Source organism: Paenibacillus sp. FSL R10-2736, assembly GCF_038000245.1.
Classification (GTDB): Bacteria; Bacillota; Bacilli; order Paenibacillales; family Paenibacillaceae; genus Paenibacillus_AQ; species Paenibacillus_AQ phytohabitans.
In genome coordinates this window covers 403,700-461,370 of the sequence record NZ_JBBOBN010000001.1, presented here as the reverse complement: position 1 = coordinate 461,370, position 57,671 = coordinate 403,700, and the positions used below count along the sequence as shown (strand labels likewise).

Below are 57,671 nucleotides of genomic sequence, written 5' to 3'. Positions count from 1 at the left end.
CACTTTTTTTTCCAGCTTATGGCCCTCCTCTACGAGCAGCTCGGTAAACCGTTTGCCCTTAGAGAGCTTCTGATAGGACGTATTGCGCGTCACAATGGTTCCGACCCCGCTTTTCTTCTGCACATAACCTTCCTGGGACAGCTCCTGGACCGCGCCGCGCACCGTCATTTTGCTGACGCCGAATTCCTTCTCCAGCTGCGGCTCGGAGGGGATGATACTGCCAAGAGGATATACCCCGTGCAGAATCCGGTCTTTGAGGATTTTTTGGATCTGCTGGTATAAGGGACCTTGCTTGCGTTTCAGAGACACGCTCTTGTTCACTACCTTTCAACATCTAAGGTATGGCCACACAGCGCCCGGAGCACCTCACTCTCGGTAAACAGCGCTGTATCGCCTGGGGTGGTGTGGGCCAGCATCGCCGCTGCCGCTGCCATGTCCACCGTCTGCTGCTGCGGGTACTGCTGCAATTCACCGTGGATGACGGCACTGGCAAAAGCATCGCCCGCGCCGATCCGGTCATACACAGGGAAGGTGAGCTTGCGGGAGAAGCAGAACGCACCCTGATGATAGATATATCCGGTCAGGGAATGCGTATTGTCTGCGTTAATCTCACGGTGGGTTCCCGCTGCCGTTCCGATTCCGAAGCGCTGCGTGACTTCCGGAATCGCTTGCTTCAACTGTGTTATTCTATCATATTCTCCAGTTCCGATGCCAAGAATATACTGGGCATCCTTCTCATTCATCATCACCGTATCGGCCAGCGTAAGCAGCTCCTCATAATGCGGGCGGGCCTTGGCATAACCATCCGCTCCCCATAGGGCCGGGCGGTAATTACAGTCAAAGACCACCTTGCCCCCGGCCCTCTTCACTTCCGCCGCCAGCTGCTTCATCAGCCGGCGAACGCCATCATTCATCGCCAGCGTAATGCCGCACAAATGAAGGACGTCCACGCAGGAGGCAAGAGCAGCCATATCATAATTGCCGGCCTCCGCGGTATTGAAGCTGCTGCCCAGCCGGTCTGTGTAGGTGACTCTGCCTGGACGGGCTCCAAAGCCATTCTCCAGAAAATACATCCCCAGCTGCTTGCCGCCCCGGCTGATCAGCGAGGTATCCACCCCTAGCTTGCGCAGGTAGGCAAGCGCTGCTTCGCCTACCGGAGTATCCGGCAGGGTGGTGATGAGCGCGCCGTTATGGCCGTATCTGGAGAGCGCCGCCGTTACATTCACCCCGCTGCCGGAAAAAGAATACTCCAGCCTGCTGCTCTGGGCCAGCGTTTCATAGCCCGGGACCTGCAGCCGCATCATTACTTCGCCAAAAGCAGCAATCCTAGGCATACTGGTCCACCAGCGATTTCATCGTTTGAAGCAGTCTGCGGACATCCTGAACGTTCGTGCTCCCCGTCTGCGGATCAATAATAGAAGAATAGACATGCGGTATAACCTGCGGCACGCCTGCCTGAAGCGCAATCCCCAGAATGGGGCCAAAGTTATCCAGGTCGATTCCGCCCGTTGGCTCCAGAGCAAATCCGGCTTCCCCGCAGGCTTTGGCAACCGCACGGTACTCTTCTTCCAGCTTCAGCCCCTGCATCGGATAATATTTGAGCGCATTGCCCCCCATGTCACGAACGAGCGCAATGGCGGCATGAACCGGAACCATCGCATGCGGAGTGTTCCCGGCACTGATCGGGCCGGTCGATATATTTACATAGCCCGGCTGTCCGCAGGGAGAGACGAGGCTGTTAATCCAGCTGTCCTTCGCTCCCAGATTGGCGCGGGTTGCCCCCACTGCCGGAAATACCTGATTGATATGGCTGCCCGCATAGCTTAAGGCAATCTCCGCCACAACGGCCGCCTGGCGGTTGTCCCCGGCCCCGAGTCCGATCGATACGGCATCCTCGATAGATTGGCCATATTCGGTCATGGCGGCGGCTGCCTCCTCTGCCGTGGCATAATTTTTGGAGAGCACGCCTACCAGAACATGTCCTTCCGCCGCATCATACACATCCTTGGCGTTGCCGATGCTGCCGGCCAGCACATTGAGTGCCGCTCTGTTCTTATAGAAACGCTGCTGAATATTGCTCATTCCTGTCCGCCCCCCACGATTTCATTAATTCTGCTTACGATAACCTGAAGATCATCCCCCTGCAGCGGCCTTGGATCGATATCGAAATAGCCCTGCTTCACGCCATAATCCCGGGTGTATATAGCAATCTCACCTTCACGCAGGTGGTCATTGACATGCTTCGCATCCACTCCCGCCGCAGAGGCATCAATCTGGACCCGTCCACGAAAAATCGCCCGGCCCGCTTCATCCTGCACGATGCGCACCGAAATTCCGGGAAGGGCGGCCAGCGGCTGAAGAGCCTCCAGCGCCTGCTTTTCCAGTTCACTGTTGTCGGCTTTATTCTGGTATTCTTCCAGTGCCTGGAGCAGTCCGAAGGTCGTCTCCTTGCCGACCTTCATGCTGCGGCCGATCCCGTGCAGCTGTACCTTCAACCACCCGATGTATTTCTGCTTGCCGGCAACAATACCCGAGGTAGGGCCTTCAATAGCTTTTGAACCGCTGTAGATGGCCAGATCGGAATACCGGACATATTTGGACAGATCCTCTTCTGCTGCCGCATCCACAATCAGCGGCACCCCCCTGCGCTGCGCAACCTCCCAGGCCTCTTCCACAGAGATCATGTTCTTCTGGACGGCATGATGGGATTTAACATAGAGAATGGCTGCGGTACGCTCACCGATCGCCTGTTCAATATGCTCTTTGCGGCCTTCATTGGCATATCCGGCTTCCACGACCCGGCCGCCGCCAAGGAATACCATGGTTTCAACCGGTGCTCCATACTGCACATTATGGCCCTTCAGCATAATAATCTCATTCTTCAGCACCGGCTCCTGGTGCAGGCGGAGGCTGAGCCGCGGGTCTCCGGCGGTCACTACGGCCGCTACTGACAGCGCTATGCCGCTGGAGGCGGAGTTTACGGCAACTGCCGCTTCGGAGCCCAGCAGCCGGGCAATGTACGCCCCGGATTTATCTACAAGGTCCGAAATTTCCACATACTGCTGCCCGCCCTGCTTCATCACCTCCATGACTGAATCCGCAGGTGCGGACACTCCAAGGATGCTCATTCTTCCGCTCGCATTAATCACACGCTTCAATCCATATCTAGCCTGTAATGAGTGATCCATTAACAAAGACTCCTTTAGCCTCAATATAGTGGTCCGCGACCCGGACATCGCCTTCCGAGTCTGTAAGCTGCTGCTCGCCCGCCTCATACGCGAACAAAGTCAGGTTGGCCTGCTTCCCTACTCTGATCCGGGCAAGCTCCGGCTTGCCCAGCCACTCCGCTGCGCCGGTTGTGACCGCGCGGATGACCTCCTCCAGACTGTAACCGAGATACAGGAATTTACTCAGCACATTCGACATGCTGTATACCGGCCCGTTCAGACGGTTGCCCCGGTAGATATCCGTGCTGATGGTATTCAGGGCAATCCCTGCCGCCTTCGCCTGTTCCGCAACTCGGAAGGAGAAGCTCGCCGTACCATGCCCCACATCCAGATGAACCCCCCGGGCGGCTGCATCCAGCAGCTCCTGCAGCGGTGCGCCGTCCTCATGGAACAGATTATTGGACTTGCCGTTAAGATAATGGGTGATCACATCGCCCGGCTGCAGAAGCTCCAGCACTTCGGTGACCGCCGGCGGAGCAGAACCGATATGCACCATGAGCGGCAGCTTCGTTGCTTCCGACAGTGCGCGTGCCAGCTTAAGCGGCTGTATGCCGCTGTCTTTGACGACACTCTGGCTGATGCGGGCCTTCAGGCCGACAATGAATCCGGGATAGGCGGCGGCTGCCTCCACAGCCTTGGTCTGGTCAATCCATTCCAGCTGCGACAGCTCATCAGTCCGCTCAAGCCCGATTCTTGATATATTCAGTAGCGCGAACACCCGCGTGGCCGCCTTCAGACTCCCAATATAGAACTCCCCGATCCGGTCTGCACCGCAGCTGCCGGCATCGACTAGGGTGGTTACCCCCTGCTTCACACCAATTTCGTCGATATCATCTCCATAGGGATTAAGCTCCGGTACAGCATGCACGTGCAGATCAATCCATCCGCTCGATACATATAACCCGGAACCGTCCAGCAGGGTCTCTCCTTCAGCCTGGCCTGGCGGTGTAATGGCGGTGATGATCCCGTCACGGATGGAAATATCAACCATCTCTCCGTCAACAAGCTGCAAATTGCGCAGCACATTCTCTGTGCCCACTCTTTCATCTCCTTCTCGAACCCGGATCTATAAGCACCCTCTAAAAAATGGTTAATGACATTAAACCTATAGATCCTTATATTTAAAAAGTAGAAACGGCTTTGCCGTCCGTTTTTCGGACGGTGCGGTTCCTGCGGAAAATATAAGGATGCTTGGCCGAGGGATACAGATATATCCTTTTATTTTAATAAACCTGAGACGCTACTCCATTTTAAAGATTATAATGTTATAATGTTTATATTAGCATACATGCATTCCGGAAGAGAACAGTGATTTATAATTCAAAGATGTCTATACCCATTTCCGCCAAGATGTCTAATCCGAATATCTTAACACTGGAGGTCCTGCTTCATGGCAAATCCGGCACTCAAGCCATCCTTGATCAACCGGTTCCGGCTCAGCTGGAATCATTTCAAATCAAGGCTGCTGCTGAAATATGCATTTTCCTACATTCTCATGTTCCTTATCCCTCTGACAGGGGTAACCATCTTCGTCTATGAAAACGCCGTCAAGGGCCTGCGCATGGAAATTGAACAATCCAATGTCAATCAGCTCAACCAGGTGAAGAGCACGATAGATGACCGTATGAATGAGCTTCAGGAAATAGCGGGAAGAATCGCTTATGATAAGCACCTGACACCCTATATGGTGCGGCATCCCTACTACAGCCTGGAGGCCATTCAGGCACTGGCAAATTATAAGGCCAGCAGCAGCATTGCAGAGGACTTGTTTCTCTATTTCCATGAAGATTCCAACATCTATTCTTACCGCGGCCTGGCTGATCTTCATGTTACCTTCGATACCCTCTATCAGTTCGAGCGCTGGACCCCGGAGGACCTGCGGCGGGACTTGAATGAGACCCGGCAGCCGCTGGTCCGTCCGGCCGAGAATGTGACGGTCAATTCCCGGATGGAGCCCATGCTCACCATGCTTGTACCTGTTAAACCCAACGACCCGTTTCCTTACGGGACTGTCGTCTATTTGATGAAGGAATCCAATCTTACCGGTGTCATGGATTCGATTCTGAGCGATTTCTCGGGGAGCAGCTATATTTTCGGCCCCTCCGGCGAGGTGCTGACCGCCAACAGCCATGGCGTCAGGCTTCCCCAGAACGAGCTTCAGAATATATCCGCACTTGAGCCGGGCATTCATAATCTGGAGCTGGACGGGGAGCAGTACTCCGTCGTCTCTGTACAGTCCGAAGAGAACGGCTGGACCTACGTGACCACGATGCCCAGCTTCCAGTTCTTCAGCCGTGTCGCCCATGTCCAGACTCTGATCTCGATCGTCTTCTGTATTACGGTCATTACCGGCATAGCCGCTGCACTGCTGCTGGCCAAGCGGCAGTACCATCCGATCCGGGATCTGATGGAATTCGCCAAGCTGCGCGGCAGCGGCAATGACACGTCTAAGCTCCGCAATGAATGGGAGTCGATCCGGCAGACCCTTCATGATTACAGTGCCCGGATTGATCTTCAGGAGCCGTTCGTCCGCAATCAGTGCATGCTGCTGCTGCTCAAGCACGGCAAGCCGGATGATCCCGAAATCGAGCAGATGATCCTCAGCGCAGGCTTCAGGCATCCGCAGGGGCAGGGTCTCTATTTCTCGGCCATCCTGTCCTGGGATGACACGGCTCCGGGCAGCCATTCCTGGCAGGAGCGCCATGTGCTGCAGGAGATGCTCAGCAATATCTGTCTGCCCGGACCGGATGCGCAGATCTTCGGGATTGAATTCTCGGTCAAGGACCAGTTTGCCCTCATTATTTCGCTTCCCGGCGATAGGGAGCTGCCGGTTCAGAGCCGGATGGAGCAGGTTATTGAAGCTGTTCAGGCCGTGATCCGCGAGCATTCGCAGCTGTCTCTGAGCATCGGTGTCGGCATGGCCTACGAGGATCTGGCCCGGCTTAACCAGTCCTTCATCGAAGCTGCCGCAGCTCTGGAGCACCGGATGATCCGGCGCAGCGGGCAGGTCACCTACTTCGAGCAGCTGGCAGAGCTGAATCCGCCTGCTGCCGAGAGCTTCTGGATTCCGCGCAAATCCATGCTGAAGCTGGAACAGAGCCTGAAGCAGGGCAACGAATCGGTAGCCGTCCAGATGATTGCCGATACCATTGATACCATCAAGGATGAACCGCTCCAGGTTCACCTCCTGCGCTGCATCTGCTTCGATCTGCTGAACGCCTTCCTGCGCACCGCCTCTGAGCTGGGCATGGACGAGGTGTTCGCCAATATGCCGGAGCTGACCTCCTTCGAGACGCTGGAGGAGCTGGAGAGCCGGCTGCTCTCTCTGGCCGCCGCCATTTGCGCACAGGTTGAGCGGAATACAGAGACCAATGAGTTGTCATTGATGGATGATATCCTCGCTTATGTGAACCAGCAGTTCGCAGACTACACGCTCAGCCTGGAGCATGTGGCGCTTAAATTCGCCATTTCCACCTCTTATTTAAGCCGGAGCTTCAAAGAGAAGACCGGCAGCAATTTCTCACAATATATCTGGCAGCGGCGCGTGGACGAGGTCATCCGGCTGCTGGAGAACACGAGCGCTCCGCTCAAGGAAATCATTGAGCAGGTGGGCTACCTGGATGCGCCGAACTTCATCCGCAAGTTCAAAAAAGAAACCGGTCTGACGCCGGGGCAGTACCGCAAGGAACATGCCTTGAAGGGGGCCGCTGCGAAAAGACCGGTTTAAAGCGGGCGGAGCTTCCACCCTGCCCTAATAGGCTGATGTGAATAGTTAATAGACTGAATCCCGTCGAGGGCTGTTGCCGCAGGGATTTCCCGGTTCATACGGTTTCATCCGCTTTCCGGGGCAGAAATCTGGTAACTTTTCATAAAATCCTGCCCAGAACACAACATCTCCCTCAGCCTATCGGCCCGAAGCCACAATTGTTGTACAAAAGGCAGGATTTCACTTTTTTCAGGCGGCTTTGCAGGAATATTGTTGTATTCTATGCAGCAATCCGCTCGAACATCTGTCTATCAATGAATCGAAGCTGCAAAACATACAACATTTATGTCTGCAACGCCTATGAAGAAGTCTTCAGTCTGCCGTTAAGGAATCAGGCGCCCCGCTTTCGAGGGGCTTGTGGTTACTCCGCGTCCTAGAGTTACTGGCTACTTCGCTTCCTGGAGGATATGCTCCACCAGCTCATCCAGCGGAACGGTCGCGAGCGCAATCGCCGTGTCCGTCACCCCGTAATAAATGTAGAGCAGACCGTCCTTGACCACGTTGCCGGTCGGGAAGATGACATTAGGAATCTGGAACCCGAATTTCTCATAGTAGGTCTCCGGCTCCATAATGAAATTATGCGTCCGGGCAATGATCTTCTCCGGCTGCTCCAGATCGAGCAGCATGGCGCCTACACGGTAGACAATGTCCTCATCGACACCGTGATAGAGCACCAGCCAGCCCTTGTCTGTGCGGATTGGAGGCGTGGAGCCTCCGATCTTCCGCGACTCCCAGGACAGATTCCCGGCCTTGGCGAGCAGCTTGGGCTCCTCCCAATGGACAAGATCCTCAGAATAGGTAATCCACATGGCCGCCTTTTCGGTTCCGTAGGCTTCTCCCACATATTCCTCAGGGCGGCGCAGGAGCACGAATTTTCCGTTTATTTTCTCAGGGAACAGAATGTTATCCCGGTCATTGATGTGGAGCGGCGTCGTGTCCGCCACGAATTCCCAGTCCAGCAGATTATCCGATTTCAGGATGGAGGAGCGGGTCAGCCAGTGCCCCTCCTCTTCCCCCCACCCATCCGGGTAGGTTGGAATGGAGCGCTCCGGGACGCCTGCCCCGGTAGGATAATAGCTCATGGCGCAAGGGCGCAAGGCGTAGTTCAGGTAGAAGAACCCGTCGATTTTGACAATCCGCGGGTCCTGCACACTGCCGTAGGGAAATCCCAGCATATCGGGCGTCACAATCGGCTCATCCTTCACATGGGTAAAGTTGACACCGTCCTCGCTCGTAAGCAGGCCCAGGTAATTCTTGCACGGGGTCAGGGAACCGGCGGTGCGCTCAATCATATAGAATTTGCCGTTATCGATAATGACCGCAGGATTGAAGACCGTAACCTTGCGCCATTCATAGCCGCCCGGGACGACTATAGGATTATTCGGATGTCTTGTGATTTGCATGTCTATTCCTCCTGCGAATAAGGTTCGTGATATAGTTTGACCGTCTGGACCTCGTATGGTCTGAAGGTAAGCGGGAGCACGCCGCCGGAAGTCTCCACAGCGCCTGTCTCACTCTCCAGCAGATTGACCCGCGAGGCGCGGATGTCTCCGTCTCTCCAGTCCAGCACTGCCGTCTCTCTGCTGCCTGCGGATTCATACAGCCGGATAATAACCCCGCTGCCGTCCTCTGCACGCTTGATCGTATCCAGCATCACATGCCTGCTCCGCAAAGTGAGCCAGGCATAGGTGCTTGGATAACGGCCTGAATGCGACTGCTCGCCAATCACCTGCAACGGTTCGTTCAGCTCAGCCCCTTCCCGTACAACATCAGCCTGCCGCCACTCCCCGCTGTGGGGATACAGGGAATACGTGAATTCATGCTCTCCCTGGTCCGCGTAGCGGTCAGGCCAGCGCGGAGAGCGCAGCAGCGAGAGGCGCAGCACCCCGTCATGAATGTCATAGCCGTATTTACAGTCGTTCAGCAGAATGACGCCATAGCCGCCCTCGGACAGATCCGCCCAGCGGTGGCCGCAGACCTCGAATTGTGCCTGCTCCCAGCTCGTGTTACGGTGGGTTGGACGCTCCAGCGCTCCGAACGGAATCTCATAAGTCGCCTTTGCGGCCACAATGTCCACCGGAAAAGCGACCTTCAGCAGCTTATGCTCCTCCCTCCAGCTGACCCGGGTCCGGAAATCCACCCTGCGGCCATGCCGGGGCAGAACAATCTCCTGCTCAATCCGGGACTCATTCAGCTGCCAGCAGAATTTAAGCACGGTCAGCACAGGGCCGCTTGTGACCACCTGCCGCTCCAGCAGCTTCGCCTTGCCTGCAGGCTGCTGCTCATAACGCGGGTCCAGATCCCAGGCATCCCACAAGGGGGGAGTGTCCTGGTAGAACTGCAGCTGATTGCCGGTCTGGCCGGGCTGAAGCAGCTCCCGGCCGGCGCTTTTGTCAAGCCAGCGGCTGATTTCGCCGTCTTCATTGAATGTAAGAATGTAATGGTCTGTCTCCCATTGCTCGGGGAACCCGTCTTCAGCTGTGACGGGTTCGCCCTCCCGCTCAGGCCCTGTGCCCGCTGGCTCCGCAGCCTCCCGCAGCCATAAGGTCCGGCAGCCGAAGGCAGGAACCTTGCGGACCCGGACAGTGAGGATATAGCTGTCTCCTACTCCGTCTCCGTCTGTGCTCCAGCATTCGCTCTCCAGCAGACCGTCTTCATCGAACGCCTGTAGCGCCGTCAGGCTGCGGTCCCCCTCCAGCCGGATCAGCTCCGACCGCTCCCAGCCCAGGCTGTTGAAGACTACATAGGGACGGCCCTCACCCGCAGTATCCACTTCGCTTGCCAGGGCGCGGAGCGAGGTGTCCAGCACCTGCTGCCCCAGGCTGAATATTTGCGCATATTGCTCCCGCGAGGTGGTGTACACCTCCGGAATGGAAGTGCCGGGAATGATGTCATGGAACTGGTTGAGCCTCAGCAGCTTCCAGCCTTCGGCCAGCTCCTGCTGAGGCTCGGGTTGCACAGGCCCCGGAAGCCCGCTTTTCTGCGCGAGCACGCTCCAGATCTCCGCCTGCCGGTATAAGACCTCCGCCTTGCGGTTGCTGCGTTTATTGAAGGCATGGGTCGTGAAGGTCCCCCGGTGAAGCTCCAGATAGAGATCGCCATGCCATGCCGGAAGCTCCGGCTGGCGTGAGCCGACTCCCGAGAAGAATGCCTCCGCCGTAGAGAACCGGCTGACCGGCTGGCCCGGCGCGAGATCGGTGCGTGCCACATATTCCAGCATCTCATGGGTGACCCCGCCTCCGCCGTCGCCATGGCCGTAGAGCAGCATCAGCTCCTCGTGCTCTTCCTTCTGGGCGTAGGCCTGCCAGTGCTCATGGACATCCTTCGGATGGGTATGCTCATTCACCCCGTGATTCTGATAAGCCACGATCTTCGTCCCGTCAATGCCGACCCAGTGGAACAGCGTATGCGGGAACGGATTGGTATCATTCCAGCCGAGCTTGGTCGTCATGAAATAATCAATTCCGGCCTGCTTCAAGAGCTGCGGCAGAGAAGCGCAATAACCGAAGGTATCCGGCAGCCATTCAATCGTGGACCGCTTGCCGAATTCCTCCATATAGAAGCCCTGGCCGTACAGCATCTGCCGCACCAGCGATTCTCCGCCGGGAATATTGAGATCCGGCTCCACCCACATGCCTCCGACCAGCTCCCACCGGCCTTCGGCAATCCGCTCCTTGATCCGCCCGTACAGCTCGGGATAATGCTCCTTGGCAAAGGCGTAGAGCTGGGGCTGGCTCTGCGCGTACCGGAACTCCGGGTACTTGTCCATCAGGGTGCAGACTGTGGAGAAGGTCCGGCTGACCTTGCGGACTGTCTCCCGGACCGGCCACAGCCAGGCAATATCAATATGCGACTGGCCTACCATATGCATTGTCCCCGGGTGCAGCCCTGCGGAGCGTTCCGCCGCCGCTTCCGTCCGCAGCAGGTGTTCAGCCGCAGAGACGGCATCGCCGTCAAGGAGCAGCTCCTCCTTCATATAGAGCGTATCCATTACCCGCTCCAGTGCATTCAGGCTGCGGATGCGGCGCATATCCCCTTCCGGCAGCAGCAGGGCCGATTCATGCACGATCTTCACCGTATGCAGCAGGCTGTACACCTGCGGGTTCACACGTACAAGCGTGATCTCAATCCCTGTAAGCGGCGGCTTGATCACCGCCTGAGCGTTCAGCGGGTCCTCCGGCTCAGGCACCGGATCATACAACTCAATATCCAGCTGCAGGACTTCTCCCGCAGTACCGGGCGGCAGCGGAATGAACCAGTGATTGCTGTCCAGGCCATGGTAGGGCGCTCCGCCAAGCTTCAGGAGGCCTTCCCCGCGCCCCAGATAGAGCAGTGCCGCCTCTTCTGGCGCCCAGTCTTCCGGAACCGCGACCTCCCGCTGAAGGAAGTACGTGGTCCCATAACCACCGTCCAGCCGTGAAATCCTGTAGTTCAGGTGAAGCTCCTCTTCATGCTCATAACGGCCGGGAGTGAGGTAGCGGGACTTGCGCATATTCCACTCCGCAAGCTGTATCTTCTCTGCCCACTGCCTCTTCGCCAGCCACCCGGTGAAACGGTTCATACGCTTCATGGCTCAGCCCTCCTCCCTCACATGGAGCGGCGCGGTCAAATATTCCGCCGAGTGGGGTCCCGCCATAATCATGAATTCACCCGGCTCCACGATCCGCGTCAGATCGGCCGATACGAACTCCAGCTGCTCCCGGCCCACACGGAACGTCACCGTCTGCGTGTCTTCCGGCTGGAGGCTGATCTTACGGAAGCCCTTCAGCTGCTTCTCGGGACGGGTAATGGAGGAGGCCAGATCGGAAATATACAGCTGGACCACCTCGCTCCCCGCCCGCTCGCCGGAATTGGTCACATCCACGGAGACAAGTGCTTCGCCATTCGCCGAAATGACTGGAGGCTCCACCTTCAGGTTGCTGTATTTGAATTCGCTGTAGCTAAGGCCGTAGCCGAACGGATACTCGGCATGGAAGTCCGTCTCCAGATACCGCTTACCTCTGGTTCGCCGCTTATAGTAATAGACCGGAAGCTGGCCGACATGCTTAGGAATGCTGATCGTCAGCCGCCCGGAAGGATTCACCCCGCCGAAGAGAATATCGGCAATTGCATGCCCCCCTTCCTGGCCGGGGTACCAGGCCTCCAGAATGGCGTCGGCATGCTCTACAATCCATGGCTCGGCAATCGGACGGCCGTTGATATAGACCACAATTAGCGGCTTGCCGAGCTTATGGATCTCCTGCGCCAGCTCCAGCTGCACGCCCATCAGATTCAGCGCGGCCCGGTCGATGCCCTCACCGCATTCCATGTCGCTCCAGGAATGCTCCGTGACGACAGAAGCGCCGGTGAGCAGATCAATTGTCCCCTCCCCGAAGTCTCTGGCGCTGGAGCCGCCGATGGCCAGCACCACCGCATCGGCCTCAGCCGCACAGGCGAGTGCATGGGCGAAGCCTTCCCGGGAATCGCCTTTAATCCGGCAGCCGGGTGCATACAGCACATTGTCCGCACTGCCGCCCAGCGCCTGCCGGATTCCCTCCAGTACCGTAACAATCGCGCCTTTGGGCTGCGGCGAGGTATAGTCGCCGAGCTGGTTATACGGCGCATCCGCATTGGGTCCGATTACCGCCAGCTTCGGAATCCGCTTGCTCAGCGGCAGCGTTCCGTTCTTATTCTTCAGCATAATAATGCTCTCACCGGCAATCCGCCGCGCCAGCTCCCGGTGCTCCGGCTTGCCTATTACCTGCTCTGCCTGTTCAGGATCGGCATAGGGACGGTCAAACAGCCCGAGCTTGAACTTCAGCTCCAGAATCCGGGCGGCCGCGCGGTCCAGATCGGACTCCTGCAGCCGTCCATGCTCGATAGCGGCCGCAATATGCTTCTCGAACATTTCGCCAGACATCTCCATATCGATACCAGCCAGCAGCGCCTGGGCCACTGCCGTCTCCCCGCTGTCGGCGGTGTTATGTCCGTTCGTCAGCATCCCCAGCGCTCCGCAATCCGTGATCACGAAGCCATCGAAGCCCCACTGCTCCCGCAGCACATCCTGTAGCAGATAACGGTTCGTCGTGCAGGGCACCCCGTCAATCTCGTTATAGGCCGTCATAATGGACAGCGCTCCGGCCTCTACCGCCTTACGGAAGGGCAGCAGATCCACCTCATGCAGCTCGCGCAGTCCCATATGCACGGGTGCGGAATTCCGTCCGCCTTCCGAGCTGCCATACGCGGCGAAGTGCTTCAGGGTCGCCAGAACGGAATCCTCCGCGTCCAGCCGCTCGCCCTGCAAGCCCTTTACCGCCTCCACGCCCATCGCGGCAATCAGGAACGGATCTTCGCCGAAGGTCTCCTCCGTCCGGCCCCAGCGCGGATCACGCACTACATCCAGGACCGGCGAATAGGTCGCCGCTCCGCCCTGGCTGCGGGTCTCGAGGGCTACTGCCCGGCACATCTCCCGGTACAGCTCCGGGTTCCACATGCTGCCCAGTGCAAGCGGAACCGGAAATACAGTAGCGCCGATCGCCATATGTCCGTGCGAGCATTCTTCCCCGAACAGAATAGGGATACCGAGCCGGCTCTCCTTCATGGCATAGGCCTGAATGGCATTCACTGCCTCGGCCCCCTGCTTCGGGGACAGGCCCGTCTCCAGGGTGACGCCGGTCCACGGGTCTGCCCGCAGCGTTCCATACAAGGAGCCGACACCCCCGGCTGCAACCTGGCGCTTGAAGGCCTCCGTCATACCTGCCTTGCCGTCAGGCTGCTTCTCATAGCACTGCCAGCCGAAAGGCTGGACTAATTGTCCAGCCTTCTCTCCAAGGGTCATGCGCTGCAGCAGGTCCTGTACCCGATCCGCCACAGGGCGCGCTTTATCCTTATAGATCATTTATTACAGCACCTTTCTGCACTAGACATTCATGCCGCTCTTTAGCGGCACTTCAGAGGATGAATTTTCGAAGAAGATGGCCCTCAATTCGGCTACGCCAAATTCGAGGCTTCCATAACAATGTCATTCGTACGGACACTGTTATTTCAGGATAGGGCCTGAATGAATTAGTTGGTTTTCCAGCGGTCATAGGCAGCCTGGTTGATCTCGGCCACACGCTCCCCGCCCATTTTCTTGACGGTAGCCACATAGTTGTCCCAGCCTGTAAGCGGCTCGGCACCGGTGATGAACTTCGCTTCCATCTGCTTCACATATGTGCTTAGATCCGAATTCAAACTGCTGATTTCGGTCTGCTCTTCCACCGTGAGGAACAGGGCCGGGAACGGAATCCGTGCGCCTTTATCAAGAAGCTTCTGCTTGGTCTCCTGCTCTACCCAGAGGTCAAAGTCTGTCTTCAGCCCCTTGTTAATATCGTCCATGGACAGCGTTGGAGCAGGAATGCCGTAGTTAGGCGTCAGCGTTGCCCGGTAATCCTCCATTTCCTTGCCGTCCGGTACAGGCAGGTATTGCTTGACCCGGTTGTCCTTGTCGGTGTATTCCCAGAGAACGCCCTCCGGCCCTTTATTGAAGAACAAGGCGCCTTCATAGGAGTAGAGATAATCTACCCAGCGCAGCGAGGCTTCCGGCTCCGGATTGCTGTTCGTGATGGCAAAAGCGCCGGTTGTAATCCCTCTGTTCTTGGCAATCGCCGGGGTAGCCACCGATTCGCTGCGGACAGGCGCGAACATCGGATCTGCCGTTGAAGGCTCTCCGCCTTTGGTCATATAGGCATGCCAGTCGGAGAAGAGGGCGACGCGGTTGTTCTGCGCCTTGGCCTTCTTCTGCTCCGCCGTCTGCGAGAAGCTCTCATGATCCAGCAGCTCCTCGGACCACAGGCGGTTCATATAGGTCAGATACTCCTTGTAGCCTTCTTCAAGCGGTGTGTAATGCACCTTGTCCGCATCGTCTACATAAATCTCCTCTTCATAGATCCCGAAGGCGCCCAGCAGCCAGGTGCGGATATCACGCAGGTTCGCAGCGGCTGTGGTCACCGAGGAAATCGGAATTTCATCAGCTGTGCCGTTGCCGTTCGGGTCCTCTTCCTTCACGCGCTTCAGGTAGGTATACAGCTCCTCCGTCGTTTCGGGCAGCTTGTCGATATTCAGCGCCTTCAGGAAATCGCCGTTATACCACATCGGGTTGCGGTACCAGTGCTGGCTGAATTCCACAACCGGCAAGGAATAGATGTGCCCGTCCGGGGCAGTGATCGATTTGCGGACATCCGGATTCTCCTCCAGCAGCGCCTTGAAGTTCGGGGCATACTCTTCGATCAGATCCTCCAGGGGAATCAGGATGCCCTGCTCCCCATAATTCATCTGCTCCGCAGTCGTCAGGCCGGCAGCATAGAAGATATCCGGGTAATCGCCGCTGGCGAACACCAGATTCTTCTTCGTCTCGAAGCTGTCCTTCGGCGCATTCTTGTATTCCAGCTTAATGCCGGTCTTCTCCTGCATCTGCTGGAGCACCGCCATGTTCTCCCAGTTCTGAATCCCTACATCCGGGGCCATCAGCGTCAGGGTAACGGGTTCAGTAACAATCGGGAAGCCCTCCTTGTTGACTGTGACTTCTCCGGTACTATTGTTTGCTGCACCCTCGTTCGAATTGCCGCAGCCTGCCAGCAGTGTAAGGATCACAGCCGAAGACAGCAGAAGCTTCCATGGTTTACGTGTGGTCTGCATTGATGATTCCTCCCTTATGTTCATTACATTTTACCCTTTTAGCCTTTCACAGAGCCAATCATGACTCCTTGGACAAAATAACGCTGCAGGAACGGATAGACAGCCACAATGGGCAATGTTGAGACGACAATGACTCCATATTTGATCAGCGATGCCGTTTCTGCCTTATTATTCATGGCGATCGCCACCTCGCCGTTGATCGCAGCGCCTGTGGTTTCAGCCGACATTTCCTGAAGGACCAGGATCTGGCGCAGCACCATCTGCAGCGGATACTTGGCTTCATCATTCAGATAGATCAGGGACGGGAAATAGCTGTTCCAGTGGCTTACCCCATAGAACAGGGCCATTACGGCTACAATCGGTGCGGACAGCGGCAGAACAATGCGGAGGAACAGCCTCAGATTCGTACAGCCGTCAATGTGCGCCGCCTCCTGCAATTCTTTGGGAATCGTTGTCTGGAAAAAGGTGCGGGCCACGACAATGTTCCAGACCGAAGCGGCGACCGGCAGGATCAGTGCCCCCATGCTGTTAATGAGGCCCAGGTTCTTGACCAGCAGATAGGTCGGCACCAGTCCGCCGCTGAAGAACATGGTGAACAGGATAAGACCCATGAACAGCTGGCGTCCTACAAAGTCAGATCTGCTGAGCGCATAAGAGGCCGGCAGCGTGACCGCGAGATTGAGCAGCGTGCCTGCCACCGTGTAAATAATCGTATTCAAGTAACCGTTCCATATCTTCGGGTTCTCAAAAACAAGCTTGTAGCCGTCCAGTGTCACATTCTTCGGGAACAGCCACATGGCTCCCGAATTGACGTCCTGCGGTGAACTGATGGAAGCGCTGAGGATATAGATCAGCGGATAGAGTACCACTACCAGCGCAAGGCACAGATAGATATAGGTGCTGATCAGAAACAGCTTATCTCCCCTGGATTCTTTCATGGCAGTAACCAAAGACTTCAACTCCTTTCTACCAGAGGCTGTTCTCACTGGTGCGTTTGGCAATCAGATTAACGGTAACCAGCAGAATTACATTGACCACCGAGTTGAATAATCCCACAGCCGTCGAGAAGCTGTATTGGGCGTTGACCAGACCGGCGCGGTACACATAGGTTGATATGACATCGGAAGCTTCCATATTGAGCGAATTCTGCAACAACAGAATTTTCTCGAAGCCAAGGCCCAGAATGTTCCCCATATTCAGGATCAGCATGATCGTAATTGTGGGGATAATCGTCGGCAGGTTGATATGCAGCACCCGTTTGATCCGGCTTGCTCCATCCACTATGGCCGCCTCATGCAGCTGGGGATCTACGCCTGACAGAGCCGCGAGATAGATAATCGTTCCCCACCCGGTGCTCTGCCAGACGCCCGAGAAGACATACACGGTCTTGAACCAGGCCGGATCGGTCAGGAACTGCGCCGGATCGAAGCCGAGGAATTCAATGGCCCGGACAATCATTCCGCTGGAAGGCGACAGGAAGGTAATGATCATCCCCGCCATGACTACCACAGAAATGAAATGCGGTGCATAGGTTACGGTCTGGACCGATTTTTTGAACGGACCGTTGCGGACCTCATTGAAGGCCAGCGCCAGAATGATCGGCAGCGGAAACCCGATGGCCAGTTCATAGAAGCTGATGCTGAACGTGTTCCAGAGCAGATCCCAGAAGAAATAGGAATTGAAGAACCGTTCAAAGTGGTCAAAGCCCACCCATTCGCTGCCCGTAATCCCCTTCGAGGGTACGAAATTCTTAAACGCAATCTGAATGCCGTACATCGGACCATAATGAAAAACGAGGAAATACAATAATGCGGGAAGCATGAACAAATAGAGCTCCCAATTTTGCCAGATTCTTTTGCCCAGGGACTTGTTCTTCAATGAAGGACTTCCGGATACTGCAGCATTGCTCCCCTTCATTCTCCCACTCCTCTCTATGTTAGTTTTCGTTACATTAAATCAGGCAGCCGCTGCGCATTCTCGCTTTGGACCCTCCTGCTAACGCTTACAACACAAAGTGTAGTGAAACTAAGCTGACACCGTAAATATGTAGGTTCTGCATTGTCATGTTAAGGGAGTGTAAAACCGCGCCGCTGCGGGACTTCCCGCTTGGACAGCTTGTTGCGTAGTCTTTGGCATCAGTGCCGTAAATGTGTGAATTATGAACCTCCCTCCCCCCTGCAAAAGTTACATATTGTGATCCCCGGGCAGGTATGCAAACATTTGCTACGAATGCCAAAGTTACAACATCGACTGATGATATAGGAGGTTTCTGTCATGACCCGTACAACCGCACACCTGATCTCCCACACCCATTGGGACCGGGAATGGTACATGCCCTACGAGCGTCATCATGTTCTGCTGGCGAAGCTGATGAATGAGCTCCTGGAGACCCTGGAGAAGGATGAACGCTACCGTTATTTCCACCTGGATGGACAGACCATTATTATTGAAGACTATCTTCAGGTTCATCCTGAGCAAAGAGAGCTTCTGGAGAGGTTCATCCGCGACGGCCGCATTGTCATCGGCCCCTGGTATGTGCTCCAGGATGAATTCCTGACCAGCTCGGAAGCGAATGTCCGCAATCTGCTGATCGGCCATCAGGATGCGGCCAAGTATGGCGTCATCTCGAAGCTCGGGTATTTCCCGGATTCCTTCGGCAATATGGGCCAGGCCCCGCAGCTGCTCCGGCAAGCTGACATTGAGACTGCGGTGTTCGGGCGCGGCGTGAAGCCGACGGGCTTCGACAACATGGTCGGCGAGTTGAACAGCTCCAGCTATGAATCGCCTTACTCCGAGATGTACTGGGAATCGCCCGACGGCTCAAGCGTGCTTGGACTGCTGTTTGCGAACTGGTACAGCAACGGCAATGAAGTGCCTGTAGACGCAGAGGAAGCCAAGGTCTTCTGGGATAAAAAGCTCACCGATGCCGGCAACTATGCCTCCACCCCGGAGCTGCTGTTCATGAACGGCTGTGATCACCAGCCGGTGCAGCGCGATCTCGCCGATGCGCTGGAGACGGCCCGGAAGCTGTACCCGGACACGGATTTCATTCATTCCAGCTTCGGGGAATATTTGGGGGCGCTGGCGTCTTCGCTGCCGGACGACCTGGTCACGGTAACGGGCGAGCTGCGCAGCCAGCACACGGACGGCTGGGGGACGCTGGTGAACACCGCTTCCGCCCGCGTCTATCTGAAGCAGCTGAACCAGCGGGGCCAGACCCTGCTGGAGAAGGGCGCCGAGCCCCTCGCTGCGCTGGCTTATCTGGCCAGCGGGCAGGCTTATCCCCACGCCCTGCTGACCTACGCCTGGAAGACGCTGATGCAGAACCATCCGCATGACAGCATCTGCGGCTGCAGCGTGGATGAGGTTCACCGCGAAATGATTACGCGCTTCGAGAAGAGCCGGCATGTCGGCGAGGCTATAGTGGAAGACAGCCTGAAAGCAATCTCCAGGCAGATTGGTACCAAGGATGTAGCGGCTTGGGGAGAATCCGGCATTCCCGTGACGGTCTTCAATACCACCGGCTGGGAACGTACCGGGACGGTAAGTGTGGAGGTGGCGGTTGCCAAAAAGTACTTCAAGGAAGGGCCGAATCCTGCGGCGATTGCCGAGGCGCTGGACCAGCAGCCGCTTGAGCTGGAGCGCGGGCGGCTGCTGGATAGGGATGGACGAGTCCTTGCCTGCAAGGCGGAGGATCTCGGCACCCGGTTCGGCTATGAGCTGCCGGACGACCAGTTCCGTAAGCCTTATATGGCCCGGATGGTCCGGCTGACCTTCGAAGCCGGGCAGGTACCGCCGCTCGGCTACAGCACCTACGCCTGGGTGGAGTCGCCGGGTGAATCGGCCGGGGCTGCCGGTTCAGCGCCGCTTAAGCTTCTGGAGCAGGGGATGGAGAATAACTTCCTGGCCGTCCAGATCCGGGAGGACGGCGCGTATGATGTAACCGACAAGCGTACCGGCAGAGTCTTCACCGGACTCGGCGTCTATGAGAACTGCGGCGATATCGGTAATGAGTATGTATTCCGTCAGCCGGAGGGCGATGTTGCCCTGACTACCAGGGGTCTGGACGCCCGTATCTCCCTTGCCGAGCATGAGCCCTACCGCATCACCTATGAAATTGTGCATGAATGGAGTATCCCGGCTTCCGCCGATGCTTCCTTCGAGGACGAGAAGCGCCGGATGGTTCCGTTCCGGCAGCGTAAGGCCGGACGCTCTGCTGAGCAGGTCCCGCTGCGGATCGTGACCCGGATCAGCCTGGAGGCGAACGGAACCGGCGTCCAGGTCTCTGCCGCGTTCAATAATCAGGCTAAGGACCACCGGCTGCGCGTGCTCTTCCCTACCGGGCTTGCCGCCTCGACCCTGCGCGCCGACTCCATCTTCGAAGCGGCGGAGCGCGACATTGAACCGGCTCCGGACTGGATCAATCCGAGCAATGCCCAGCACCAGCAGGCCTACGTCAGCGTGTCGGACGGCAGCGCCGGACTGCTGGTTGCCAACAAGGGGCTGAACGAATACGAGGTTCTGCGGGACGGCAGCAATACCATTGCCGTAACCCTGCTGCGCAGCGTCTCGGAGCTGGGGGACTGGGGTGTATTCCCTACACCGGAAGCCCAGTGCCTGGGCGGGCAGACCGTGGAATTCGCGGTCCGTCCCTTCGCCGGGGATGCAGACTGGACGGAGGCCTGTGCCTGGGCTTACCAGTACCAGGTACCATGGTTCACTGTACAGACCGGCTGGCAGCAGGGCCGGCTACCTGTTCAATATCAGCCGCTGGAGTGGGAAGGCCCCACTATGGCGCTCTCCGCCTTCAAGCTGTCGGAAGAACATGAGGACATTATCCTGCGATGGTACAATCTGGCGCATCAGGAGCAGGACTTTGCGCTCGTGCCGCATTTTCCCGTAGAGGCTGTACATGCCAGTGATATTCTGGAGCGGCGGAAACAGACAGCCATATTAGATGAAGGAATTCTGCGCAGCACCGCCGGCAAAGCCCAGATTGTCACCTACGCCCTGCAAACCGTACAACCCTAAATTCACTATGCCTGAGGAGGAGTTACACTATGAACCTGCCAGCTTCCATTACCACATATCTGAATGAGGCCGACGAACGGCTCAAGCATCACCCGAAACTGCAGCAATTGTTCCGCAACTGCTTCCCCAATACGCTGGAGACGACCACCAAGCTGCTGGAGGACGGCACCACCTTCGTGTTCACCGGGGATATTCCGGCTATGTGGCTGCGCGATTCTACGGAGCAGGTACGCCACTACATTCCTTTTGCCAAAAACGACCCTGAATTGCAGCGGATTCTCCGCGGCCTGATCGCCCGGCAGATGTTCTACGTCAATATTGATCCGTACACCAATGCCTTCAACGAAACGGCAAGCGACAAGCATTACCGGGATACGGACGACTGCAATCTGAATCCTTGGATGTGGGAGCGCAAGTACGAGCTGGACTCCCTGTGCTTCGTCGTACAGCTGGCTTATATGTACTGGAAGGAAGCAGAGCAGTCTGATATTTTCGATGCCGCCTGCTATCAGGCGCTGACCTCTATCGTGAACGTTATCGAAACGGAGCAGTACCACGGGGAGAAATCGCCGTACCACTTCATCCGGCAGACGCTTCAGGATACGGAGACGCTATACAACAACGGGCGCGGCATGCCCGTCAATTATACCGGCATGAGCTGGTCCGGCTTCCGCCCAAGCGATGACAGCTGCGAATTCGGCTACAACATTCCCTCCAATATGTTCGCGGTAGTCATTCTGGGCTACATCCGCGAGATAGCAAGCGAGGTCTACAAGGATGATAGACTGGCGGTACGTGCAGCGAAGCTGCGCAAGGAGATCGACTTCGGCATCCGGACCTACGGTATTGTGAACCACCCGAAATACGGCAGAATCTATGCTTATGAAACAGACGGCTTCGGTAATTATTCCCTGATGGACGATGCCGGTACTCCCGGGCTGATGTCCATCCCTTATATTGGTTATGTGGGCGTGGAAGATGAGATCTATCAGAACACCCGCCGCTTCGCCCTCAGCTTCGACAATCCATTCTACTTCGAGGGTAAGCACGCCAAGGGCATCGGCAGCCCCCATACACCGGGCGGTTATGTGTGGCATATGGCGCTGTCCATGCAGGCGCTGACGGCAGACAACGATGAGGAGATCAAGGAACTGATCGATATGCTGATCCGGACCGATGCGGATACCGGCTATATGCACGAGGGCTTCCACCCGGATGATCCCTCCGACTTCTCCCGCGAGTGGTTCGCCTGGTCCAACAGCCTCTTCGCCACGCTGATTGGCAAAGCAATGGATAAAGGGCTGGTCTAGGCCCGGCGAATCGGGAGTACCATCCATTTGTATGAGAGGACACGCTGCAGTACAGCCAGCTTCCGGCTTCCGGCTTCCGGCGGATTCAGAGGGGGTTATTTCTTTGATTTTCCCGCTCAGCTCACTCAGCCAGCTTTCGACAGCCCATTTTTATATCCAGCTTATCTGCAACAGATAACCAGACAACTATCATAATTCCCTCTACAGAAACGAAACGGCTGTGGCCTCCCTGAAATCCAGGAAGCCACAGCCGTTTTTTGATAGATGAATTTAATTCGGGAGCAGAGCCTGGTCCGTTGGAATCAGGGGCACTAATGCCCCTCATTTCCTCCCGCTGAAGCGTTAGCGTCCTTTGATAAGGGGGGCGTGTGCAGTACAGCCAACTTCCAACGGATTTAGAGGGATTTATCCCTCTGATTTTCACACTCAGCCCACTTGGGGCCGATTTAGTGGGATTTATCCCTCTGATTTCCACACTCAGCCCGCTTTCGGCCGATTTAATGGGATTTATCCCTTTGATTCCGCCGCTGAGCCCACTCGGCTAACTTTCGGCGGCCATTTCATATTCAGCTTATCTACAACAGATAACCAGACAACTATTATAATTCCCTTTACAGAAACGAAAAGGCTGCGGCCTCCCTGAAATCCAGGAGGCCACAGCCTTTTCTGTGCATAGCTGAGTTGTATTTAGTAGCTGCTCTGACTTTGCTCACCTTTGGCAATGGCTACGCCGCCGCTTGTCCCGATCCGGGTAGCGCCTGCTCCGACCATTACGAGGGCATCTTCCGCACTGCGCACACCGCCGGATGCCTTAACGCCGATAGCAGGGCCGACAGTTGCCCGCATCAATGCGATATCTTCCTTCGTTGCGCCTCCCGTGGAGAATCCGGTCGAAGTCTTCACGAAGTCTGCTCCCGCTTCTACAGCAAGCTTACAGGCGCGGACCTTCTCTTCATCGGTCAGCAGGCAGGTCTCAATGATGACTTTGGTCAGCGCTTTACCCCGGGCAGCATCAACCACTGCGGCGATATCACGTTTCACCAGTTCGTCATTGCCGTCTTTCAGTGCGCCGATATTGATAACCATATCTACTTCGCCGGCACCGTTAGCAATCGCATCGGTGGTTTCAAAGGCTTTGGTTTCCGGTGTGGACGATCCCAGCGGGAACCCGATGACTGTACATACTTTAACGTCCGGCGTATCCTTCAGCACGGCATAGGCCGTGGACACCCAGGCCGGATTCACACAGACCGAAGCGAATTTGTATGCTTTGGCTTCCTCAGCCAGCTTGATAATATCGTCTTTACGGGCATCCGCCTTCAGCAGCGTATGATCAATAATCCCGGATATTGTAGTTTCACTCATTATTAATTCCTCCATGTAATCGGTAGTAGATGTTCGCATTCCCTGTAATCATACCAATAGTCGAACACTTTGGAAAGCCGGAGAGCGAACACCTGCTATTACACCCGATCAACACTTGAAGCGCCGCTTATACCTTTACCTGCCGGAGAGCTTCCCGCAAGTCGCCCGTGTTCGCGCTGATCATCATCGAAGCCTCGTACACTTCTTTGATCTTCTCCAATTGAAGACCGGTCAGCTCACGGATCTGCCGTGTCTGCTCCGAGACACCTCCGGCAATATTAACCATGCCGCCCACAGTTGCAGCAACCTCCTCCGAGCCTGCAGACAGTCACTCTGGCATTCAAATCTCCTGACATCTGAAGCATCGCCCGATAAGCCGTTCCGATCTCATCCCGGGACCTGACCGGACGGGCATTCAGAATCCGCGCGGCCTCAGCCAAGTCGCCCCTGGCCATGGTACCCGCACTCTCCGTGATAGTCCCCAGTGGACGCAAAGACCGGGATACAAACCAGCCCAGCAGCGCCAAAGCGCCCAGGGATAAGGCGAGAATACCATAGAGAGGCAGACTTTGGATCAGGACATCACGGGTCAGGCTGCTAAGGACAGCTACATCGGTGTCAATGCCCAGCGCCCCTAGCAGAGCCCCGTCAGCGGTGTACTCGCATTCTCTCCGGCAAGGACCGCCTCAACTGCAGCAGCCGGCATATCTGTACTTTCATTAATCTGCGAAGCCAGCGCGGGTCCCCCTCTGGCCTGCCGTCAATCATCAGCTGCGGCTGATTGGCTTATTCTATCCTGACTATAGTCATGACACAGAGGATACGGGCACTAAGTCTTGTTCCTTTATCCTGCCGCAAAAGATATTCCCAAAAAAGAGACTGCTTCTGAAGCCATAAACAGCTCCAAAGACAGCCTCAATACCTTTATCCTTCAATGCCCGCCCGACAAGCTCAGGCCGATCCGCTTCACCAGCCGGGCACTTTCTTCATTTAATCCGGTAATCGTTACCTTTTTGCCGAGTGCCGCGTATTTGTCCAGCGTTTTGGCAATGGCTCCCACCGCTGACTGATCCCACACATGAGAATGGGAGAAGTCGATAATCACCTGCTGCGGATCACTCTCATACATAAATTCATGCACGAAATGACTGGTTGTACCGAAGAACAGCTGGCCCGATACTTTGTAGGTAGTTACAGATGCCGTCGTATGGACACTGAGCTTGATTGAAGCCATTTTCCAGGCAAAAGACAAAGCGCTCAGCAGAACACCGAACAGTACGCCGATCGACAGATTATCCGTCACTACCACGGTGACTACCGTAACGATCATGACCAGTGCATCGCTGAGCGGCACCTTGGCTAATGTCTTCAGTGAACCCCACTCGAAGGTGCTGATGCAGACCATGATCATAACACCGACCAAGGCGCCCATAGGAATCTGCTTAACCACATCGCCCAGAACGAGAATCAGGAACAAAAGAAAGATCCCCGATACAAAAGTAGACAGCCGTGTACGTCCGCCCGATTTCATATTAACCATCGACTGGCCGATCATTGCACAGCCTGCCATCCCGCCGAAGAAGCCGGTCACGATATTGGCCAGGCCTTGTCCCTTCGCTTCCCGGTTCTTGTCACTGCCGGTGCCGGTAATATCATCAATCAGCGTTGCGGTCATCAGGGATTCCAGCAATCCGACTACAGCGAGCGACAGTGAATAGGGCAGAATGATCAGCAGTGTATCCAGCGTGAGGGGAAGATCCGGCAGATGGAACACCGGCAGAGCCGAAGTAATGGTGCCCATATCCCCTACGGTCCTTACATCCAGATTAAGAACAATACTGAGTACGGAAACTGCGATAATCGCTACAAGTGCCGAAGGGACAGCCTTCGTAATCCGCGGAACCGTATAAATGATGACCAGTGTAAGTGCCACCAGTGCATACATAATCCAGCCCTGTCCTTCAAAATGCACCAGCTGGGCCATAAAGATAAGAATGGCTAATGCGTTGACGAAGCCGGTCATTACCGGCTGCGGCAGGAACGTGATGAATCTGCCAAGCTTCAGCATCCCCATCAGAATCTGAAAGATTCCCGCCAGTACGGTGGCCGCGAACAGGTACTCAATTCCGTGTGAAATCACCAGGCTGCCGACCAACAGCGCCATCGCTCCGGTCGCCGCTGAGATCATGCCCGGTCTTCCGCCGGCAAATGCCGTCACAATAGCAATACAGAAAGATGCGTACAATCCAACCATCGGGCTTACGCCGGCGAGGATGGAGAAAGCAATCGCTTCAGGGATTAAGGCAATCGCCACGGTCATACCTGACAGAATGTCGCTCCGTGTGTTGGAAAACCAACCGTTGTTGTATAAGCTTGACTGCTTCAAATTGTGCTGCTCCTCCTGTGTCTTGTTATAAGGTTATAGGCTCTTCCATAGAGCCCGGGGCCGGTGCACCGCCAATGCTTCTTATTGTACCTGACCCGCCTTAACCTCCACAAAAGTCCAACCTGTGCTTGTAAGCGCTACTTCCTGCCCCGTTCTCACCGATCCTGCTATTTTCGCCTGAACTCTAGATATTAAAATTAACGGTACAGTCCGGAGGCTTTCACTTCATTGAAGAAGGTGTTGAACTCTTCAATATTAAGCTGCTGCGCCGCATCCGATAAGGCGGTTGCCGGATCGGGATGCACCTCCACCATGATGCCGTCGGCTCCGGCGGCAAGTGCGGCTTTGGCACATGGGATCAGGATATCCTTGCGTCCGGTGGAATGGGTCACATCGACCAGCACCGGCAGATGGCATTCCTGCTTGAGAATCGGCACTGCCGAAATATCCAGCGTGTTACGGGTCGCTTTCTCATAGGTACGGATGCCGCGTTCAATCAGTATGATCTCCATATTGCCCCGGGACATAATGTATTCTGCCGCATGGACGAATTCATCCAGTGTAGCGGATAATCCGCGCTTCAGCAGTACCGGCTTGTTCACTTCCCCTACCGCTTTGAGCAGTTCGAAGTTGTGCATGTTCCGTGCACCGACCTGAATAACATCGACATAATCAAGGGCCTCTTCAATATGACGCGGGTCTACAATTTCGCTGATGGTCAGAAGCCCGTATTCATCCGCTGCTTCACGCAGAATTCTCAGGCCGTCCATTCCAAGTCCCTGGAAATCGTAAGGCGAGGTACGGGGCTTGAACGCTCCGCCGCGCATAACCTTCACTCCTGCCTTCTGCAGAGCCGCGGCAACCGTACGGGTCTGCAGCTCACTCTCCACCGAGCAGGGTCCGGCAACCATCAGCGAAGATAATCCGCCGACGGTTACATTACCCGGAAGGGTAATTACTGTATCTTCGGCGTGATTTTTCCGGGCTACCAGCAGGGACTTCTTATGCTCCGTGCTTTGCAGATCCAGTGAAGCAGAGAAAATCTGCTTGAACAGGGTACGGATCGTGCCGCTGGTGAAAGGTCCCTTGTTGCTTGCTACCAGCTTATCCAGCATGGCTTTCTCGCGTTCAGGATCGAACTTCGGCACACCCTGCTTCTCCTTGAGCACTCCGATTTCCTGAACGATTTCCGCACGCTCCGAGATCAGCTCCAGCAGCTGTCCGTTAATTTCATCAAGCCGTGCTCTCAGCTTATCCAATTCCACATTACTCATTTCCTGACACTCCCTTAAGTAGTTAATAGTTAATCCTATGAACGAACGCAAAAAGGCCCCCCGTCGCAAGGGACGAGGAGCCGTGGTACCACCCTTATTTAGAGATGAATCCTGCTGACGCGTCAGCACCCGGAAAGCTGTTATCTCATTCCCGGACCGGATTAACTCTGTCTTACACCCGTTAACGCTGGAAGCGGGCCTCCCTACTCATACCTGCTGCAGCAGTGTACTTCAGGGGCCGACTCGGAAGTGAACTTCGGCACTAAGCGTCAAATGAGGGTGCTCTCAGTCTCCGGCACACCTTCCCTGTTAAGATCCGCTATAAAGTGCTTACTCTCTTCGTCATTGTCATTTAATGGTATATCGGTGCGTCTTGTGCACCGGTTTCTGCTATCTTAATCAAAATGACTTCCACATGCAAGATGTCAGAGTGACGTATTACAGCTTTAACGCAGCAACGTCAATCATTGATGTGTAGACGGAAGACTGCCTGCTGATTAAAAGAATTTTCCGATAACATTCACTATCGTCTCGCTTCTCAGCGGCTTGCTGATATACTCGTCCATTCCTGCTTCAATGCATAATTCCCGGTCGCCTTTGAGTGCATTAGCCGTTACAGCAATAATGACCGGCTGCGAATCTGCCGGCTGCGTCTGCCTGATTCTCGATGTAGCCTCCAGGCCGTTCATGCCGGGCATCTGCACATCCATGAAGATCAGATCATAGCTGCGCTGAGTGACCATCTCGACTACCTGCAGCCCGTCTTCCGCAACATCCACGGCGAACCCGCGCTTCTCCAGAATTTTGCGCAGCACAATCTGATTAATGACATTGTCTTCAGCCACCAGGATGCGCAAAGAACGGCTGAGCTGCTGCGGACTCAGCAGGCCCGGCTCCGCCCCCTCAGCAGTCTGGGCCTGCTTCTCGGTCCGGAGCACCACCGTAAATACAAAGGTTGCCCCCTGCCCGGTCTGCGGCTCCAGCTGAATCCTGCCCCCCATCATTTCAACCAGCTGCTTGCTGATCGCCAGCCCCAGACCACTTCCTTCATGTTTGCGGCTCATGTAATGATCCAGCTGGTAGAACGGCTCGAACAACCGGCTGCGGGCATCCTCCGGAATGCCTATCCCTGTATCCGCCACTGTAAATTGCAGCGTTACCCTATCAGCAGCCTCTTCTCCATGTATCCTTTGCACGCCGACTTTTATCCCGCCAGTGTGAGTGAACTTCACTGCATTGCCGACCAGATTGATCAGGATCTGCTTCAAGCGTTCTCCGTCCCCGATCAGATCAGCGGGTACATCCGGACCCACCTCCACCTGGATGGCGAGGCCCTTATTCTCCGCCTTAAGCTGCAGCAGCTCCAGAGCAGACTCCATGCAGTGCTGAAGGACAAACGGTTCTTCATGCAATGAGGTTTTGCCCGCCTCAATTTTGGACAGATCCAGAATATCGTTAATGATATTCAGCAGGGATTCTCCGCTCTGGCGGATGATTTCCAGGTACTCCCTTTGCTGAGAATCCGGATCACTGAGGTCCAGCAGCAGATCGGTCATCCCGATCACCCCGTTCATCGGCGTGCGGATTTCATGGCTCATCATAGCCAGGAACTCGCTTTTGGCCCGGTTCGTATTCTCGGCGGTTTCTTTGGCAATCAGCAGCTTCTTCTGCTCGGTAATATCCTTGACGATAATATAAAAGCCCACCGTCTCATTGTTGATAATGATAGGGGCAAGGGTTGTCAGCACCTCCACGGAATGTCCGTCCTTATGCCAGATGAGGTCGATGTTCCGTTCCATGGAACCCTTCTTCTGGCAGAAGCTGATCACGTCGTGAAGATGGTGATTTCCGATAATCCGTCCGACACTCATTCCCACCAGCTCAGGGATTGTGTAGCCTGTCAGCTGTACGGCCTTCTCATTCCCGTTGATAATGTTTCCTTTCAGATCCAGGGAAATAATCGCATCATGGTTATATTTCTTCAGCGAGGTATAACGCTCTACCGATTCCTGCAGCTTCTGCTCCATAATCTTGCGCTGTGTCACATCACGGCCTACGGCAAGCACGCTCCAGCTCCCGTTGTCTTCCACAATCCGCAGCGTGAATTCAATCCAGAGATACCGCCCGTCCTTATGAAGAATCCGCAGCTGCACACTCTGAAGCTCAGCCGCCTGCGGAGCGCTCATAAATTCCATATCCCCGGGGTGAACCAGTCCGCGGATATCACAGCCGATTAATTCCTCAGGCTTATACCCGAGTACTTCCACAATCGAAGGAGAACAGTATCTGCAGATACCATCCGGGGTAGCATAATATACAATGTCTCTAATATTGGCTGCAATCAGGCGGTACAGCTCATCTGGCGGTGCCGGAAGTTCATCCATGGACTTAGCTTCCAGGTGCGGCAATCCGGCCAGATGAACGATATAATACAAGCCCATTCCCGTAGAGGGCTCGCTAATCAGAGAAACATGCAGCAGTACTGCAACTACAGAGCCGTCTGCATGCCGGAAATTCAGTTCGCATTCAAAAAAGGGAACCTCTTCCGCTTTTAGAGTCCCCATCTTTTGCCTATGTATCTCCAGGGAATCTTCAGACAGAAACTCCGTGAAGCCATGTCCCAGCAATCGTTCTTCCGTGTATCCGAGCAACAGGGTTACCGCCGGATTCACACTGGTCCATTCTTCGGAAATGGAGAGAAATGCGACTCCGGCAGTCCCCTTTTTGAATGCCTGTTCGAATGGAGAAGAGATCTCCGTATGTTGTCTTAGCATAAATTCCACCGCCCGTTCGTGGAGTAATACATGCATTTTTAGTTCAAATCTGTAATATAAATATCTTGCATATCCGGGCGAAAGTCAAATGATTATGTCGAAATATAAACTATAAAATGTATAGCAGATTATATTAACCTGCGAACCAGACTTCAGACAGAGTTCTCCCCAGTTCCCCACCTTTGTTTCAATCCATTCCTGCATTACTTTATCCTTGATTCAGAGCCCGCCGTCCAGCAGCCTCTTCACCGTTTCGGTGAAGGCTTTGACCTGGAAAGGTTTAGTAATATACGCGGCAAAACCCCTGTTTTTGGCTTTTTCAATATCCGATAATTGAGCAAACGCGCTGGTTCCCAGTACCGGAATATGGCAAGTAGCCTCATCCTGCTGCAATATTTCCAGAGCTTCATATCCGTTAAGGCCCGGCAGCCCGATATCCAGGATGATCAGATCCGGCAGTGCTTCACGGGCCATACTCAGCCCCAGCTCTGCCGTTTCAGCTTCCAGCAGCAATATGGAGGGCAGGTTTCTTTTGAAGATATGATGCATTAGGGCCATGTTGAGTTGATTATCTTCCACATATAATACTGTCCGCTTGTATTCCTCCATCCGGCATATCCTCCTAAAAAGTCCCAGCACAACAGCCCATAAACAGGAAAAAAATAAAAAAGCCGAAGAAAGGGACCATTCCCCCTTCTCCGGCTCATGTTCGGCTCATTCGCATGTCCGACTCATTTCCGCCCTATTTATAGTTAAACTTATTGAAAAGTATAAGCTATCACACTGGTATCTTTGTCGAAATCCCAATCCACATATATATCCGACAGTTCCTTGCCGAGCATCGGGGCAATCGTGGTGGTATCCTCCAAATATCGTTTTTCCATCTTGCGTTTGGTGGTCTTAAGCGTATTCTCATAACCAAGGCCAATCAGTTCCTTCTCCAGCGGGATCAGGATACCCTCACGTTTGATAATCAGAATGCGCGGGCCCAGCCACCAGGAGTCGGTATAGACCGGTTCCTTCTGTACCTGCCTGCTAACTTCATTAATCTGGGCATGGACTTCTTGACGCCCGGCATAATCGTCAATAATCATAGCGTCATTCTTAATGAGCGCAACGATCATTCCAGACGCGTTATGTATACCCCAGTCATAGAAAAGCTCGCCAACCTCCATAGCCATCGTTTCCTTCAGGTAAGCCGCAAGTTCGGGCAGCAGAGACTTCATCAGAAGCTCTCTCGTATAGCGAAACGCCTGTTCTTCTTCCTTATTTAACAAAAATCTCTCCACAGGCCCGATAAAATTACGGATATGCAGTGCTATACATTGCTTCCCGATAGAGGCGTGTATTGATTCAGGCCCTTTCCCAAAGCGTTCCCGCAGTAATCTTCCTGTGAAACTGGAAAGTTGGCTAGTAAGTTCCGTAGTGCTCATTCAATTTCCTCCAGCATAATATTCTTGTGTCTGTGTTATACGTATGGGGAGACGCTCCGCCTGCTGAAAAAACGGTTCGTTCACTTTAGTATAATCTCAACCGGGGGACTTCGTATATATATAAATATATAAAAGTTTATAAAGGCTGCCGGGGCCTCCCTGTATGTATGTAGGGGCACAACATTAGTATAGCCCTAATTATGGATTATTAGTTTGACACCCAAAATTAAATTGTTTACAATTAAATAGTTATAAATATTAATTACATATACCGGGAGGATGAAGCAGCAATGAGCATTTATGAGTATGAGGCCCGCAATATCCGGGGTAAAGAAACCCGACTTGAACAATACAAGGATAAAGTCCTCCTGATCGTTAATACTGCCAGCAAATGCGGCTATACTCCGCAATACTCTGATCTTCAGAAGCTTCATGAGAAATACCAGGAGCAGGGCCTGCAAATTCTCGGGTTTCCCAGCAACCAGTTTGGCGAACAGGAGCCCGGCTCCAATGAAGAGGTTAACGTGTTCTGCCAGATCAATTACGGCGTAACCTTCCCGCTTTTCGAGAAAATTGATGTTAAGGGGGATAACCGTCATCCCCTGTTCGCTTATCTGACGGAACAGGCCGGCTTCCAGGGCTTTGACGACACGGATTCAAACGGCAAGCTGCTGCACACCATGCTTCAGGAGCGTGATCCTGCTGCACTTACAAACGATGAGATCAAATGGAATTTCACCAAGTTCCTGATCGACCGTAACGGCAACGTGGTGGAGCGCTTCGAATCTCCGGTTGATCCGCTGGATATGGAGCCTGCTATTCAGAAGCTGCTGTAAAGCGTTATAGCGAGAATGACGAAGGCTATGTCATCCGTGAAATATTTAATTAAAAAGGTGTTCCGCTGCCGGCAAGGGCTGCGGAACACCTTTTTGTCACTTCCTTGCTTATCCCCTGGTTACTTGCCGCGGTAAGTCTCGGTGAACACCTCGAAGAAAGGTGTCGTGTCCCGCTCCGCCATCGTATCCTCCGCGCCCGGATTCCAGCCGATTTCTGCCCGCCAGCTGCCCAGCAGGCCTGATTCAATCAGCTCCTGCTCATCCACCTCCATGGACAGATCTGCCTGCGGCGCCACATAGAGCGCATCCGCCGGACAATACGCCTCGCACATGAAGCAGGTCTGGCAATCCTCCTGGCGGGCAATGACGGCAAGCTTGCCCTGCATCTCGAAGACATTCGTCGGGCAGACCTTCACGCACAGCCTGCAGCCGATACAGCGGTCCTGGCTGACCAGTTCAATCATATCGCACGCTCCTCTCTTGGCATCCGCAGCTCCTGGGCATGCGGCACGCTTTCGGTGCGGATGCCTATCGTCTCGATACCGGAGAGAATCAGGCGGTGGGTCTGGCGCGGGTCCAGCGCCGGATACTCGGCCAGGCGCTGCAGGCCGCGGCTCTCCTTGCGGGCCAGCGCGGCGGTGTAGATCCAGCGGCCGACATTCAGCATGGCGGCCGCTTCACGCGATTGCACGATGCCCTGAACCGTCGCGGGCACCTGCCCGCTGAGCTCAGGCATCAGGCTGTTCAGCCGCTGCAGGGCCGCGGCGACCACGGGCTCGCTGCGGAAGTAGTTAATCCGCAGCGGCAGGATCTCCCGCTGGACCGCCGCGATCAGCGGCTTCGCGTCCAGCGTCCTTGCAGTGCCGGCGCCAGCCGGCATCCCGTAGCGGCCCGCCGCGCGGAGCAGCCGGCTGTCCGCCGGACGCGGCGCCTGCAGAGCGTGCCGCGCCGCGCCTTGTCCTGCCCAGCTGCCGCTGCAGATGGCCCAGGATGCATTGTAGGCGCCGCCGCCGGAGATGGCGCCGGTGACTTTCTCGCGGGATGCGGCATCCCCGGCCGCATACAGCCCCGGCACCGAGGTGGCACAATCGGTGCCGGTCAGGCGCAGGCCGCCCGTGCCGCGCATCGTGCCTTCATAGCGGAGCGTGAGCGGAAATTTATCCTTGAACGGATCAATCCCCGCCCGTTCCAGCGGCATGAAGAAGATCGGATGGGCGTTGCGGAGGAAATCCTGCTTCTCCTTCGTATCCGCCAGGTCCAGCGAGGCGTAGACCGGGCCCCTCAGCATCAGCTCAGGGATGCTGCCGAAGGTGCGGTCACCCTGGTGCAGCGGCCTTCCCGCTTCATCATACAGCGTGGCCCAGGCCAGCATCCGCCCGCGCGTTACCGTTCCGTCCGCGAAGCTCGGAGCATATTGCCGGGTGAATTCCATACCCGACAGCTCGGCACCAGCCTCAGCTGACATCAGCAGTCCTTCGCCCGTGAGCACATTACAGCCCAGCCCCTTGCTGAGGAAGGCACAGCCTCCGGTAGCCATAATCACCGCATTCGCCTTCACTTCCCAGGTCTCCCCGGTTAAGCGGTTAATTCCGCGTGCTCCGCCCACGCCGTGCTGATCATGGAGCAGCTCCAGCGCCGGCGATTGATCCCATATACGCACCCCCGCCTTGCGCACCACTTTACGCATAAGCTTCATGTATTCCGGGCCATGCAGATGCGTCCGCAGCCGCCTGCCCTCCTCATCCTTCGGAAAGGGATACCCCCACTCCTCTACCAGCTCCAGATTCTGCTCGACCTGATCCAGCACACGGTGAATCCAGGCATTCTCCGAGAGATAGCCGCCTGCCTTAAGTCTGGCCTGCACAGCCTGCTCCCGCAGCTCTGCCACCGGCGGAATCACCAGCAGCGTTGTTCCTCCCGGCGCGGTAGCCCCGCTTGTTCCGAGATATCCCTTATCGGCCAGAATTACCTTCGCTCCCTGAGAAGCTGCACTCCATGCCGCCCATGCTCCGGCCGGGCCTCCGCCCAGCACTAGAACATCTGTTGTTGCCTGCTGTTGCTGCTGCGGCATTCCGCTTCCTCCTCTTCATGGTCCCCTGAAATGTAGAATTAAGATCAGACCAGCTTCTCCTGCAAAAATGCTATTGTCGAGGCAACAGCCTCATTCAGCGCAGAGGTGGAGCCTTCGTACGGGTCCACCGTGCCAAAGGTGTGATCCGCACCCCGGATGCTCTGATACCGGTGATGCGGCGCTTGTTCTCTGAAGCCTGCATGCTGCTGCAGCAAGGCTTCACGGTCCTGATCACCCTGAATCAGCAGCGCTGCGGCCGGTACTCTGCCGAGTGCCTTCTCCAGATTGAAGCGCTCCTTGTTACGCTGCTGATCCTCGCGGATCGTCCGCTCCTGCAGCGTAAGCGCCGGGGCACCTTCACCCTGCTGCGGCTGCGGCGGTGAACCGCCGTTCCAGACCACCAGCGCCTTCACTTGCGGATGCTCTGCCGCGAACAGAATGTTACTTCCGCCTGCACGGCTGTGCCCCAGAACCGCTATCCGCTCCGTGTCGGCCAGTCCGGCAAGCGGCAGCCTGCCCTCAAGCAGGCTGTGGAGCACCTGCTCCAGATCCAGCAGCTCCCGGCTCAGCGTAGCCGCTCCGGCAGCTTCCTCCGGGCTAACCCCGTCCAGATTGCGGGCAGCGATCCGTGAGAAATTGAAGCTTACGGTGTAGAACCCGCTCCCGGCAAGTCTGCCGGAGACCTCCGGCCAGAATGCCCAGTCCTTATGTCCTCGGAAGCCATGGCTGATCAGGATGACGGGCTTCGGTGCAGCCCCCGCAGGAACCCGCACCTCGCCCTCCAGATACAGCCCGTTCTCCAGCGGCAGCTTGAAATGTTCAATGGTCAAGGTTTCTTCGGACATCTGCATCCCCTCCGTTTACCTGTTTACCTGTTTACCTGTTTACCTGTCATGAATTACTTGAGCTGCCAGTCGCTGATGTTGAAATCCTTCTTGGCCAGCTTCTCTTCCACGAGGAAGTTCTTGGTGCCCTCCAGCAGCTTCGTGCCGTCTTCCGTGAAGGCTGTATCCTTAATATCACTGATCGGATTCACCTGCTTCGCGAGTTCCGGGGTTGTATCCCCGATCTCGGCCAGGAACTCATAATACTCATCTTCATGCTGCTTCAGGTCGGCCAGTGCCTTCTCCCGTGCCGCATTCCAGACCTTAGGGAAATCCGGGAATTTCGCAAGATACTCCTCTGACACTACGGTAGCACTGCTTCCGAGCAGATCCGGATGGGTAGATGCATCATCCAAATGAGTGTATCCCTGCTCGATCTGCTTAAGCGCCGCTACACCGTTATTGGTGGTCGCGTCCACATCGCCGCGGGCAAGTGCTGCGGTAGCATCCGGAATCAGCATGTGAACCAGCTTATAGTCGGTTACGCCTTCCTGCTTCAGCAGGCCGACTACGTAGCGGTGCATGAAGGACCCTTTCTGGATCGCAATGGTCTTGCCCTTCAGGTCCTGCACCGTCTTCGGCCCGTCCTTCTTGCCGATAAGATAACCGACCGTATGCGCGGAAGTCTGGGCGATCAACCGGGTCTTGGCTCCTGAAGCGTAGGCGATAATCGCCGGGGTATCCCCGAGGCTGCCGAAATCAAGTCTTCCGCTGATTAAGGATTCCGTCTGATCCGGTCCGTTCGGGAAGCCGGTCAGCTTCACTTCGGTAATTCCGTACTGCTTCAGCTCTTCCTGAATAATCCCTTTATAGAGTCCCCAGCCTTCTGCACCGCCCGGTACATTCAGCTTATTGGAGCCAATGTATCCGAAATTCAGCACAGCCGGAACATTGCTTGAAGCCTCACTTCCCGCCGCGTCGGCCGTATTCGTTCCTGCGCCGTTGGCTGCCGTTCCGCTGTTCCCGGAGCCGGTATTATTACCGCAAGCCTGCAGCACCAGCATGATCATCACCACACCTGTAATCAGCGTGAGGCGTCCCCCTTTGCTCCATACACCTTTAATCTCTCTGTACAATTTGCTCATTTCTGTATTCTCCCCTCAGTCGTCTGCTGGATGTTTGATGTTTGTATAAGGACTCTTGCCTGTATTTTGGATTAGTGTCTATAACGGCGCATCACTCAGAAGCCTGCCCGGGCTGCCAGCTTATACATGAAGTCATGGCTGGCCACCGGCTGTCTGCCCTTGCCCCAGCCTACCTTCTCGCGGTAACCGCCGAGCAGTCCCTGCTGTTCCAGCTCCGCCTCAGTAATTCCGGTAATTCCCTCGGAATCCGGAGCCACATACAGGGCATCGACCGGGCAATACAGCTCACACATGAAGCAGGTCTGGCAGTCGCTCTGACGGGCGATAACCGGAATTCCGTTCTCGACCCTGTCGAATACATTGGTCGGGCAGACAGATACACATTGATTGCATTCTACACACCGGTCAGCGCTGATGACTTCAATCACAACAATACACTCTCCTTCGCTACCTCTTCTGTCTTCACCCATACCTGGTCCAGTCCGCCGCTGATCAGGCGGTGATGCTGGCTGTCGTCACTTCCCTTGAAATCCTCCCGTTTGTGCATTCCCCGGGTTTCGGTGCGGGCCAGAGCGGAGCTGTACATCCAGCGTGCCGTTGCCGTCATCGCTTCGGCTTCGCGTGCCTTCACACCTTCCGGTGTGCGCTGGATTTCCCGGCCGCGCTGCTCTTTCCATAGTCCGTCCAGACGTTCCAGCGAAGATGCCAGCCCCTGCTCTGTACGGAACAGATTAATATCGTACGGTTTGACTTCTGCCTGCACCGCCTCCACATATTCTGCGGTTCTGGCAGCGGCTCCCGCCTTCACTTCCTGGTGAACCAGCGGTGAAGAGGATAATCCTACGGGAGCACGGTGAACTGAATGCCAGCCGAGTCCGGCTGCATAGTCTGCCGCCCCTTCTCCGGCGAAGGAGCCGGAAGACATCGCCCAGGCGGCATTATGGCTGCCGCCTCCCGTGAACCCTCCGCAGATCAGCTCACGGGTAGCCGCATCCCCTGCTGCATACAGCCCCGGAACCCCAGTGCCGCAGCTCTCGTCTGTAATCCGTATGCCGCCTGTGCCGCGGACTGTACCTTCCAGCCGCAGCGTCACCGGGAATACATCCTTGAAGGGATTAATGCCCCGCCGGTCGAATGGCAGGAAGAAGTTCGTCTGCGCCACCCGCAGCAGCGGCTGTAATGCTTCATCCGCTCCGTCAAGCTTCGCGAATACCTGGCGCCCGGCCAGCAGATTCCTGGCAATGACTGAGCGGCCCTTCTTGGAGCCTGCTCCTTCCACCACAGTGCCGTCTTCATAATAGAAGCTGGCGTAGCTGTAATAAGCAGTCTTCGTTACGGAGGAGAAGGTCGGGCAGATCGCGTAGGCATTGGAGAACTCCATACCCGACAAGCTCGCTCCTGCTTCAGCGGCGAACAAGTACCCGTCACCGGTCAATACGTTGCAGCCAAGCGCCTTGCTGAGGAAAGCGCAGCCTCCGGTAGCGATAACTACCGCCCCGGCATGCACACTCCAGGCTTCTCCGCTCTGGGTCTGTACGCCGGCCGCTCCGGCTACCCCGTGCTCATCGGCGAGCAGTTCCAACACCGGACTGTGGTCCAGAATCTTCACGCCCGCCTTCTTCACCAGCTTGCGCATCAGGCGCATATATTCAGGTCCCTGCAGGCTCCGGCGGTATTGATTGCCTTCCTCGTCCACCGGGAACGGATAGCCGGCAACGCCCAGTCTGTTCATATTCTCATAAGTCCGGTCCAGCACCCGGTCCATCCAGCGGTGCTCAGCCAGCTTGCCGCCCATAGCGTAACGGCTGGCCTTCGCTGCCTCGCGCAGCTCTCCTTCCGGCTTCACGTACCAGACTCCGGTGCCCGACGGGGCAGTTGCGCCGCTGGAGCCGCAGTATCCCTTGTCGGCCAGGATCACCTTCACTCCCTTAGCTGCAGCTGTAAGTGCCGCCCATGTTCCTGCCGGACCTCCGCCGATTACCAGTACATCCGCCGTCAGTTTCAATGTTTCCTTCAGTGCCGGTTGGTTCATGTTGTTGCCCCCTTGGTTTCATTAGCGTTAGCGTTTCATTAGCTTGTTAGCTTGTCTTTAACCTTGATAGCTGTCACGCCAGTGCAGGAATTTGCGTTCGATGATGCGGAATAGAGAATCGATCAGCTTGCCGACCACTGCAAAAATAATAATTCCGACAAAAATAACGGCCGTATTGGAATTCTGCTTCGCCTCATTAATGAGAAACCCAACCCCGGACTGTGATCCGATCAGTTCGGCAACCACCAGACCGATCCAGGCCACAGCCATCGACAGGCGCAGTCCCAGCAGAATGCCCGGCAGCGCCGCCGGCAGGATCAGCCGCCGCAGCTTCTGCAGCGGGCTGAATCCGAGCACCCGGGCCACTTCAAACAGCTTGTTGTCCACTCCCCGGATGCCCATGAATGTATTGATATAGAGCGGGAAGAAAGAGCCGCTCATAATAATAACCACCTTCGAAATCTCCCCGAAGCCGAACCATAGAATGATCAGCGGGGCAATGGCCAGATGGGGAACCAGCCGCAGAATCTGAACGCTCGGGTCCAGCAGATAGGCTGCGCTGCGGAACAGGCCCGTCAGTGTCCCCAGCAGCAGGCCGAGAATCCCTCCAATCAGGAAACCGATGCCTGCCCGTCCGATACTGACGCCCAGATGATGGATAAGCTCCCCGCTAACCGCCAGATCTGCAAAAGCGGAGAGAATCGTCAGCGGCGCCGGAAGGAACTCCGGCGAGATCCAGCCTGCGCTTCCGGCCAGCTGCCATACGGCAATTACAGCTACAGGAATAACAGCCCCGGTGCCCCAGTCGGACAAAAGAGTTTTCCAGGACGCAAACGTTAATCTTCTCTTGTTGTTATGCGTAGTAATTGGAGCGGTTCCGCTGTAATCACGAGCTTCCCTTACCCCCTTAGCGGTCTTGATTATTGCTTCTATCCCTTCACTCATGCGGTACTTCCCCTCCTATCCTTGATAGCTGTCCCGCCACCGCAGCAGCCGCTGCTCGATCAGGCGGACAATGGTGTCACTCAGCAGCCCGGCAGCGGCGAATACAATTATCCCGACAAACACTACAGGCGTATCAGCAAACTGGCGGGCATCCGACATCATATAGCCGATCCCCGAGGTGGAAGCAATGAGCTCCGCCACCACCAGCCCCAGCCATGATAGGCCCAGCGACAAGCGCACACCGAGCATGATATTCGGCACTGCTGCCGGGAGCACCAGCCGCACAATCTGTTTCCCTCTGCTGAAGCCGAGCACCCGGGCAACTTCGAACAACTTGTTATCCGTTCCGCGTATCCCCATAAAGGTATTAATATAGATCGGGAAGAACGCTCCCTTGGCAATCAGCAGTACCTTGGATTCCTCGCCGATGCCGAACCAGAGAATGAACAGCGGCACTACCGCAAGGCTCGGGATCATCCGGATCATTTGCAGCGAGGGGTCCAGCAGCTTCTCCGATCTGCGGAATAATCCGACCAGAATGCCAAAGAGTAGACCCAGCCCGCCGCCAAGCAGAAACCCTGACAATGCCCGCACGACACTGATTCTGAGGTTGCTCCATAAATCCCCGGTAGATGCCAGGGTAATGAACGACTGGACGATCGTAGAAGGCGCCGGGAACAGCATCTCCGAGATCATTCCGTAATGGCTCAAAATCTGCCACAGGATTAATACACCTGCCGGAAGCAGCAATCCCAGACCGGCAATCGCCGCCTTTCCGGGGCCGTCAGGCCTTCCTGTTCTTCCGGCATTCCCTGCCGCTACAGCCCGTTCAGCCATGGCTGTCCCTCCCTCTGAATTAATTAGTATATTCACATTGATTAAGTCGGATATAAATCCACACTTGTTCACTCTTTTTCACAATACAACCTTCCTGCACCGTCTTCCTGCACAAAATACAACATTTCCCTCATCATATCGTTCATAACTCAAAATTGTTGTACAAAAGGCATCAATTCTTCCTCTCCAAGCCTCTTAGCGGGATAATTCTTGTATTTTGTACAACAATCCCTTCGAGCTCGCCTGGTATCGTTGATCAAAGTTGTATTACGTACAACAATATGTGTATACCGTGTCTACTGAGGAGTATCCATTCTGACAACAACGATCCACGAACAACGAATCAGGAGTCACTTTATATTCCCGCCCCGTCCTTCAGCTCAAGCTCATCGACCTTCTCAAAGTAGTTCAATACCTTCAGGCGCAGCTCTTGAAAGGAGGTTGTTGTTTTTTTACGCGGATAGGGGAGGTCGACAGGTACGATCTTGCGGATTTTACCCGGACGGGGTTCCAGAATAACGACCCGGTTGCCGAGGAATACTGCTTCATCAATATCATGGGTTACAAAAATCATCGTAGTCCGGTTCCGCCGCCAAATATCGAGCAGCACCGTCTGCATATGCGCCCGGGTGAAGGCATCCAGCGCACCAAAGGGTTCATCCAGCAGCAGAATCTTCGGGTTCCTCAGCAGCGCACGGGCAATTGCCACACGCTGGGCCATCCCGCCCGACAGCTCCCGGGGATAGGACTTCTCGAAGCCGCCCAGCTTCACCAGATCAATCAGCTCATCCACCCGCTTCCGGATATCCGGCCTGCCCAGCGGCAGATCGGAGGCAATGTTCTTCTCTACCGTAAGCCACGGGAACAAACGGTGCTCCTGAAAAATAAACCCCTTATCAATCCCCGGACCGCCTATCTCTGCCCCCTCCAGCGTAACGTTGCCGGTGTAGCCGGTATCCAGACCGGCAACGATGCGCAGCAGGGTGCTTTTGCCGCAGCCGCTGGGACCAATCACCGTGATGAATTCTCCTTCCTCTACATGCAGCTCCACATCCTGCAATGCCTGCACATGTCCTCCGGCGGTATCAAAGCGCTTGTTCAGCTGTGTGATAGACAATAAAGCTTCTCCCATATCTGCTCCTCCTTCTGGCTGAAATATAAATGTACTATTGTAATACAAAAAAAACAGAGGAACCTCGCGATAGAACTCGCGCGGCACCTCTGTCTGTACAGTCGGCTGATTTTAATCCTAAGTAAATCAATTGGAATTTGTAAATTTAAAATATCACCTATCTTTAAATCTGTCAATGAAAATACACAAATTCCGCCCGGATTAATTATTTTCGATATAGACTTTCTGAAAGCACTCTGTATCCCATAAAGTGTATACGCAAAAGACAGTATTACGCTTTTGGTAATGCCTGCTGCTGCTCATCTGCTCATTTGTTCATCTGCTCATCTCCATCTCCTCATATCACAAACTTACACTCATATACTTACATTTTGTAAGTCGTTATGGTATAGTAGAGTATATCCTTGCTGTAACGGACAAGCTTAAGCTTTAAACATAATAATATTCTGGATAATAAGGGGTCTGTACCAATGAACAATCTAGGGAATGATCAAGCGAAGCAAGCGGCTGAACCGGAGTTCGAGTTCGGTATTTATACACTCGGGGATATCGTAACCGATTGTGAAACGGGGCAGCGGATTAGCCCCCGCCAGCGGCTCCATGAAGTGATTGCCGCCGCGAAGCTTGCCGATGAAGCGGGGCTGGATGTATTCGGCGTGGGTGAACATCACCGGCTGGATTTCGTCATCTCCTCAGTGCCGGTTGTGCTGGCAGCTATTGCCCAAGTTACAGAGCGGATTAAGCTTACCAGCGCAACCACCGTACTGAGCACGATTGATCCGGTTCGTGTCTTCGAGGATTTCGCTACACTGGATCTGCTGTCGGACGGCCGGGCAGAGATTATCGCCGGACGCGGCGCTTTCCTGGAATCCTTCCCGCTGTTCGGCTATGAGCTGGAGGATTACAAGCAGCTGTTCAGCGAGAATCTCGACCTGCTGCTCACGCTGAACCAGCATGAGGTCATGAACTGGGAAGGCAAGTTCCGCTCCCCGCTGCATAACGCCGAGATTGCCCCGCGTCCGCTGCAGCAGAAGCTTCCGCTCTGGGTCGGCATCGGCGGTTCGGCCGAAAGTGCCCAGAAGGCCGGGGCGCTGGGTGTAGGTATGGCTATCGCCATTCTAAGCGGCAGTCCGGAGCCTTTCCAGAATCTGGCCGACACCTACCGCCGTTCCGGCGCCGCAGCAGGGCACAGGCCGGAAGACTTGAAGATCGCCATTACAAGCCACGGCTATATCGCCAGAACCTCCCAGCAGGCGCTGGATGAGTATTATCCTTATTACTACAGCTACCGCAATGCGATCAGCCCGAAGCCCGGCCAGCAATACCGCGTCTCGCGCAATGAATTCGGCCGGTTCACCTCTCCGGACAATACTTTGGCCGTGGGCAGCCCGCAGCAGATTATTGAGAAGATCCTCTATCAGCATGAGCTGTTCGGCCATCACCGCTTCATGACCCAGCTGGATATCGGCGGCCTCCCCTATGCCAAGGTGGCAGAAGCCATTGAGCTGCTGGCAACAGAAGTAGCTCCGGTTGTGCGGCGCGAGCTTGCCAAGAAGCGCAGCGGCATCTCTTCCCCCCAATAATAAGCAGAACCAAAAAGGTTGCCGCCCGGTGATAGGGCGGCAACCTTTTTTTGCGGAAAATCAATAGTATATGTATCAGAATATATCCGGCAGATGTATCCGGCACACCTGCTGCAGCGCGTCATAACTGTCATTGAACTCAAGCTGCCGGAGAATATCCAGGTAACCCAATAACTGCTGCGTATCTTCTTTATGCTTCAGACAGAGCAGCGTGATCTCATGGTACACCAATGTGACAATCTTATCGTACAGCAAGTTCGTCTTATCCGCTAAGGGCAGCGCTTTTTTAAGGAAGAACAGGCTTTGCTCGTAATTATGCTCTTTCAGGCAAATTTTCGCGATGTTCTGCATCAGATGCTGCTGGATGGTCCGGCTCTCGGCAAAGTCATGGTATTTATCAAATTCATCCGCAGCCCTTAGTCCAAAAAAGATCGCGTCGCCGCTGCTTAGCGTAAACAGGAAATTATTCAGCAGCTTGAACTCATACAGATACCATATATCCGCACCCATCAGATAGGGCTTGATCTCCCCGGCTAATTCGCTTAACTGCCTGATCTCATCCTCCCGCTGATATTGAATCAGAAAGCCCTGGCCCAGCAGATACAAATGATAATAAGCCTCTGTGCGCGTTGCCCCGTACAAGAAATGGCATTCATAGCTGATCGTTCTTACTTTGTCGAATTCATAACGGTTCGCCGCCTCCACCAGACTTAAGTGAAGCGTACGTTTCTCCGGCTGTGCATAGCCATTCTGCAGGAACAGCAGCTCCTCAAGGGACATTTCCAGCTTGTCCAGCAGGAGGATCAGCTTGTCATATCCGGGATAATATTTACCGCCCTCAAAGCGTGACAAGTTGGAACGGCTCATAATCCCATCCGCCAGAATCAACTGGCTTATTCCTTTGGAGGAACGGATTTGCCTGATTGTAGAGCCCAGAAACATGATTTCACCCCTCCGCTCTGCCGTGTGAGTATACAGCACAATTTTCCGGTCTGATTTTCATTGTATGCTACACTCGGCACAAATCAAAATATAAAAAGCAGGGGAAGGATTATCATGGGCTTTCATTTATCACGGAAATTAAACAGTAGAGTATGGAACATTCTGGCCGGCACTTTTTTCACGAGAACTGCACTATTTATGAGCGTCCCTTATCTGGCTATCTTTCTGACGAGTCAAAAACATCTCTCCATCTTCCTGGCCGGCTGTGTTCTCAGTATCAATCCGCTGGTGAATGTACTCTTCAGCGGCTTCGGAGGGGCGCTTGCGGACCGGCTGCCTCTGCACAAAATCATCGCCGTTGTCCCTATAGTCTGGGGAAGCCTATTCATTCTGTTCTATTATGCGGACAGCTTCCCGGCCTTCCTGCTGCTTAACGGCCTTAACGGATTATGCTACTCCATCTTCGAGCCTGCCAGCAAAAAAGTGCTGTCCACCGAAACGCTCCCGGAGAACCGGCTGCTCGTCTTCAATCTGCGGTATACGGCGATTAATCTGGGCTGTTTTCTCGGCCCCCTGTTAAGCCTGTTGTTCAATATGAAGCTGACGCTCTTTCCTTATGTTATTCTGGGCGTTCTTTATATTCTGTATGGCGTCTCCACGCAATTCTTCTTCCGGCACGGGGGCCGCATCCACGCTTCTGTTGCATCCCGGAGTATCGGCAGCCTCAAGAATCTTGGTGCAATCCGCAAGGACTATGTATTCCTCCTCCTGCTGGCCGGAATGAGCTTCTCCTTCTTCGGGTATTCCCAGCTGAACGGAACCGTATCCCAATATTTAAACTCCACTTCTTCCTTGGCCGACGGTGCCCGGATGTATTCGGTGATCCTGTCGCTCAATGCGGTTGTTATTCTGGCTGCGCAATTTGCCGTACTGCGCTGGATCTCGAAGTGGAATCCTTTCCACGTAGTACTCACCAGCAATCTGCTGATTGCCGCAAGCTTTCTGTTCTTTGTGCTGCCCGTCTCCCCGTCGATGCCGCTGCTGTTCATTACAGTGTTCAGTCTGGGGGAGCTGCTGATTGGTGCGCGGTTCGATGCCTTGGTGGATGAGCTGTCCCCGGAGAGTAATAAGGGACTCTATTTCGGCTGCTCGGAGTTTGTTAAGATCGGAACCACTTTCGGCCCTATGCTTGGGGCGGGTCTGCTGGGGCTGTACGGGGTAGAATCGCCTGTCCCGGTGTTCGGACTGATTGGCGGGATTACTGCTGCCGGGGCTGCTCTGATCGGAGGCGCAAGGTTCCAGCATCTGCGGAAGACCCGGCAGCCGGCTGGTACACAATATAAAGTAGAGCGTCGGGAGGGCGCGTAAACGAACAAACTACTTCTGGAGTAGCATCGGTAAAATTGCCCCACATCCAGCAAATTCAAGGGCACTAATGCCCCTCATTTCCTCCTTTCGCCCGCACCCGGCGAATTCAGGGGCACTAATGCCCCTCATTTCCTCATTTTGGCACGCACCCGGTGAATTCAGGGGCACTAATGCCCCTCATTTCCTCGTTTTGCCCGTAGCCGACGTGATCAAAGGGATTTATCCCTTTAATTTTCTCATACCGCCCACTTTCAGCCGAATTAGTGGGATTTATCCCTTTAATTTCCTCATACCGCCCACTTTCGGCCGAATTAGTGGGATTTATCCCTTTAATTTTCTTATACCGCCCACTTTCGGCCGATTTAGTGGGATTTATCCCTTTAATTTCCTCATATCGCCTACTTTCAGCCTAATTAGTGGGATTTATCCCTTTGATTTCCTCATACTGCCCACTTTCGGCCGAATTAGTGGGATTTATCCCTTTAATTTCCCCACTATCGCCCACTTTCGGCCGGGGCAGAGGAATTCCTGCTTTAAGAACTATTGCGTCCTGTAGACGGTTCTGCCCCGAATTCCAAAGAAACTTATCCATAACCTTACGCTCCTTATCTACATAGACGAATCTCATAATTCCCGTAAAGAACAATTAAAGAACAAAAAAAGGCCCCCGGCCATGCCGGAGACCTGCTCAATGCTCGATGTAAGCAGTATTCAGTATTCAGTATTCAGTATTCAGTATTCAGTATGCGTTATGCGAATGATGGCTTGTTATTATCAACTTTGCCGCTGACCAGCTTCTTGTACTCGTCGTCTCCGCCCTCCAGAGAAGGCGCTAAATATACATTAAGCGCGGATGGAGAGAGCTTGGTGCCGGATTTGCGTCTGGAACGGCCTTTGCCTCCCGCACTGTTACCGTTACCGCCCGCAGACCGGCGGACGCTACTAGAAACACTAACTGCATTCTTCATATTCTTCATCCTGTCAGTCCCCTTCCACTAGATGATTGACGGTACGGAACAAATCACGGTTATAGGCAACCACTGCTGTAAGATCCTCTGCCGATAATCCCCCGCTTCCGGAGAAATGTACAGAAATCACGTGGTTCTCCCCTAAAGGATAGCATAGGATATATACCTCCGCAACTTCCGTACGCTGTAAGAAAGTCCATTCCTTTGCCAAAAAAGCATCCAGCACACCCGGTTTTCCGCCTCCGTCTTCAGAGGTCGAGAACGGATAGATATGCCCGCGGCCAACATTACCGCCCACCTGTTTCAGGCCTTCCCCCTCTTCAGCCCGCCACATGGCGGCTCCGATCACCCGGCAATCCTCCGGAGGTATGAATGAATTACGGACGGCTTCGCTGAGCGCCTGATAGTTCTCACCCGGCTGGGGAGGCGTCACATTATTATTATATTGCCAAAAGAAGTGAAGGATACTTTCTTTTCGCCTAAGCTCTGCTCTAAGTTGCTGCAGTTCAACAGCCGGATCATGGTACATGCCCTGTCCCTGAATGCTGTCGATGATCTTACCGCAGCTGACATCCACCGCAGCTGTAGCATTCTCATGCTGCCACTCATATTCCAGCGGCGTCAGCCCGGACAGATCGGACAGCAGGTGGTACTCTTCCACATTCTCCCCCGGAATCAGATCACTGCGGGAGGGTACCTGATCCGGCAGCAGGCAGAAGACCCGGCCGCGCCGTAATCTGGACCAGAACAAGCCCATTTCAAACTGGGTGTTATCCCGGGTTACATAATAATATTTACCCCTGATCCGGGCTACATCATCAGGCGAAAACACGAATACGGCAAAGTCACTGATATCCAGATTCCGCTCCAGTGCCTCCATCGTATATTCATTCGGCCGGAAAGCAGCTGCATACCAAGGATGAACTTCTGCGGTCCGCTTCAGCTGCTCGTGGATGGCCCTGGCGTAGCGGATGGATTCTCTGGAGGATCCAATGAATAATCTAGGTCTGATCACGGCGGCACTCCTTTATCTGTTTCCCCAATATGTAATAATTATACAGACATTTTCCCCTAAGGAATAGGGCTGCCAGTTATATTAAACAGCGAGACCACGTAGTATGAATTATCGTTGTTATATGAATAAACGAATCACAATTATCCTCAATTTTAATAAATCGTTGTTCTCCGGCCGATGAAACGGGTAATAGAAATTTATCTATCCGGGAAAAGAGGCTTTATATGAAAAGAATATTACATACCGCCGTACTGGCAGCCTGTCTGTTGACTTCATATGCGCTGCCGTCTTCTGCTGCCCATGCTGCAGATACCTATACAGCCAAAGTATACGCGAACTCCCTGAATGTGCGCAGTGAGCCTGCTGCAAGCGCAGCCATCACCGGCTCTCTGGCGGGTGGAGCCGTAGTTACTGTCACAGAGGAGCAGCATGGCTGGCTCAAAGTACGGGCCGGATCTGTATCCGGATGGGTCGCCGGGTATTATCTGAAGCGGACCAGCGGAGCTGCCTCCGCAGGAACCTCATCCGCCTCATCCGCCAATACATCCGTTAAGACCTCCTCCGCCTCCAGCGGAACGGCTGTTGTCACCGCCTCTTCCCTGCGTATCCGGGGAGGTCCGGGAACCGGCTATGAGGTAGTGGGTTCCCTGCAGTCCGGGAATGCCGTTACGATTCTGCTCCGCCAGGACGGATGGTCAAGAATCCGTACAGCCGGAGGAACTACCGGCTGGGTATCCACCCAGTACCTTGCCGGGGGAAGCGTCCCGAACTTAAGCACTGCCAGTTCAAATGCCCAGAACACCAGTGTAATAAGGAAATCCGGCAGCATCCGCGGCAAGCTGATTGTCGTCGATCCCGGTCATGGGGGCAGTGACCCGGGTATGCTCGGCACAACCTATGACACGATGGAGAAGGATCTTACCCTGCAGACCTCCCTATATCTCCGGGATTACCTGACCGCCAAGGGGGCCCGGGTAGAGCTGACCCGTACCCGTGGAGACCAGAAGCCGGCGCTCTCGCGGCGGGTGCAGATCGGGACGCAGCTCGGCGCGGATGCTTTTGTCAGCATCCATTATAATTCCTCTCCGAAGAATGTCTCCGGCACGCTGACCTTCTTCTATTCGGAGCAGAATGATCTCCGGCTGGCCCGGGCGATTGAAACCCGGCTTGGCGCAGGAATCGGCCTCCGTAGCAACGGCCTCTCCTTCGGCAATTATCATATTCTAAGGGAAAATCCGCTTCCCGCAGCCCTTATAGAGCTTGGGTTCCTCAGCAATCCTTACGACGAGTCGATTGTCCGCAAGGCCGCTTATCAGCGGAAGGCTGCACAGGCTATCGCCGAGGGGCTGGCTGATTATTATAAAAACTGAAAGGAAGTCATCTGAAATTATATGGTGATTTCCCGGATATTGAGTTCTTTTATTTTGCTGAGGTCAATATATTCATCGTTAATGCGGATAAGCGGTGTTTCGATATCATGCGGATTCAGATAGACGATCTCGCCGACCCGGCCATCGGTTAATACTACCTCACGGCCAACAGTCCGCTTCACAATGTTCTCCAGAAAAACCGAAACAATATGCGGGTCCAGCGCGCCAAAGCTGCCTCTTCTCATCTGATCGACAATCACATGGAAAGGCATAGCCTCATGGTAGGGGCGTTTGCTGGACATGGCATGAAAAATATCGGCAACCGCTATAATTTTGCTATAGGAATCAATCTGTTCATCCTTAAGTCCCAGCGGATATCCCTTGCCGTCGTTCCTCTCATGATGCTGCAGTGCCGCCAGTGTAATGCGCGAATTGGCCCCGGTGGTTTCCTTCAGCATCTCATAGCCGTATATCGTATGCTTCTTCACCAGACTGAACTCTTCGTCCGTCAGCTTGCCGGGCTTGTTCAGAATTTCAACAGGAATCTTCAGCTTGCCGATGTCATGCAGGGTTGCAGCCAGGGAGAGCACTGACAGCTCTGCTTCGCTCATATTTAACCATCTGCCGATTAGGGTGGACAGTACACCGACTCCAACGTTGTGCTGGTATGTATAATCATCTCTGCCCTGGACCGAACTGAACAAAGCAAAAATATCAGGATTACGCGAGATCTCCTGTATGACCGGAACGACATCCTTCCTGATATCGGCCAGGGGAATTTTCCGCGATATTCTGTAGGATTCAAACATTTCCTTGGAGCTATCTACTACACTGTTTGCCATTTGACGATAAGAGGGAGCCTGCTGTTCATCCACAAAAATGATATCAAGCACATCAATTCTTTGTTTGCGGATGAGTTCGAGATGTTCTGCATTCAATTTGCTCTTGGCAGGAATAACTGTAACTCCGTACGCATTGATCAGATCATTCTTAATCGTTCTTCCCAGATAGTTGTCCATACCTTCCAGCCCTCCCAGATAACCGAAACAATATATAAATTGCCCATATAGCTATTATCGGTTTAACGCTGGAAAATGTTGAAAGGGAAATTGGGCCGGTTCTTAATCTTCCTCATCCTGCTTACGGTACTCCCGCGGGGTTACTCCAGTGGATTTCTTGAAGACACGGCTGAAATATTTCTCGTCCTCATAGCCCACCAGCTCCGCGATCTGCGATAGCCGCAAATTCGTATTCTGCAGCAGAGTCTTCGCCTTATCCACTCTCAGACTGGTTAAATAATCCGACAGATTCTCCCCGGTGATCTGCTTGAATTTGCGGGAGACATTCTCCCTGCTGATGAAAAAGCGTTCCGCAATATGCTGCAGCGTCATCTCCTGTGCATAGTTCTGGTTCAGGTATTCCCTGATTTCCAGCACGAGTCTGCTATCCGGAGCCTGAGCGATACCTTTGGAGAGGTGCTGCAGCAGAGATTTAAGCTGACTCTCCCAGTTCTCCACCGAGAACAGCCCCTGTGAGTCATAACAAAGCTCCAGGCTGATCTCCTCCTCCGGCCGCCAGCGTGTCAGAACCGCACGGATCTCCTCCTGCTGGTGGAGAAAGCTGCTCTCCGTAAGCAGCGGCAACCCGGTAAGCTCCCGCGCCCACTCCTCCACAACCCGCTGCATCCTTTCCAGATCGCCCGACAATACCGCAATTCTAAGCTTGTCCAGCTGCATATCCAGAGCGTAGTCTTCTTTAGGCCTACTCTCATCCCCGGCCGCTCTGCAGAGGTGTATCCGTCCGTCACGCTGAAGGAGATTCCGTTCCTCCAGCCCTTGGCGTGCCTGGGCAAAAGCAGGCTGCAGCCCCTCCGGCAACGGGTTCAGCAGGCTGAGCCCGATATCCACCTGAACGCCATACGCCTGGCGGATCGATTCATTCACTCCGTTCAGTACCGTCTCCGCCTGTTGAACAGCATTCCACAGCAGAATCACAAGCTCTCCACCGCTCTGCCAGCTGCGGAAGGCATAACCGCTGTAGTCCGGTGCCATAACTTCATTGCAGACGTTGGCCAGCACAAAAGCCGTCAGCGCCACATCGCCATGAAATCTCTGCAGCAGACGGCAGTCTGCGCCTTGCATCGAGATGACAGCCACTCTGCAGGAGGCTGCTCCAATCGGCATCCCCAGCTCTTCGCAGAGCGCCAGCTTCAGCTCCTGAAAGGAGGCATGCCCGTAGACCAGATCGGACAGCACCTTGTCCCAGTAGAGCGGACGCAGTACGTTCAGCTGCATGTTCTGGCGCTGCGACTGCTTCCGCACCGCCTCCTCCTCCATCCACAGCTTAAAGGCATGCTCCGCCGAGGCAATCAGCTGCTTGCTGTTCAGCGGCTTCAGCAGATAATCGGTCCCGCCGTAGACAATCGCCGGCTTCACGTAATTGAAATCCTGATACCCGCTGATGACAATGGTCTTCGTATTCGGATAATGCTTATGCAGCCATTCCAGCAGCTCTGCTCCGTCCATCAGCGGCATCCGCATATCCGTGAACACGATCGCCGGCTGATGCTCCTGCATAATCAGGGTCGCTTCCTGACCGTTGGTAGCCTCATATATATCGGAGATATTATATTTGTCCCACGGAACAAAATAACGGATCGCCTCCCGTACATGCTTCTCATCATCTACAATCAGCACCTTCATGTATAGCCGCTCCTTTAGGTTATGTCTGCACCCTTTTTCATTCATCACTCTATCATCAATAATTCATTGCGTTAAACATTCATACTGTAACTGTCTCTCCGGGAGGGTGGCATTATTCGCCTGGCCCCTCCAGCGGAATAATCAGGGTAACCGTAACCCCTTGGCCCTCTTCATTGTGCAGCTGCATCTCCGCTTCGCTGCCGAATTGCAGCCGCAGGCGGGCCAGCACATTATACAGGCCGATCTCTTCATTCTCCGATTGGCCGCTGCTTCTGAGGCCGGCTGTAATCTCCTCCAGCCGTTCCGGGCTAATGCCCTTGCCGTTATCCTTGACGGCAAGAACCAGCCTCGACTGCCCCTCAAGCGTGCAGTCTATCCGGATGACGGCTTCGCGGATTCCGTCCGCGAAGCCGTGCTTGAAGATATTCTCCACGATCGGCTGGAGAATCATCTTGGGCAGAACCGTCTCCAGCGCTGCTTCCGCCGCATGAATCTCCAGGCGCAGATTCTCTTCGCCGAACCGCTCCGTCTGCAGAATCACATAATTCTGCACATGCTCGATTTCATCGCGCAGCGGCACCTGCGTCCGCTCCGTATTCATGGAGTAGCGCATCATGCTGCCCAGGGAATAGATGAGATCATACACCTTCGGCGCATTATAGCGCAAGGATAGGCTGGCGATGGACTGCAGGGCATTGTAGAGGAAATGCGGATTGACCTGGGCCTGCAGCGCCTTCAGCTGATTCGTCTTATTCGCCAGCTCCAGGCGGTATTCCTTGACGATCAGGTCATTGATGGTCCGGGTCATGCCGGTGATTTTGCGGGTCAGCAGGCCGAACTCATCCTCGCGCTCAGCATCCATATGCGCATCCAGCTGGCCGATCTGCACCTTCTGGGTGAAGTTGATCAGCTTCTTGATCGGCCGGGTGAACCCGATGGAAATCAGCACGGCGCTGATTCCGCCGATTAACAGGAACAGCAGCCCGATTCCCATATTGAACCGGGTGATGACCCTCGCATCACCATACAGATCCTCATAAGGCACCAGCTTGATGATGCTGCCGCTGAAGAGCGGGTCCTTGATATGCTTGTACATGACAATGCCCTGGAAGCCGTCCTTTTTCCAGGTAAAATGCCCGCTGTCACTATCTTCGGGAAGACGGCTCCATCCGGTCTCCACCTGTTTGCCGACCCAATCCGGATCGGAAGCGAACAAGGCCTGCCCCTGCTCATTCAGCACATACAGACGCTCCGTGTCCGAGTTGTACATCGATTTGACGATTCCCTCCAGCTCCTCCAGGGTGTAATCAATGGACAGATCGGCCAGTACACTGTCGCTGGGCGTACGGTAGAGGGGGAAATGTGCAGTGAAGACCGGAACGCTCCCCGGCTTCAGATTGGGGAAGCCGGACTTTACGCCGTATTGATGATCCATATGTGTCACCTCAATATACGGACGGTATGTCCCTTCAGGATGCTCTGCCTCTGCATAATCCGCATTCTCTTCCCGGCGGAACAATCCGCCCAGCAGCAGATTGGACTGCCGGGCCGCTCTGACGTAGAGATGGATCTGGAAGGTATTGCGGTCCGAGAGGAACAAGTTGTATAGCTGGGTGGAGATCACCGCACGGGTATCCGGCAGAACCGTACCTTCTGGTGCCTGCTCATTGCTTTTGGCGGTAAGCAGTGTGGTGTAGAAGGAGCTCGGAACATTAATTCCGCTGTACAGCGACATGGCCCGCTGATTCATGCCGCTGAAATAACTGCTGAGATTCGCTTCCCCCAGCGTCAGCAGCTTCGTATTCTGCTTCACGGACTGCTCCGTAACCGACTGCTTGGTATAGAGATAGGAGAAGGTAACGGATATGCCTGACGGAATCACTGACGCCAGCAGCACTAAGGCCATCAGCCGCGTCCGGATACTGTTTCTGAACATGGGCGAACCTCCTGAAAGTTTTGCGGAAGAACCGCTTCTCTGATATAACCTTGCAGCAAAACTCGCTCCGGAAGCAACCCGGCTGCAATATAATCCACTTTTCTCATCATCAAATTGAGTGTTGGCGATGGCCCGGGCTTTCTATAATGAAGCTGTGAACACGTAGAAATATTATACAAAGGAGATTCCATATGAGAAAAGCTCTGCGCTTGCAACGAGGCTGGGGACAGCAAATCGTATTTCTCGGCCCCTGTCTGCTCTTTTTCCTGACCATTGTGGTCACCCCATTCTTCCTCGGCTTCTACTACTCTTCCACCGACTGGAACGGGCTCGATCTGGACAAAGCGGTCTGGACCGGCGCGGCCAACTGGAGACGGATTTTTACGAACGACGATAAGTTCTGGGAGTCTCTGCTCTTTACGCTCCGCTTCACCGTGATCTCCGTAGTGGCCGCCAACGTACTGGCGCTGCTGCTTGCCTTCATTCTGATGACGACGCTAAAGACGAAGAAGCTGCTCCGCACCATCTTCTTCATGCCCAATGTAATCGGCGGCATTCTGCTCGGCTACATCTGGCAGTTCATCTTCACCAAAGGCTTCGCCACGATCGGCGAGCTTACCGGGATTTCCTTCTTCCAGCTGCCTTGGCTGGGTACGCCCAGTACAGGATTCTGGGGTCTGGTCATTGTGTTCGTCTGGCAGACTGCCGGGTATATGATGGTCATTTATATTGCGGCGCTGGCTGGTATCCCTAAGGATCTGGTCGAAGCGGCCAAGATTGACGGCGCCCGTGCCCCGCAGCTGTTCAAGAGTGTCTATGTACCTCTGATTATGCCGGCAATCACGATCTGCCTGTTCCTGACAACCTCTAACGCATTCAAAATGTTCGACCTCAACCTGTCGCTGACCAAAGGCGGGCCGGGCACCTCGACCCAGTCGCTGGCCTATAACATTTATGCGGAAGCGCTGATCAACAACCGGTACGGCCTCGGTACGGCCAAAGCGCTGCTCTTCTTCGCCGCCGTTTCACTGATCACGGTCACACAGGTCTGGCTTACCAAAAGAAAAGAGGTGTCGGCCTAATGAACAGCAGCAGATACCGGCCCAGAAACTTCATTCTGGAGATCGCCGCCATACTTCTGGCCATTATTTTCCTATCCCCCTTCTACCTGGTACTGAGCAATTCGGTTAAGGGGCTGAAGGACATCCTGATCGACGCCGCTTCCTGGCCGCAGGTGTTCCACTGGGATAATTACTCCAAGGTCTGGGATGCCATTGACTTCCCGCAAGCCTTCTTCAGTTCCCTGCAAATCACTGTCTTAAGCGTAATCTTCATTGTCCTGTTCAGCTCGATGGCCGCCTATCAGATTGTACGGAAGCCGACGCGCTTCAATTCCTTCGTCTTCCTGCTGCTGGTCTCGGCGATGATCATTCCGTTCCAGTCGCTGATGTTGCAATTAGTCCGTGTGACCAGTATTCTGGAGCTTCGCGGGGAATTATACGGAATCGTGGCCTGCTATCTCGGCTTCGGAATGCCGCTGTCCGTATTTCTGTTCCATGGGTTCATTAAGACAGTGCCTTTTGAGCTGGAGGAAGCGGCGCGGGTGGATGGCTCCAATCCGTATGGCGTATTCTTCAAAATTGTGTTCCCGCTGCTCATGCCGATTATTGTAACGGTCATTATCCTTAACACGCTGTGGATCTGGAATGACTATCTGCTGCCGGTGCTCGTCATCGGGGGAAATAAGGATCTGACGACCCTGCCGGTCGCCGTGACCAAGTTCTTCGGGCAGTATACCAAGAAGTGGGATCTGGCCCTTGCGGGTCTCGTGATGGCGATTACGCCTATCCTTATATTCTTCCTGTCCCTGCAGCGTTATATTGTCGAAGGTGTAACCACCGGCTCCATTAAGGGATGATCGTGAGATCCCCTTGCAACAATATCCACTTTTCCCGGCAAAATATTAAGTGTAAGTCCACTCTCATTTGCATTACGATCTAGTTGCAGGAACCACAGACCAGGGAGGTTATTCTATGAAAAGAAAGTTCGCGTTCGTTATCGCAACCGTTTGCACACTTATTATCGCAGGTTGCGGGAATAGCGGCAATACGAATTCCGCAGGCAATGGAAACGCAACCAATGCTCCTAACACGTCAACCGAAACCACAGCACCGGAAGCAACCAAGGCACCTGCCAAGGATGTTACGATCAAAATGTTCCAGTTCAAGGTTGAAATTGCCGAGCAGCTGAATGCACTCGCCGAAGAATATGAGAAAGAAACCGGTGTGAAGGTCGAAGTGGAAACACATGGCGGCGGTGAAGATTACGGCGCGCTGCTCAAAGCGGAGATTGCTTCCGGCTCTGAACCTGAAATTTTCAATAACGGCGGTTATACTGCCCTCGTACCTTATATGGACCGCGCCACTGATTTGAGCAATGAGCCTTGGGCGGAGAGTCTGATCCCAACCGCCAAAACTCCGGCAACCGTGGACGGCAAGCTCTATGGTATGCCAATGAACGTAGAAGGCTATGGACTGATCTACAACAAGGATCTGTTCGCCAAAGCCGGCATTACGGAAGAGCCTAAGACCCTCCCGCAATTGAAAGATACGGCAGCCAAGCTGAAAGCCGCCGGCATCACACCGTTTGAAGCCACGAATGAGTGGTGGTCGATGGGAATTCACCTTGTGAACGTAGGTCTGGCCCACCAGCCTGATCCGAAGCAGTTCATCGATGATGTCAAAGCCGGTACGCAGACGATCAAAGGCAACGCCGTATTCGAGCAGTGGCTGGATCTGGTGGATGTGATCTTCGACAATGCCCAGGATAACAAGATGACTACCGACTATGCTACCCAGGTTGCGGAATTCGCATCAGGCAAAGCCGCAATGATGCTGCAGGGTAACTGGACACAAGGCGATATCGACAAAATCGATCCTGCCCTGAATCTGGGCCTCCTCCCGCTTCCGATCAGCGACGAAGAAGGCACTATCCTGGTAGGCGTACCTAACAACTATGTGGTGAACAGCAAATCCGAGCATCCGGAAGAAGCCAAAGCCTTCCTGAACTGGCTCGTCACTTCCGAAACCGGCCAGAAGTATCTGACCAAGGAATTCAAGTTCATCCCGGCTGAAACTAACGTCACCGCTGACGCGGCAGACATCGGCCAGGTTGCCGTTGCCGTGCAGGAGAAATCTGCTACCGCCCTCGGCTGGAACTGGGATATGTTCCCTGACGGCGTAACCCAGGGCTTCGGCGCTGCAATGCAGGAATATCTCGGCGGACAGCTTGACCGTGATAAGCTGCTGGAGAAGCTGGATAAGGCTGTGCAGGATATTGTGAAGCAATAGGATTTAATAAAAAGCAAGAGGTGCCTCAAAGCCAAAATGGCTTGGGCACCTCTTTTTTGTATTTGTTTTAGAGCAGGATTTACGTCGACGCTCGGTGAGCACGCTCCGCAAACGGAACGTTGTTCCAATCGCTCTTGTATCCAGATTTTATTTATTCCCCTTAGCGGTGAAAATCCGGATACAAAGGCGACCGCTACGCTTTTCCACAATCATTCCGTCCGCTCTGCTGTTTAAGAGGGGGAGCTTCTGCAATCTTAAAGACCTAACCCAATAATCCTGCATATATTACAACATTCCCCTCCCTAACTCGGCCAAAATCCAAAAATGTTGTATAAAAAGCAGCATTTCTCCTGCTACAAGCGATTTTCCGGGAAAATTGCTGTATACCGTACAACAATCCTTGCGAATACCCTGATATTGCTGGGCCAAAGTTGTAATACGTACAACATAATAGGCATTAAGATGCTTCACCGTTAACACAGCGTCCATTCAAGCGCTCAAGTCATAAAACAAAGCAGCAACCCTCCAGTCAAGGAGAATCGCTGCTCTGTTCATTCTAACGTAAAATATTCAATTCCTTATAGAGCTTACACAAACATCTCCACAATCAGGAACAAATTCAGCGACACTACCAGAGCCGAGATAATCCAGCCGAGGATGGTGGTGATCCGGTGGTTCACCAGCCCCTTCATGATCGAGCGGTCGCTGGTGAAGATCACGAGCGGAATCAGGGCGAAGGCAATCCCGAAGGAGAGAACGACCTGGCTCATCACCAGTGCACTTGTCGCGTTAATCCCGAAGGCGATGATGGTCAGCGGTGGGATGATGGTAATCGCCCGCCGCAGGTAGAGATTGATCTTTTTATTAATGAAGCCCTGCATGACCACATCACCGGCCATTGTACCGACCGAGGAGCTCGACAGACCTGCGATCAGGAGGCCGAGGCCGAAGGAGATGGCGGTAACCGGTCCTGCCAGATTACGGAACTGCTCGAAGGCGACATCCAAATCCTCAACGACCAGACCATTCTTGAAAAAGAGCGCCGCAGCTACAACCACCATGGCCATATTCACGGCACCGGCAATCAGCATCGCAATCAGAATATCGATGAATTCCAGCCGGAAAATCTGTTTCTTCTCCCGTTCATCGATCCCGACGACCCGGCTCTGGGTCAGCGAGGAATGCAGATAAATCGCATGCGGCATAACCGTCGCGCCGAGAATCCCGGCAGCCAGCAGAATGCTGTCCACACCCTCGAATCTTGGCGTAAACATTCCGGCAACCACACTGCCCGCATCGGGCTTCGCCATAATGACCTGGAATGCAAAAGCCAGAACAACAATCATCACCATCCCGGCAATTCCGGCCTCCAGGGTCCGGTAGCCGCGCCGCTG

General features: G+C 54.5%; 45 protein-coding genes (2 of these 45 running past the window's edge). 10 read left to right on the top strand and 35 right to left on the bottom strand.

The genetic code is table 11. The features are described 5' to 3' along the window. The 5 genes in view from NSQ73_RS02135 to NSQ73_RS02115 are tightly spaced (each overlapping or abutting the next) and all read right to left on the bottom strand, a layout consistent with a single transcriptional unit that may run on beyond the window. Window positions 1-321, bottom strand: the beginning of a protein-coding gene (locus tag NSQ73_RS02135) for a GntR family transcriptional regulator (protein WP_340985255.1). Its footprint begins 414 nt before the window's first position; 321 of the gene's 735 nt are visible here — the first part of the coding sequence; its start codon is at window positions 319-321; the stop codon falls past the left edge of the window. Next, a complete protein-coding gene (locus NSQ73_RS02130; protein WP_340985254.1) occupies window positions 321-1,334 on the bottom strand; it encodes a sugar kinase in 1,014 nt (337 codons plus the stop codon). The genes NSQ73_RS02135 and NSQ73_RS02130 overlap by 1 nt, the downstream gene beginning before the upstream one ends. Further along, a complete protein-coding gene (dagF, locus tag NSQ73_RS02125) occupies window positions 1,327-2,082 on the bottom strand; it encodes a 2-dehydro-3-deoxy-phosphogluconate aldolase (RefSeq protein ID WP_340985253.1) in 756 nt (251 codons plus the stop codon). Before dagF ends, NSQ73_RS02130 begins: the two co-directional genes overlap by 8 nt. Continuing rightward, window positions 2,079-3,188, bottom strand: coding sequence for a DgaE family pyridoxal phosphate-dependent ammonia lyase (locus NSQ73_RS02120; protein WP_340985252.1), 1,110 nt, complete (start codon window positions 3,186-3,188; stop codon window positions 2,079-2,081). The genes dagF and NSQ73_RS02120 overlap by 4 nt, the downstream gene beginning before the upstream one ends. Next, window positions 3,166-4,218 (bottom strand): amidohydrolase/deacetylase family metallohydrolase, encoded by a 1,053-nt coding sequence (locus NSQ73_RS02115; RefSeq protein WP_340989171.1) that lies wholly within the window; start codon window positions 4,216-4,218, stop codon window positions 3,166-3,168. Before NSQ73_RS02115 ends, NSQ73_RS02120 begins: the two co-directional genes overlap by 23 nt. Window positions 4,219-4,617: 399 nt before the next feature. Here NSQ73_RS02115 and NSQ73_RS02110 point away from each other — a divergent pair, with 399 nt between their 5' ends. Next, window positions 4,618-6,954, top strand: a complete 2,337-nt coding sequence (locus NSQ73_RS02110) for a helix-turn-helix domain-containing protein (RefSeq protein WP_340985251.1) — start codon at window positions 4,618-4,620, stop codon at window positions 6,952-6,954. A 425-nt stretch (window positions 6,955-7,379) separates the two neighbouring features. Here NSQ73_RS02110 and NSQ73_RS02105 read toward each other — a convergent pair whose 3' ends face one another. The 6 genes from NSQ73_RS02105 to NSQ73_RS02080 form a co-directional block, all read right to left on the bottom strand. Beyond that, window positions 7,380-8,396 (bottom strand): glycoside hydrolase family 130 protein, encoded by a 1,017-nt coding sequence (locus NSQ73_RS02105; RefSeq protein ID WP_340985250.1) that lies wholly within the window; start codon window positions 8,394-8,396, stop codon window positions 7,380-7,382. Window positions 8,397-8,398: 2 nt separating this feature from the next. Continuing rightward, window positions 8,399-11,563 (bottom strand): alpha-mannosidase, encoded by a 3,165-nt coding sequence (locus NSQ73_RS02100; protein ID WP_340985249.1) that lies wholly within the window; start codon window positions 11,561-11,563, stop codon window positions 8,399-8,401. Window positions 11,564-11,566: 3 nt separating this feature from the next. After that, window positions 11,567-13,870, bottom strand: a complete 2,304-nt coding sequence (locus NSQ73_RS02095) for a glycoside hydrolase family 3 N-terminal domain-containing protein (RefSeq protein ID WP_340985248.1) — start codon at window positions 13,868-13,870, stop codon at window positions 11,567-11,569. A gap of 167 nt (window positions 13,871-14,037) precedes the next feature. Continuing rightward, window positions 14,038-15,648 (bottom strand): extracellular solute-binding protein, encoded by a 1,611-nt coding sequence (locus NSQ73_RS02090; RefSeq protein WP_340985247.1) that lies wholly within the window; start codon window positions 15,646-15,648, stop codon window positions 14,038-14,040. A 38-nt stretch (window positions 15,649-15,686) separates the two neighbouring features. After that, complete coding sequence (locus NSQ73_RS02085) at window positions 15,687-16,598, bottom strand: carbohydrate ABC transporter permease (RefSeq protein ID WP_340985246.1); 912 nt, start codon at window positions 16,596-16,598, stop codon at window positions 15,687-15,689. Window positions 16,599-16,614: 16 nt separating this feature from the next. Next, entirely contained in the window at window positions 16,615-17,565 is a 951-nt protein-coding gene (locus NSQ73_RS02080; RefSeq protein ID WP_340985245.1) for an ABC transporter permease, read from the bottom strand. A 357-nt stretch (window positions 17,566-17,922) separates the two neighbouring features. Between NSQ73_RS02080 and NSQ73_RS02075 the strand changes: the two genes are divergently transcribed. Both NSQ73_RS02075 and NSQ73_RS02070 read left to right on the top strand, forming a co-directional pair. Beyond that, window positions 17,923-20,679, top strand: coding sequence for an alpha-mannosidase (locus NSQ73_RS02075; RefSeq protein ID WP_340985244.1), 2,757 nt, complete (start codon window positions 17,923-17,925; stop codon window positions 20,677-20,679). Between the two features lie 29 nt (window positions 20,680-20,708). Next, window positions 20,709-21,989, top strand: coding sequence for a glycoside hydrolase family 125 protein (locus NSQ73_RS02070; RefSeq protein ID WP_340985243.1), 1,281 nt, complete (start codon window positions 20,709-20,711; stop codon window positions 21,987-21,989). A 687-nt stretch (window positions 21,990-22,676) separates the two neighbouring features. On the opposite strand, the gene deoC is transcribed toward NSQ73_RS02070, so the two are convergent. From deoC to NSQ73_RS02035, 8 genes are all read right to left on the bottom strand, one after another. Beyond that, on the bottom strand, window positions 22,677-23,354 hold the full coding sequence (gene deoC / locus NSQ73_RS02065; protein WP_340985242.1) for a deoxyribose-phosphate aldolase: 678 nt from the start codon (window positions 23,352-23,354) through the stop codon (window positions 22,677-22,679). 127 nt (window positions 23,355-23,481) lie between these two features. Then, the gene (locus NSQ73_RS02060) at window positions 23,482-23,649 is read right to left on the bottom strand and encodes a hypothetical protein (protein ID WP_340985241.1); all 168 of its coding nucleotides are present in this window, start codon (window positions 23,647-23,649) and stop codon (window positions 23,482-23,484) included. Next, window positions 23,633-23,809, bottom strand: coding sequence for a HAMP domain-containing protein (locus NSQ73_RS34905; protein WP_445669477.1), 177 nt, complete (start codon window positions 23,807-23,809; stop codon window positions 23,633-23,635). Before NSQ73_RS34905 ends, NSQ73_RS02060 begins: the two co-directional genes overlap by 17 nt. 476 nt (window positions 23,810-24,285) lie before the next feature. After that, the gene (locus NSQ73_RS02055) at window positions 24,286-25,740 is read right to left on the bottom strand and encodes a SulP family inorganic anion transporter (protein WP_340985240.1); all 1,455 of its coding nucleotides are present in this window, start codon (window positions 25,738-25,740) and stop codon (window positions 24,286-24,288) included. A gap of 197 nt (window positions 25,741-25,937) precedes the next feature. Next, window positions 25,938-27,014 carry a bifunctional 3-deoxy-7-phosphoheptulonate synthase/chorismate mutase gene (locus tag NSQ73_RS02050; protein ID WP_042140059.1) on the bottom strand — a complete coding sequence of 359 codons (1,077 nt, stop codon included), beginning with the start codon at window positions 27,012-27,014 and terminating at the stop codon, window positions 25,938-25,940. A 497-nt stretch (window positions 27,015-27,511) separates the two neighbouring features. Beyond that, window positions 27,512-29,788: a PAS domain S-box protein gene (locus NSQ73_RS02045; protein WP_340985239.1), complete on the bottom strand. Its 2,277-nt coding sequence runs from the start codon at window positions 29,786-29,788 to the stop codon at window positions 27,512-27,514. A gap of 219 nt (window positions 29,789-30,007) precedes the next feature. After that, complete coding sequence (locus tag NSQ73_RS02040; protein ID WP_340985238.1) at window positions 30,008-30,397, bottom strand: response regulator; 390 nt, start codon at window positions 30,395-30,397, stop codon at window positions 30,008-30,010. Window positions 30,398-30,546: 149 nt separating this feature from the next. Further along, a complete protein-coding gene (locus NSQ73_RS02035) occupies window positions 30,547-31,221 on the bottom strand; it encodes a Na-translocating system protein MpsC family protein (RefSeq protein WP_340985237.1) in 675 nt (224 codons plus the stop codon). Window positions 31,222-31,511: 290 nt separating this feature from the next. On the opposite strand from NSQ73_RS02035, the gene NSQ73_RS02030 reads away from it, so the two are divergent. After that, entirely contained in the window at window positions 31,512-32,057 is a 546-nt protein-coding gene (locus NSQ73_RS02030; protein WP_039297377.1) for a glutathione peroxidase, read from the top strand. Between the two features lie 119 nt (window positions 32,058-32,176). Here the strand turns inward: NSQ73_RS02030 and NSQ73_RS02025 are convergent, their stop codons facing one another. The 9 genes from NSQ73_RS02025 to NSQ73_RS01985 all read right to left on the bottom strand — a co-directional run bounded on the left by NSQ73_RS02025 (window position 32,177) and on the right by NSQ73_RS01985 (window position 41,043). Next, window positions 32,177-32,521, bottom strand: coding sequence for a 4Fe-4S dicluster domain-containing protein (locus tag NSQ73_RS02025; protein ID WP_039297374.1), 345 nt, complete (start codon window positions 32,519-32,521; stop codon window positions 32,177-32,179). Beyond that, window positions 32,518-34,128, bottom strand: a complete 1,611-nt coding sequence (locus tag NSQ73_RS02020) for an FAD-binding protein (RefSeq protein ID WP_340985236.1) — start codon at window positions 34,126-34,128, stop codon at window positions 32,518-32,520. Before NSQ73_RS02020 ends, NSQ73_RS02025 begins: the two co-directional genes overlap by 4 nt. Before the next feature lie 44 nt (window positions 34,129-34,172). Next, window positions 34,173-34,973 carry an alpha/beta hydrolase family protein gene (locus NSQ73_RS02015; RefSeq protein WP_340985235.1) on the bottom strand — a complete coding sequence of 267 codons (801 nt, stop codon included), beginning with the start codon at window positions 34,971-34,973 and terminating at the stop codon, window positions 34,173-34,175. Window positions 34,974-35,026: 53 nt separating this feature from the next. Beyond that, window positions 35,027-36,097, bottom strand: a complete 1,071-nt coding sequence (locus tag NSQ73_RS02010; protein WP_340985234.1) for an ABC transporter substrate-binding protein — start codon at window positions 36,095-36,097, stop codon at window positions 35,027-35,029. Window positions 36,098-36,192: 95 nt separating this feature from the next. Then, window positions 36,193-36,525 carry a 4Fe-4S dicluster domain-containing protein gene (locus NSQ73_RS02005; protein WP_039300731.1) on the bottom strand — a complete coding sequence of 111 codons (333 nt, stop codon included), beginning with the start codon at window positions 36,523-36,525 and terminating at the stop codon, window positions 36,193-36,195. After that, complete coding sequence (locus tag NSQ73_RS02000; protein ID WP_340985233.1) at window positions 36,522-38,129, bottom strand: FAD-binding protein; 1,608 nt, start codon at window positions 38,127-38,129, stop codon at window positions 36,522-36,524. Before NSQ73_RS02000 ends, NSQ73_RS02005 begins: the two co-directional genes overlap by 4 nt. 57 nt (window positions 38,130-38,186) lie before the next feature. Further along, complete coding sequence (locus NSQ73_RS01995) at window positions 38,187-39,074, bottom strand: ABC transporter permease (protein WP_340985232.1); 888 nt, start codon at window positions 39,072-39,074, stop codon at window positions 38,187-38,189. Window positions 39,075-39,089: 15 nt separating this feature from the next. Next, window positions 39,090-39,911: an ABC transporter permease gene (locus NSQ73_RS01990; RefSeq protein ID WP_042140067.1), complete on the bottom strand. Its 822-nt coding sequence runs from the start codon at window positions 39,909-39,911 to the stop codon at window positions 39,090-39,092. 355 nt (window positions 39,912-40,266) lie between these two features. Then, window positions 40,267-41,043 (bottom strand): ABC transporter ATP-binding protein, encoded by a 777-nt coding sequence (locus NSQ73_RS01985; RefSeq protein WP_042140068.1) that lies wholly within the window; start codon window positions 41,041-41,043, stop codon window positions 40,267-40,269. 470 nt (window positions 41,044-41,513) lie between these two features. Here NSQ73_RS01985 and NSQ73_RS01980 point away from each other — a divergent pair, with 470 nt between their 5' ends. Next, on the top strand, window positions 41,514-42,626 hold the full coding sequence (locus tag NSQ73_RS01980) for an LLM class flavin-dependent oxidoreductase (protein WP_076247058.1): 1,113 nt from the start codon (window positions 41,514-41,516) through the stop codon (window positions 42,624-42,626). Window positions 42,627-42,701: 75 nt separating this feature from the next. Here the strand turns inward: NSQ73_RS01980 and NSQ73_RS01975 are convergent, their stop codons facing one another. After that, window positions 42,702-43,568 (bottom strand): helix-turn-helix domain-containing protein, encoded by an 867-nt coding sequence (locus NSQ73_RS01975; protein ID WP_340985231.1) that lies wholly within the window; start codon window positions 43,566-43,568, stop codon window positions 42,702-42,704. Between the two features lie 114 nt (window positions 43,569-43,682). Between NSQ73_RS01975 and NSQ73_RS01970 the strand changes: the two genes are divergently transcribed. After that, window positions 43,683-44,936 (top strand): MFS transporter, encoded by a 1,254-nt coding sequence (locus tag NSQ73_RS01970; RefSeq protein WP_340985230.1) that lies wholly within the window; start codon window positions 43,683-43,685, stop codon window positions 44,934-44,936. Between the two features lie 749 nt (window positions 44,937-45,685). Here NSQ73_RS01970 and NSQ73_RS01965 read toward each other — a convergent pair. Together NSQ73_RS01965 and NSQ73_RS01960 are read right to left on the bottom strand one after the other, a co-directional pair. Then, window positions 45,686-45,913 carry a hypothetical protein gene (locus NSQ73_RS01965; protein ID WP_052416752.1) on the bottom strand — a complete coding sequence of 76 codons (228 nt, stop codon included), beginning with the start codon at window positions 45,911-45,913 and terminating at the stop codon, window positions 45,686-45,688. A 4-nt stretch (window positions 45,914-45,917) separates the two neighbouring features. Next, window positions 45,918-46,919 carry a TIR domain-containing protein gene (locus NSQ73_RS01960; RefSeq protein ID WP_340985229.1) on the bottom strand — a complete coding sequence of 334 codons (1,002 nt, stop codon included), beginning with the start codon at window positions 46,917-46,919 and terminating at the stop codon, window positions 45,918-45,920. Between the two features lie 224 nt (window positions 46,920-47,143). Here NSQ73_RS01960 and NSQ73_RS01955 point away from each other — a divergent pair, with 224 nt between their 5' ends. Beyond that, window positions 47,144-48,289: an N-acetylmuramoyl-L-alanine amidase gene (locus NSQ73_RS01955; protein ID WP_340985228.1), complete on the top strand. Its 1,146-nt coding sequence runs from the start codon at window positions 47,144-47,146 to the stop codon at window positions 48,287-48,289. Window positions 48,290-48,306: 17 nt separating this feature from the next. On the opposite strand, the gene NSQ73_RS01950 is transcribed toward NSQ73_RS01955, so the two are convergent. The 3 genes from NSQ73_RS01950 to NSQ73_RS01940 form a co-directional block, all read right to left on the bottom strand. Continuing rightward, complete coding sequence (locus tag NSQ73_RS01950; protein ID WP_340985227.1) at window positions 48,307-49,308, bottom strand: HD-GYP domain-containing protein; 1,002 nt, start codon at window positions 49,306-49,308, stop codon at window positions 48,307-48,309. Window positions 49,309-49,410: 102 nt separating this feature from the next. After that, window positions 49,411-50,991: a response regulator gene (locus tag NSQ73_RS01945; RefSeq protein ID WP_340985226.1), complete on the bottom strand. Its 1,581-nt coding sequence runs from the start codon at window positions 50,989-50,991 to the stop codon at window positions 49,411-49,413. A gap of 112 nt (window positions 50,992-51,103) precedes the next feature. Next, window positions 51,104-52,927 (bottom strand): sensor histidine kinase, encoded by a 1,824-nt coding sequence (locus NSQ73_RS01940; protein ID WP_340985225.1) that lies wholly within the window; start codon window positions 52,925-52,927, stop codon window positions 51,104-51,106. Window positions 52,928-53,118: 191 nt separating this feature from the next. Between NSQ73_RS01940 and NSQ73_RS01935 the strand changes: the two genes are divergently transcribed. The 3 genes from NSQ73_RS01935 (at window position 53,119) to NSQ73_RS01925 (ending at window position 56,277) form a co-directional block, all read left to right on the top strand. Further along, window positions 53,119-54,009, top strand: a complete 891-nt coding sequence (locus NSQ73_RS01935) for a carbohydrate ABC transporter permease (protein WP_039300685.1) — start codon at window positions 53,119-53,121, stop codon at window positions 54,007-54,009. Beyond that, window positions 54,009-54,845, top strand: coding sequence for a carbohydrate ABC transporter permease (locus NSQ73_RS01930; protein WP_039300683.1), 837 nt, complete (start codon window positions 54,009-54,011; stop codon window positions 54,843-54,845). The genes NSQ73_RS01935 and NSQ73_RS01930 overlap by 1 nt, the downstream gene beginning before the upstream one ends. 115 nt (window positions 54,846-54,960) lie before the next feature. Further along, window positions 54,961-56,277 carry an ABC transporter substrate-binding protein gene (locus NSQ73_RS01925; protein WP_340985224.1) on the top strand — a complete coding sequence of 439 codons (1,317 nt, stop codon included), beginning with the start codon at window positions 54,961-54,963 and terminating at the stop codon, window positions 56,275-56,277. A 587-nt stretch (window positions 56,278-56,864) separates the two neighbouring features. Here the strand turns inward: NSQ73_RS01925 and NSQ73_RS01920 are convergent. Then, window positions 56,865-57,671, bottom strand: partial view of an Nramp family divalent metal transporter gene (locus NSQ73_RS01920; RefSeq protein WP_042141703.1) — the 3' portion only. It continues 489 nt past the right edge of the window; the window shows 807 of its 1,296 coding nt (coding positions 490-1,296); the start codon falls outside the window, past its right edge; the stop codon is at window positions 56,865-56,867.

Bases quoted from the DNA above. Each gene is read 5' to 3' on its own strand.
- NSQ73_RS02130 (WP_340985254.1), bottom strand. From the start codon at position 1,334: ATGCCTAGGATTGCTGCTTTTGGCGAAGTAATGATGCGGCTGCAGGTC.
- dagF (WP_340985253.1), bottom strand. From the start codon at position 2,082: ATGAGCAATATTCAGCAGCGTTTCTATAAGAACAGAGCGGCACTCAAT.
- NSQ73_RS02120 (WP_340985252.1), bottom strand. From the start codon at position 3,188: ATGGATCACTCATTACAGGCTAGATATGGATTGAAGCGTGTGATTAAT.
- NSQ73_RS02115 (WP_340989171.1), bottom strand. From the start codon at position 4,218: ATGGTTGATATTTCCATCCGTGACGGGATCATCACCGCCATTACACCG.
- NSQ73_RS02110 (WP_340985251.1), top strand. From the start codon at position 4,618: ATGGCAAATCCGGCACTCAAGCCATCCTTGATCAACCGGTTCCGGCTC.
- NSQ73_RS02105 (WP_340985250.1), bottom strand. From the start codon at position 8,396: ATGCAAATCACAAGACATCCGAATAATCCTATAGTCGTCCCGGGCGGC.
- NSQ73_RS02100 (WP_340985249.1), bottom strand. From the start codon at position 11,563: ATGAAGCGTATGAACCGTTTCACCGGGTGGCTGGCGAAGAGGCAGTGG.
- NSQ73_RS02095 (WP_340985248.1), bottom strand. From the start codon at position 13,870: ATGATCTATAAGGATAAAGCGCGCCCTGTGGCGGATCGGGTACAGGAC.
- NSQ73_RS02090 (WP_340985247.1), bottom strand. From the start codon at position 15,648: ATGCAGACCACACGTAAACCATGGAAGCTTCTGCTGTCTTCGGCTGTG.
- NSQ73_RS02080 (WP_340985245.1), bottom strand. From the start codon at position 17,565: ATGAAGGGGAGCAATGCTGCAGTATCCGGAAGTCCTTCATTGAAGAAC.
- NSQ73_RS02075 (WP_340985244.1), top strand. From the start codon at position 17,923: ATGACCCGTACAACCGCACACCTGATCTCCCACACCCATTGGGACCGG.
- NSQ73_RS02070 (WP_340985243.1), top strand. From the start codon at position 20,709: ATGAACCTGCCAGCTTCCATTACCACATATCTGAATGAGGCCGACGAA.
- deoC (WP_340985242.1), bottom strand. From the start codon at position 23,354: ATGAGTGAAACTACAATATCCGGGATTATTGATCATACGCTGCTGAAG.
- NSQ73_RS34905 (WP_445669477.1), bottom strand. From the start codon at position 23,809: ATGGCCAGGGGCGACTTGGCTGAGGCCGCGCGGATTCTGAATGCCCGT.
- NSQ73_RS02050 (WP_042140059.1), bottom strand. From the start codon at position 27,014: ATGAGTAATGTGGAATTGGATAAGCTGAGAGCACGGCTTGATGAAATT.
- NSQ73_RS02045 (WP_340985239.1), bottom strand. From the start codon at position 29,788: ATGCTAAGACAACATACGGAGATCTCTTCTCCATTCGAACAGGCATTC.
- NSQ73_RS02040 (WP_340985238.1), bottom strand. From the start codon at position 30,397: ATGGAGGAATACAAGCGGACAGTATTATATGTGGAAGATAATCAACTC.
- NSQ73_RS02035 (WP_340985237.1), bottom strand. From the start codon at position 31,221: ATGAGCACTACGGAACTTACTAGCCAACTTTCCAGTTTCACAGGAAGA.
- NSQ73_RS02030 (WP_039297377.1), top strand. From the start codon at position 31,512: ATGAGCATTTATGAGTATGAGGCCCGCAATATCCGGGGTAAAGAAACC.
- NSQ73_RS02025 (WP_039297374.1), bottom strand. From the start codon at position 32,521: ATGATTGAACTGGTCAGCCAGGACCGCTGTATCGGCTGCAGGCTGTGC.
- NSQ73_RS02020 (WP_340985236.1), bottom strand. From the start codon at position 34,128: ATGCCGCAGCAGCAACAGCAGGCAACAACAGATGTTCTAGTGCTGGGC.
- NSQ73_RS02015 (WP_340985235.1), bottom strand. From the start codon at position 34,973: ATGTCCGAAGAAACCTTGACCATTGAACATTTCAAGCTGCCGCTGGAG.
- NSQ73_RS02010 (WP_340985234.1), bottom strand. From the start codon at position 36,097: ATGAGCAAATTGTACAGAGAGATTAAAGGTGTATGGAGCAAAGGGGGA.
- NSQ73_RS02000 (WP_340985233.1), bottom strand. From the start codon at position 38,129: ATGAACCAACCGGCACTGAAGGAAACATTGAAACTGACGGCGGATGTA.
- NSQ73_RS01995 (WP_340985232.1), bottom strand. From the start codon at position 39,074: ATGAGTGAAGGGATAGAAGCAATAATCAAGACCGCTAAGGGGGTAAGG.
- NSQ73_RS01990 (WP_042140067.1), bottom strand. From the start codon at position 39,911: ATGGCTGAACGGGCTGTAGCGGCAGGGAATGCCGGAAGAACAGGAAGG.
- NSQ73_RS01985 (WP_042140068.1), bottom strand. From the start codon at position 41,043: ATGGGAGAAGCTTTATTGTCTATCACACAGCTGAACAAGCGCTTTGAT.
- NSQ73_RS01980 (WP_076247058.1), top strand. From the start codon at position 41,514: ATGAACAATCTAGGGAATGATCAAGCGAAGCAAGCGGCTGAACCGGAG.
- NSQ73_RS01975 (WP_340985231.1), bottom strand. From the start codon at position 43,568: ATGTTTCTGGGCTCTACAATCAGGCAAATCCGTTCCTCCAAAGGAATA.
- NSQ73_RS01970 (WP_340985230.1), top strand. From the start codon at position 43,683: ATGGGCTTTCATTTATCACGGAAATTAAACAGTAGAGTATGGAACATT.
- NSQ73_RS01965 (WP_052416752.1), bottom strand. From the start codon at position 45,913: ATGAAGAATATGAAGAATGCAGTTAGTGTTTCTAGTAGCGTCCGCCGG.
- NSQ73_RS01955 (WP_340985228.1), top strand. From the start codon at position 47,144: ATGAAAAGAATATTACATACCGCCGTACTGGCAGCCTGTCTGTTGACT.
- NSQ73_RS01950 (WP_340985227.1), bottom strand. From the start codon at position 49,308: ATGGACAACTATCTGGGAAGAACGATTAAGAATGATCTGATCAATGCG.
- NSQ73_RS01945 (WP_340985226.1), bottom strand. From the start codon at position 50,991: ATGAAGGTGCTGATTGTAGATGATGAGAAGCATGTACGGGAGGCGATC.
- NSQ73_RS01940 (WP_340985225.1), bottom strand. From the start codon at position 52,927: ATGTTCAGAAACAGTATCCGGACGCGGCTGATGGCCTTAGTGCTGCTG.
- NSQ73_RS01935 (WP_039300685.1), top strand. From the start codon at position 53,119: ATGAGAAAAGCTCTGCGCTTGCAACGAGGCTGGGGACAGCAAATCGTA.
- NSQ73_RS01930 (WP_039300683.1), top strand. From the start codon at position 54,009: ATGAACAGCAGCAGATACCGGCCCAGAAACTTCATTCTGGAGATCGCC.
- NSQ73_RS01925 (WP_340985224.1), top strand. From the start codon at position 54,961: ATGAAAAGAAAGTTCGCGTTCGTTATCGCAACCGTTTGCACACTTATT.